At 45.7% G+C, this 50,678-nt stretch carries 41 protein-coding genes (1 of these 41 only partly in view); 31 read left to right on the forward strand and 10 right to left on the reverse strand.

Going from position 1 to position 50,678, the window contains the following annotated elements:
• A protein-coding gene (gene dapC / locus AAKU61_RS08700) for a succinyldiaminopimelate transaminase (RefSeq protein ID WP_354331461.1) crosses the window boundary here: on the reverse strand, positions 1–552 show its start. The gene continues 669 nt to the left of window position 1, outside the view; 552 of the gene's 1,221 nt are visible here — the first part of the coding sequence; its start codon is at positions 550–552; its stop codon lies beyond the left edge, outside the window.
• Between the two features lie 302 nt (positions 553–854).
• Here dapC and smc point away from each other — a divergent pair, with 302 nt between their 5' ends.
• From smc to def, 5 genes are all read left to right on the forward strand, one after another.
• The gene (gene smc / locus AAKU61_RS08705; RefSeq protein WP_354331394.1) at positions 855–4,379 is read left to right on the forward strand and encodes a chromosome segregation protein SMC; all 3,525 of its coding nucleotides are present in this window, start codon (positions 855–857) and stop codon (positions 4,377–4,379) included.
• On the forward strand, positions 4,376–5,509 hold the full coding sequence (locus AAKU61_RS08710) for a cell division protein ZipA C-terminal FtsZ-binding domain-containing protein (protein ID WP_354331396.1): 1,134 nt from the start codon (positions 4,376–4,378) through the stop codon (positions 5,507–5,509). The genes smc and AAKU61_RS08710 overlap by 4 nt, the downstream gene beginning before the upstream one ends.
• A gap of 13 nt (positions 5,510–5,522) precedes the next feature.
• Positions 5,523–7,601, forward strand: a complete 2,079-nt coding sequence (ligA, locus tag AAKU61_RS08715) for an NAD-dependent DNA ligase LigA (protein ID WP_354331398.1) — start codon at positions 5,523–5,525, stop codon at positions 7,599–7,601.
• 1 nt (position 7,602) lies between these two features.
• Entirely contained in the window at positions 7,603–8,484 is an 882-nt protein-coding gene (gene galU / locus AAKU61_RS08720; protein WP_354331400.1) for a UTP--glucose-1-phosphate uridylyltransferase GalU, read from the forward strand.
• A 108-nt stretch (positions 8,485–8,592) separates the two neighbouring features.
• Positions 8,593–9,126, forward strand: a complete 534-nt coding sequence (def, locus tag AAKU61_RS08725) for a peptide deformylase (RefSeq protein ID WP_354331402.1) — start codon at positions 8,593–8,595, stop codon at positions 9,124–9,126.
• Between the two features lie 174 nt (positions 9,127–9,300).
• On the opposite strand, the gene AAKU61_RS08730 is transcribed toward def, so the two are convergent.
• The 3 genes from AAKU61_RS08730 to map form a co-directional block, all read right to left on the reverse strand.
• On the reverse strand, positions 9,301–10,047 hold the full coding sequence (locus AAKU61_RS08730) for a pseudouridine synthase (RefSeq protein ID WP_354331403.1): 747 nt from the start codon (positions 10,045–10,047) through the stop codon (positions 9,301–9,303).
• 159 nt (positions 10,048–10,206) lie between these two features.
• Positions 10,207–12,774 carry a [protein-PII] uridylyltransferase gene (locus AAKU61_RS08735; RefSeq protein ID WP_354331405.1) on the reverse strand — a complete coding sequence of 856 codons (2,568 nt, stop codon included), beginning with the start codon at positions 12,772–12,774 and terminating at the stop codon, positions 10,207–10,209.
• Positions 12,774–13,604 carry a type I methionyl aminopeptidase gene (map, locus tag AAKU61_RS08740; protein WP_354331407.1) on the reverse strand — a complete coding sequence of 277 codons (831 nt, stop codon included), beginning with the start codon at positions 13,602–13,604 and terminating at the stop codon, positions 12,774–12,776. Before map ends, AAKU61_RS08735 begins: the two co-directional genes overlap by 1 nt.
• 285 nt (positions 13,605–13,889) lie before the next feature.
• Between map and rpsB the strand changes: the two genes are divergently transcribed.
• The 25 genes from rpsB to AAKU61_RS08865 all read left to right on the forward strand — a co-directional run bounded on the left by rpsB (position 13,890) and on the right by AAKU61_RS08865 (position 43,168).
• The gene (gene rpsB / locus AAKU61_RS08745) at positions 13,890–14,639 is read left to right on the forward strand and encodes a 30S ribosomal protein S2 (RefSeq protein WP_354331409.1); all 750 of its coding nucleotides are present in this window, start codon (positions 13,890–13,892) and stop codon (positions 14,637–14,639) included.
• A gap of 133 nt (positions 14,640–14,772) precedes the next feature.
• Positions 14,773–15,654, forward strand: a complete 882-nt coding sequence (gene tsf / locus AAKU61_RS08750) for a translation elongation factor Ts (RefSeq protein ID WP_322119278.1) — start codon at positions 14,773–14,775, stop codon at positions 15,652–15,654.
• A 200-nt stretch (positions 15,655–15,854) separates the two neighbouring features.
• Positions 15,855–16,586, forward strand: a complete 732-nt coding sequence (gene pyrH / locus AAKU61_RS08755; protein WP_354331411.1) for a UMP kinase — start codon at positions 15,855–15,857, stop codon at positions 16,584–16,586.
• A 50-nt stretch (positions 16,587–16,636) separates the two neighbouring features.
• Complete coding sequence (gene frr, locus AAKU61_RS08760) at positions 16,637–17,197, forward strand: ribosome recycling factor (protein WP_322119276.1); 561 nt, start codon at positions 16,637–16,639, stop codon at positions 17,195–17,197.
• Between the two features lie 93 nt (positions 17,198–17,290).
• Positions 17,291–18,046 (forward strand): polyprenyl diphosphate synthase, encoded by a 756-nt coding sequence (gene uppS / locus AAKU61_RS08765; protein WP_354331414.1) that lies wholly within the window; start codon positions 17,291–17,293, stop codon positions 18,044–18,046.
• A gap of 15 nt (positions 18,047–18,061) precedes the next feature.
• The gene (locus tag AAKU61_RS08770) at positions 18,062–18,886 is read left to right on the forward strand and encodes a phosphatidate cytidylyltransferase (protein WP_354331416.1); all 825 of its coding nucleotides are present in this window, start codon (positions 18,062–18,064) and stop codon (positions 18,884–18,886) included.
• Between the two features lie 23 nt (positions 18,887–18,909).
• Positions 18,910–20,082, forward strand: a complete 1,173-nt coding sequence (ispC, locus tag AAKU61_RS08775) for a 1-deoxy-D-xylulose-5-phosphate reductoisomerase (RefSeq protein ID WP_354331463.1) — start codon at positions 18,910–18,912, stop codon at positions 20,080–20,082.
• Complete coding sequence (gene rseP, locus AAKU61_RS08780) at positions 20,079–21,458, forward strand: RIP metalloprotease RseP (protein ID WP_354331418.1); 1,380 nt, start codon at positions 20,079–20,081, stop codon at positions 21,456–21,458. The genes ispC and rseP overlap by 4 nt, the downstream gene beginning before the upstream one ends.
• 72 nt (positions 21,459–21,530) lie before the next feature.
• Complete coding sequence (bamA, locus tag AAKU61_RS08785) at positions 21,531–23,906, forward strand: outer membrane protein assembly factor BamA (RefSeq protein ID WP_354331420.1); 2,376 nt, start codon at positions 21,531–21,533, stop codon at positions 23,904–23,906.
• A gap of 107 nt (positions 23,907–24,013) precedes the next feature.
• Positions 24,014–24,490: an OmpH/Skp family outer membrane protein gene (locus AAKU61_RS08790; protein ID WP_322121591.1), complete on the forward strand. Its 477-nt coding sequence runs from the start codon at positions 24,014–24,016 to the stop codon at positions 24,488–24,490.
• Positions 24,491–24,502: 12 nt separating this feature from the next.
• A complete protein-coding gene (gene lpxD / locus AAKU61_RS08795) occupies positions 24,503–25,555 on the forward strand; it encodes a UDP-3-O-(3-hydroxymyristoyl)glucosamine N-acyltransferase (protein WP_354331465.1) in 1,053 nt (350 codons plus the stop codon).
• On the forward strand, positions 25,552–26,016 hold the full coding sequence (fabZ, locus tag AAKU61_RS08800; protein WP_354331421.1) for a 3-hydroxyacyl-ACP dehydratase FabZ: 465 nt from the start codon (positions 25,552–25,554) through the stop codon (positions 26,014–26,016). The genes lpxD and fabZ overlap by 4 nt, the downstream gene beginning before the upstream one ends.
• Positions 26,017–26,808, forward strand: coding sequence for an acyl-ACP--UDP-N-acetylglucosamine O-acyltransferase (gene lpxA, locus AAKU61_RS08805; RefSeq protein ID WP_354331467.1), 792 nt, complete (start codon positions 26,017–26,019; stop codon positions 26,806–26,808).
• Between the two features lie 143 nt (positions 26,809–26,951).
• On the forward strand, positions 26,952–28,091 hold the full coding sequence (gene lpxB, locus AAKU61_RS08810; protein WP_354331469.1) for a lipid-A-disaccharide synthase: 1,140 nt from the start codon (positions 26,952–26,954) through the stop codon (positions 28,089–28,091).
• Positions 28,092–28,367: 276 nt separating this feature from the next.
• On the forward strand, positions 28,368–29,147 hold the full coding sequence (locus tag AAKU61_RS08815; protein ID WP_354331423.1) for a TatD family hydrolase: 780 nt from the start codon (positions 28,368–28,370) through the stop codon (positions 29,145–29,147).
• 1 nt (position 29,148) lies between these two features.
• Positions 29,149–29,895: an ankyrin repeat domain-containing protein gene (locus AAKU61_RS08820; protein ID WP_354331425.1), complete on the forward strand. Its 747-nt coding sequence runs from the start codon at positions 29,149–29,151 to the stop codon at positions 29,893–29,895.
• Between the two features lie 537 nt (positions 29,896–30,432).
• Positions 30,433–32,193: an ABC transporter permease gene (locus AAKU61_RS08825; protein ID WP_354331427.1), complete on the forward strand. Its 1,761-nt coding sequence runs from the start codon at positions 30,433–30,435 to the stop codon at positions 32,191–32,193.
• 61 nt (positions 32,194–32,254) lie between these two features.
• Positions 32,255–33,556 (forward strand): ABC transporter ATP-binding protein, encoded by a 1,302-nt coding sequence (locus tag AAKU61_RS08830; protein ID WP_354331429.1) that lies wholly within the window; start codon positions 32,255–32,257, stop codon positions 33,554–33,556.
• 753 nt (positions 33,557–34,309) lie between these two features.
• A complete protein-coding gene (locus AAKU61_RS08835; RefSeq protein WP_354331431.1) occupies positions 34,310–35,431 on the forward strand; it encodes an Acg family FMN-binding oxidoreductase in 1,122 nt (373 codons plus the stop codon).
• A 598-nt stretch (positions 35,432–36,029) separates the two neighbouring features.
• Complete coding sequence (locus AAKU61_RS08840; protein WP_354331433.1) at positions 36,030–37,361, forward strand: cytochrome-c peroxidase; 1,332 nt, start codon at positions 36,030–36,032, stop codon at positions 37,359–37,361.
• Between the two features lie 144 nt (positions 37,362–37,505).
• A complete protein-coding gene (locus AAKU61_RS08845) occupies positions 37,506–38,849 on the forward strand; it encodes a putative porin (RefSeq protein WP_354331435.1) in 1,344 nt (447 codons plus the stop codon).
• Positions 38,850–38,930: 81 nt separating this feature from the next.
• Positions 38,931–39,509 carry an FMN-binding protein gene (locus AAKU61_RS08850; RefSeq protein WP_354331438.1) on the forward strand — a complete coding sequence of 193 codons (579 nt, stop codon included), beginning with the start codon at positions 38,931–38,933 and terminating at the stop codon, positions 39,507–39,509.
• Positions 39,506–40,351 carry an FAD:protein FMN transferase gene (locus AAKU61_RS08855; protein WP_354331440.1) on the forward strand — a complete coding sequence of 282 codons (846 nt, stop codon included), beginning with the start codon at positions 39,506–39,508 and terminating at the stop codon, positions 40,349–40,351. Before AAKU61_RS08850 ends, AAKU61_RS08855 begins: the two co-directional genes overlap by 4 nt.
• Positions 40,352–40,506: 155 nt before the next feature.
• A complete protein-coding gene (locus AAKU61_RS08860) occupies positions 40,507–41,001 on the forward strand; it encodes a DUF4405 domain-containing protein (RefSeq protein WP_354331442.1) in 495 nt (164 codons plus the stop codon).
• A 409-nt stretch (positions 41,002–41,410) separates the two neighbouring features.
• Positions 41,411–43,168 carry a methyl-accepting chemotaxis protein gene (locus AAKU61_RS08865; protein ID WP_354331443.1) on the forward strand — a complete coding sequence of 586 codons (1,758 nt, stop codon included), beginning with the start codon at positions 41,411–41,413 and terminating at the stop codon, positions 43,166–43,168.
• 47 nt (positions 43,169–43,215) lie between these two features.
• Here AAKU61_RS08865 and AAKU61_RS08870 read toward each other — a convergent pair whose 3' ends face one another.
• From AAKU61_RS08870 to wrbA, 4 genes are all read right to left on the reverse strand, one after another.
• Entirely contained in the window at positions 43,216–43,701 is a 486-nt protein-coding gene (locus AAKU61_RS08870; RefSeq protein ID WP_354331445.1) for a DUF4124 domain-containing protein, read from the reverse strand.
• A gap of 31 nt (positions 43,702–43,732) precedes the next feature.
• Positions 43,733–45,139: an FAD-binding oxidoreductase gene (locus AAKU61_RS08875; RefSeq protein ID WP_354331447.1), complete on the reverse strand. Its 1,407-nt coding sequence runs from the start codon at positions 45,137–45,139 to the stop codon at positions 43,733–43,735.
• Positions 45,140–45,231: 92 nt separating this feature from the next.
• Complete coding sequence (locus AAKU61_RS08880) at positions 45,232–45,633, reverse strand: DUF2069 domain-containing protein (protein ID WP_354331449.1); 402 nt, start codon at positions 45,631–45,633, stop codon at positions 45,232–45,234.
• On the reverse strand, positions 45,630–46,241 hold the full coding sequence (wrbA, locus tag AAKU61_RS08885) for an NAD(P)H:quinone oxidoreductase (protein ID WP_354331451.1): 612 nt from the start codon (positions 46,239–46,241) through the stop codon (positions 45,630–45,632). The genes AAKU61_RS08880 and wrbA overlap by 4 nt, the downstream gene beginning before the upstream one ends.
• A gap of 176 nt (positions 46,242–46,417) precedes the next feature.
• Between wrbA and AAKU61_RS08890 the strand changes: the two genes are divergently transcribed.
• Positions 46,418–47,674: a YihY family inner membrane protein gene (locus tag AAKU61_RS08890; protein WP_354331453.1), complete on the forward strand. Its 1,257-nt coding sequence runs from the start codon at positions 46,418–46,420 to the stop codon at positions 47,672–47,674.
• 329 nt (positions 47,675–48,003) lie between these two features.
• On the opposite strand, the gene AAKU61_RS08895 is transcribed toward AAKU61_RS08890, so the two are convergent.
• Both AAKU61_RS08895 and AAKU61_RS08900 read right to left on the reverse strand, forming a co-directional pair.
• Positions 48,004–49,422: an undecaprenyl-phosphate glucose phosphotransferase gene (locus AAKU61_RS08895; protein ID WP_354331455.1), complete on the reverse strand. Its 1,419-nt coding sequence runs from the start codon at positions 49,420–49,422 to the stop codon at positions 48,004–48,006.
• A 73-nt stretch (positions 49,423–49,495) separates the two neighbouring features.
• Positions 49,496–50,461, reverse strand: a complete 966-nt coding sequence (locus AAKU61_RS08900) for a glycosyltransferase family 2 protein (protein ID WP_354331457.1) — start codon at positions 50,459–50,461, stop codon at positions 49,496–49,498.
• Positions 50,462–50,678: the final 217 nt, after the last annotated feature.

Below are 50,678 nucleotides of genomic sequence, written 5' to 3' on the forward strand. Positions count from 1 at the left end.
GGCACCAGTCGGGTTGCCCGGGGAGCAGATGTACAGTAATTGCACCCGTTTCCAGATGTCGTCTGGAATACTTTTATAGTCGGGGGCAAAATTGCGTTCAGGATCAGCGTTGGCAAAATAAGGTTCAGCACCGGCTAAGTAGGCTGCGCCTTCATAAATTTGGTAAAACGGATTGGGGCACAGAACGATAGGTTTGCCGTGCTGATTAGCGCTGGGATCGATGATCGTTTGCGCTAAAGCAAAAAGCGCTTCGCGTGAACCGTTTACTGGCAAAATCTGAGTGGAAGCGTCCAAAACAGGTATTGCATAACGACGCGCCAGCCAATTTGCAATCGACAGTCTTAATGCATCTGAACCTGCAGTCGACGGATATGCGCTTAGTCCGTCTAAATGATCCGTTACAGCCTGGCGGATAAATGCCGGTGTCGGATGCTTAGGCTCACCAATACCTAAGCTGATTGCTTTGTAGGCTGGATTTGGTTTGACATCCGCGAACAGAAGTTTTAGCTTTTCGAACGGGTAAGGCTGAAGTTTTTGCAGGAAAGGATTCACTGTAAATTCACGAGTAGTGGTGGAATTGCGATCTAAAAATGATGTTTTCATCATCTTTTGCTAGAAAAACTAAAGAACAGCACTACATTATAGCCTTCCACGTTGCATTGCGGCATAGGGAACTCCCTCGTTGGGCATCATCAAAAACGGAATTTCAACCCTTCAAAATGTTATGATGAATAAAAAAGTAATGTGTAAAACATGGGGCTGGAAAAAATCCATTCAATTTTTGCTTATAAATGCAAATTGGATATGAGTTTTCAGGCGGAATCTGAACATTAAAGATTGTAAAATTTTATAACGTGCGTTTAACTTCCATTAAATTGTCGGGATTCAAATCTTTTGTCGATCCGACCAACTTTCAGGTTCCAGGCCAGCTGGTAGGCGTGGTCGGCCCCAATGGCTGTGGTAAATCTAATATCATCGATGCGGTACGCTGGGTTTTGGGGGAGTCAAAAGCTTCCGAGCTCCGTGGTGAGTCGATGCAAGACGTTATTTTTAACGGCTCTACCCACCGCAAACCTGCCGGACGCTCCTCTGTAGAACTGGTTTTCGATAATAGTCTAGGTAAAGCAGCAGGTCAGTGGAGTCAATATGCAGAGATTGCCGTTAAGCGCACGCTGACGCGCGACGGTACATCAACTTATTACATTAATGGTCAGCCAGTCCGTCGCCGCGATATCCAAGACATCTTTATGGGCACCGGCTTAGGGCCACGCGCTTACGCGATTATTGGCCAAGGAATGATTTCGCGGATTATTGAGGCGCGACCTGAAGAGTTAAGGATATTTTTAGAAGAAGCGGCCGGCGTATCTCGCTACAAAGAGCGGCGTCGCGAAACCGAGAACCGCATTCATGATACTCATGAAAATCTGGTGCGTGTAGAGGACATTCTGCGCGAGTTAAACGCGAATTTAGAAAAACTCGAAGCCCAGGCAGTTGTCGCCAATAAATACAATGAGTTGCAAGGCGACCAGGAAGAGAAGCAAAAACTGCTCTGGTTATTGCGTAAAAATGAAGCAGCAAATGAGCAGACTCGCTATTTCGCAGAAATAGAAAAAACCCAGATAGATTTAGAAGAGCAAACCGCCAAGTTACGCCATGTTGAATTAGAACTGGAGCAAATGCGTCAGGCGCATTATGCGGTTGGCGACAAAATGCATCAGGCACAAGGACACTTGTACCAAACCAATGCTGAGATTGGTAGCTTGGAAGCGCAGATTAAGTTTGTCATTGAATCGCGCAGCCGTTTGCAAAGCCAGCTCAATTCTTTGACGGCACAGCGTGATCAATGGCAACGTCAGGGGCAACAATTTCAAGATGATCTGGCTGAGGCCGAAATTCATGTGGAAGAACTCGGTGAGCGTTCTGAGCAGGCGCAAGAAATCGCCCAGCAGCAAAACGATAAAATCCCAGCGTTAGAACAAGTCTGGCGTGAGGCGCAACTTAAAACTACAGAGTCGCGTGCCAAGATCATGCAGTTGCAACAGCAGATCGAGCTGGAATCGGCACATCAGCGCAATGCCTCGAATATTCTGAACACACTGGCCACCCGTAAAGAACGTTTGCAGCAAGAAAAACAAGGCTTGGCAATGCCAGATAACGTACATCTGGAAAATCTGTCTTTGCAATTGGAAGAGAAAAAACAAGTACTAGAAGAGTCGTCCATGCAGTTGGAAGAAGCACAAGAGCGCTTGCCAATTCTTGAGGAAGAACGTCGCGCGGCGCAACAACAAGTCAACCAAGATGCCGCCGCTTCAGCACAATTAGATGCGAGGCTGCAAGCGCTGAAACAGTTGCAAGAGAAGGTTTTGAGTCAGGGTAAAGTACAACCTTGGCTGGAAAAGCATGAACTCAGTGGTTTGCCAAAGCTCTGGCAAAAACTACACATTCAACAAGGTTGGGAAACTACGCTCGAGGCTGTGTTACGTGAGCGAACCTCAGCGTTGGAAATGTCGAATCTTGATTGGGCTAAAGCATTCTTTAATGATGCACCGCCAGCTAAGCTTGCTTTGTATTCTCCGCAGGTGAATACGCCAACAACCGAGTCAGTTGCTGGTTTGCAGCCTTTGCTATCTTTGCTTCAACTAAATGATGCTGGCGTACGCGGCTTAATGCAGGACTGGTTACATCAAGTGTATGCGTCTGATGATGTTGCCAGTGCGTTCCAAAATCGGGATAAATTGCCATTAGGTGCGTGCTTTATCACCAAGCAAGGCCATGTTATTAGTAAGACTAGCGTACGGTTTTATGCTGCGGATTCTGAACAAGATGGTGTGCTGGCACGTCAGCAAGAAATCGATAATATTAGCAAGCAATCTCGTGCTCAACAAATGCTGGCAGATGAATCCAAAACGCGCACGGTGCGGGCGGAATCTGCTTACACGCAAGCGGCACAAAGCTTGCAAGAGTTGCGCCAGCGGGTCACTAGCCTGACCCAGACTGTGCATAGCTTGCAAATCGAATTTATGAAGCTGTCAGAAGTGCAAGCGCGTTTTAATCAGCGTAGTACGCAAATCATGAGCGACCTGACAGAAATCGCGGCACAAGAAAGCGAACAGCAACAAGCGAAAATCGAATCCGAAGAGAAGTTTGAGATGCTAGATATTGAGCTCGCCGAACTGCAAGAAAATCATGAGCAAGCTCAGACCAATTATCTGGAAAAAGAACAGCATTTAACGGACGCCCGCCAGCGTCTGCGCGATTTAGAATTAGCTGCACAAGAAAGCGCGTTCTCAGAAAAAACCCATCGTAATAAAATGGAGGAGTTGCGTCGCAGTATTGCCACGGCCGTAGAGCAATCTGCCCAGCTATTTGCAAATATGCAGCAAGGTCATCTTGAGTTAGAGGAAATGGATGACCAGACTGCCCAAGCTGGATTGCAGTCTTTATTGGAAAAACGGAGTGATCAAGAGCGTGCGCTATCGGATGCGCGTCACGAACTTGATCAGCTGACGCAAAAATTACGTCAGGTAGAAGAGAGCAAAATGCAGGTAGAGCGCAGCCTGCAACCACAACGCGACAGAATCGTGGAGTTACAACTCAAAGAACAGGCAGCGCGTTTAAATCAAGAGCAATTCGCAGAACAATTGCGTAATTTTGATGTGGACGAACAAGTCCTTTCACAAAAATTGCATGACGATATGAAACCATCCTATCTGCAAGGTGAAGTCACTAGATTGACAAATGCGATCGCTGCATTGGGTGCCGTGAATATGGCGGCGCTAGATGAGTTGGCGCAAGCGACTGAACGCAAAACTTTCTTGGATGCGCAATATGCCGATCTAAACGAAGCTATTACGACCTTGCAAGATGCTATTCATAAAATCGATATTGAAACTCGTGATCTCTTACAAGATACATTCAATAAAGTGAATCTCCATTTTGCCGAATTATTCCCGATTTTATTTGGCGGTGGACAAGCGAAATTGATTATGACTGGCGATGAAATTCTGGATTCGGGTGTGCAGGTGATGGCACAGCCACCGGGTAAGAAAAACGCCACAATTCACTTATTGTCAGGTGGTGAAAAAGCGCTGACTGCAACAGCATTAGTATTCTCGATGTTCCAATTAAATCCGGCACCGTTTTGCTTGTTGGATGAGGTTGACGCACCGCTTGATGATTCAAACACGGAACGTTTCTGTAACATGGTGAAACGTATGTCCGCTAACACACAGTTTTTGTTCATTTCCCATAATAAAATTGTGATGGAAATGGCGCAGCAACTGATAGGCGTCACCATGCAAGAGCAGGGAGTTTCTCGTATCGTTGCGGTGGATATGGAGTCCGCCGCACATTTCGCATCTGAGGCGCAAGCAGCATGACAGATCTACAAATTGTTTTAATGGGAGCCGGTGGTGCCTTTTTAGTCGGCATCGTTGCATACAATAAATGGCAAGAATATAAAGCGAAGAAAAGTGTTGATCAGGCATTTGGCGCTGGACACGATGATGTCCTGATGAACCGGGATGCTTATCCAGAATATCCAGATAAATTGGCAGAACCGCGTTTTAAAGAAGAGACATACAAAGAAGATGTATTCAATTCGTCGCGCCATGAACCTAGTTTGGATACTGATTTTGCAGAAGAAAATTCAGATTTTGGACAGCAAAATGCTATCCCTGATCGCACAGCCACTTCATCATTTGACGCCGCCGAAAAAGAATTGCCCGTCGATGAATTGATCGACTGCATCATTCCTTTAGAGTTTGATGCGCCAGTACGCGGCGAAAAATTATTGAGTGAAATACAAAGTCTTAAGTATGTTGGCAAAAAGCCAGTGCATTTCATTGGATTAAGTCATGATGGTATGCGTGATGTGATCGCTCATGGTGGAATTTACACGGCCTTATTTGCCGGCGTGCAAATGGTCAATCGTAGCGGGCCGATTAATGAATTAGAGTATTCAGAATTTGTGACGAAGCTGCGCGAAATTGCAGATCGCCTGAATGCACATTCAGATATTCCTGATATGAACCAGGTGATGTCCAATGCACGCGAACTACATCAGTTTGTGTCTGAGCATGACGCACAATTGAGTGTCAATGTATTGGCCAACGGCGCGCCATGGGCTGTTGGTACTTTACTTGCAGCGCTAGAAAAACAAGGGTTTGATATACGTCCAGACGGTCGCTTGGTAATGCCAGACGGCGATGGCGGCAATTTATTTACCTTATCCACCAATGTCAGCGTTAGCGAAACGGTTACTGCTCGCCTTACCTTATTACTCGATGTGCCTTGTGTTGCTCCATCGCGCGACGGTTTTGGTGCGATGGCTGCCTGTGCACGTTCATTGTCTACACGTCTTGGTGGTACGGTAGTCGATGACGGCAATCAGGCAATTTCTAAGGCTGCCCTAGATGAGATTGCAGGTCAAGTCAGTGAGTTTTATGCCGCTATGGCGGAAGCAGATATTGCTGCCGGCTCGACTCGCGCACAGCGTTTATTTAGCTGAATTCAATAAAAATATGGAAGAAGATTTATTCGGTTATTCAGTGTCGACAATTGAGTCAAAACTTTATAACAAATTAAAAGAGCGCGTTCAAACACTGCATGTAGAACTTAACCGTCATTCTCATCGTTATTACGATAATGATTCGCCTTCAATTTCGGATGCTGAATATGATGCTCTTTTTTTAGAGTTACAGCAGATCGAATTGAATTATCCATTGTTCAAATGGGCTGATAGCCCGACCTTTCGCGTTGGTGGCGCTCCTTTACCTGAGTTTAAGCAAGTCCAGCATGCAACATCAATGCTGTCTCTAAATAATGGTTTTGAGGAGCAGGATATTCGTGCTTTTGATCGTCGCGTCAGCGATGGTCTGGATACACAGCAAGCAGTGGAATACGCAATCGATCTGAAGTTTGATGGTCTTGCCATTAATCTTCGTTATGTAGATGGCGTATTCACGCAGGCGGCGACTCGTGGTGATGGATTTACGGGTGAAGATGTAACGGAAAACATCCGCACCATTCGCAGTATTCCTCTACGTTTAAATATAAAAGAACCACCTAAAGTATTGGATGTGCGCGGTGAAGTTTTGATGTTTAAAAGCGATTTTGAAAAACTCAATCAACGTCAGCGTGCAGCCGAGGCTAAAGAATTTGCGAATCCACGTAACGCGGCTGCCGGTAGTTTGCGTCAGCTAGATTCTAAAATCACTGCGCAGCGTAGCCTCAAATTTTTTGCTTACGGAATTGGCTCCCTGGAAGGTGCAAGTTTGCCTGGCTTGCAGCTATATTCTCATCGAGCTTTATTAGAATGGTACAAATCGATGGGCATTCCTGTCTGTGAGGAACAGGCCATCGTGCGGGGTGCGGACGGACTCTTGGATTTTTACAAGCAGATACAGCAACGACGATCACAATTGCCATATGAAATTGACGGTGTCGTCTACAAAGTTAACTCGTTCGTGCAGCAAGATACTTTAGGCTTTGTATCGCGTGCGCCACGCTTTGCGATTGCACATAAATTTCCGGCACAAGAAGCTTTAACCACAGTGTTAGATATTGAAGTCCAGGTCGGGCGTACTGGTGCAATTACTCCAGTGGCTCGTTTAGCGCCCGTATTTGTCGGCGGAGTCACCGTGACTAATGCGACCTTACATAATGAGGAAGAAGTGCGTCGCAAAGATATTCGTATTGGCGACACCGTGTCGGTGCGCCGTGCTGGCGACGTCATTCCTGAGGTGGTCGCGAGCATCTTAGAAAAACGTCCTGTTGACGCTAAAGAATTTGTAATGCCGACACAATGTCCCGTCTGCGGGTCAACAATTGTTAAACTGGAGGATGAGGCGATTGCCAGATGCTCCGGTGGGTGGATAAAATGTATTGCTCAAAGAAAAGGTGGTTTGTTCCACTTTGCTTCACGCAAGGCCATGAATATTGATGGCGTCGGCGAGCAATTAATCGATCAATTGGTCGATAAGCAGGTAGTGACAACAGCAGCAGATTTATATAAATTAGGTTTAACGTCCTTAGTAGCGCTGGATAGAATGGCCGATAAGTCTGCGCAGAACATTCTGGGGGCGCTGGAGAATTCTAAAGCCACGAGTTTTGCCCGTTTTATTTATGCATTAGGGATTCGTCATGTCGGCGAGTCGACTGCAAAAGATTTAGCGGCGACTTTTGGTAATGCCGATGCACTAATCGAGGCGACCGAAGAGCAGCTACTGGCGGTATCTGATGTAGGCCCCGTGGTTGCGAAGTCGATAAGATTATTTTTTGCCGATCCGCTGAATGTCGAGCTAGTGCAGCAGTTACTGGCATCTGGAATACATTGGCCAGAAGCAGCGCAAAAAGAAGTCGGCTCTTTACATTTGCTTGGGCAGACGTTTGTGTTAACCGGAACCTTGCCAACACTAAGTCGCGATCAGGCAGGTGCTTTGATAGAAAGTGCAGGTGGTAAAGTAGCTGGTTCGGTATCAAAAAAAACCAGTTATGTCGTTGCCGGAGATGATGCTGGTAGTAAGTTGTTAAAAGCGCAGGAATTGGGTATCCCTTTACTGACCGAAGCGGAATTGCTTCAACTCTGTTCAAGGAATTAAGATGAGAAAAATTAGAAAAGCAGTATTTCCTGTTGCTGGTTTAGGTAGCCGTTTTTTACCTGCGACAAAAGCGCAACCAAAAGAAATGTTACCCATCGTCGATAAGCCACTGATCCAATACGCGGTAGAAGAAGCGGTTGAGGCAGGTATTACCGAAATGGTGTTCATCACAGGTCGCGCCAAACGTGCGATTGAAGATCATTTTGATAAAGCTTATGAGTTAGAAAGTGAGTTGGAAGCCGCAGGTAAACAGGCTTTGCTGGACCTGGTCAGAAACGTTATTCCAAAAAACATCAATTGTATTTATATTCGCCAACAAGCTGCTTTAGGTTTGGGTCATGCCGTTTTGTGTGCCCGTCCGGTGATTGGTGATGATCCTTTCGCTGTGTTGCTAGCGGATGATTTGATGGATGCAGATGAAGGTTATCCATCCGTTATGACGCAAATGGCTCGCTTGTATGAAGAAGAGGGTGGTAGTGTGATTGCAGTGCAGGATGTGCCGCATGAATTTACCCGCCAATACGGTATCGTCAGCGGTACGCCGTATAAAGATCGCGTAGAGAAAATGCACGGCATTGTCGAAAAACCTAAACCAGAAGATGCGCCATCTAATCTGGCGGTAGTTGGACGTTATGTTTTGTCAGCACGTATTTTTGGATATTTAGAAAAGCTGGGCAAAGGCTCCGGAGGAGAAATCCAGCTCACTGACGGCATCGCCGCAATGCTGAAGGATTATCCTGTGTATGCTTATCGCGCTGCCGCGACTCGCTATGATTGTGGTTCTAAACTTGGTTATCTCAAAGCCAGCGTCGCCTTGGGTTTAAAGCATCCAGAGACCGGAGCAGAATTTTCTGAGTATCTACGTAGTCTTAAATCTACTTAAGCTTCGCTTTGATATCAGGCCAAACGTGATGTTCAATTGCGTTTGGCCTTTTTGTTTCTACCAATTTTTTAAATTAACCCAAGCTGCTGAAAGCCAAGGAGTCTTTTTATGATTCATCCGATTTTAAAAATGGGCGACTCTCGTCTTTTACGTAAAGCAGAGCCAGTGAAGCAATTTAATACAGAAGAGCTAAACAGCCTGGTCAAAGACATGTTTGAAACCATGGTTGCGGCCAATGGCGCTGGTTTGGCAGCGCCGCAAATTGGAGTTAATTTGCAGTTAGTGATTTTTGGTTTTAAAGATAATCCACGTTACCCAGACGCCCCAAGAGTGCCGGAAACAGTCTTACTGAATCCCGTGCTAACGCCATTGTCTGATGAGACCGACGATGCCTGGGAGGGATGTTTGTCAGTGCCCGGAATGCGCGGCCTTGTGCCACGCTGGAGCAAATTACGCTATGAGGGCTTTGACCAATTCGGCAATCCCATATCTCGTGAAGTCGATGGCTTTCATGCGCGCGTAGTGCAACATGAATGCGACCATTTGGATGGCGTCTTATATCCAACGCGAATTAAAGATTTGACGAAGTTTGGTTTTACCGAAGTCCTGTTCCCAGACATGGATCAGGGCGATGACGATTGAAGCTTCGCTAGCAGATTCAACGCACTACGACAGCTTTTTCATCGGCATTAATTAATATACTCCCACTGGGTATTTTTTAATTGTCCATATAAAACATCGACAATAGACGGTTTTTCAATAAAAAATAGGGGAGTATATTCTTCTTGCTAGGGTTGATAGGGTATGTAGTGTTAGTTAAAACTGCTCGTCGTCACGCAAGTAGCGCCACTGACCTTCGGGTAAATTTCCCAGCCTGACTTTCCCTATGCGTACCCGTTTCAAGCCCAGCACTTTTAAGCCGACCATCTCGCACATGCGGCGAATCTGGCGCTTTTTACCTTCGCGCAAAACAAACTTAAGCTGATCTTCATTGAGCCAACTGACTCTGGCAGGGAGCAATTTTTTACCATCTAACATCAAGCCGTGATTGAGACGCTTTAATTCTGCATCGGGTAGGGTGCCTGTTTTGCCATATTGAACGCGAACCAGATATTCTTTTTCTACCAATGTGTCTTGCCCGATCAGTTGCTTGGCAATTCGACCATCTTGGGTCAATACCAATAAGCCGACAGAGTCGATATCCAGACGTCCTGCTGGCACCAGGCTTCTGAGTTGGGTTGGATGGAATTGCGCATCTACCGCGCATTCAGTCCAACGAGCTTCTGGTTTGATCAATGCAATCGCCGGTGTATAGCCATCTTCAGCTTGACCACTGACATAGCCGACCGGTTTATTGATGAGGATGGTGACGCGTTTTGATTGTTCCGCCGCGGCTTGACGCTCGACTGAAATTTGCTGGTCTGGCAGCACCTTACTGCCGAGTTCAGAAACTACTTTGCCGTCAACTCTGACCCATCCGCGCGCGATCCATTCGTCGGCTTCGCGGCGTGAGCAGATGCCCAATTCAGACATTCGTTTCGATAGGCGTACAAGTTCGGTCATGGCAAAGATAATCAATTAATAGTGATGAAAATAACGTTAAGTAAGTCTTAATTAAACGCGAGGTAGTCGTTTAATGGCTCAATAACAGGTAGGGCGTTGCATTAAAACAGAGATGCTAGAGATTTGTTTAGTTTTTAGAAAATATCTATTTGATTCAGCCTAAATCCGTAACGCATCCAATAGCTCAGTCTCAAATTGTAATTGGTTTTTAGCTCTTTGTAGCGAGGCACCATCGACCAGAAAAACGTCTTCTACCCGCTCACCAAGCGTCATAATTTTGGCTGTATGCAAATTAATTTTATATTTGGTTAATACGTTTGCAATCGAGTACAGTAGACCGTTTCTATCATTGGCTGAGATTGATAATAAATAGTATTGACCACGCTCATCCGGCCTTAGATCTACGCTTGGCACTATCGGGAAGGTTCTGGACATGCGTGATAACCGACCACGGTTCGGAGGTGACAAGGCAGTCTGCTGTGTGAGCACCGTTGCCAGTTCATGCTCGATTAAATTAATGATGTCACGGTAGTTATTTGCAAAGGCAGGCTCAATCACCAAAAAAGTATCGAGCGCATAGCCGCTTTTAGTTGTGTGAATTTTCGCGTCTAAAATGCCAAAATTTTTGCTATCAAAATAATTGCAAATTCGTGCAAATAAATCAGCTTGATCTTGAACATAGACAGTGACTTGCAAGCCTTCGCCAATTGGTGATAAACGACAATTGACGACCGGAACTGTGCTGTTAATTTTGTCATACAGTGAACGCGTTTGCCAGGCGATATCGGAGGAATCATGACGTAAAAAATACGCCATATCCAGTTGCTGCCAAAGCGCCTCATGAGCATCTACTGGCAAACCAAAAAGACGTAAAGCTTTAAGTGCATCCTCCTGCCGATTTTTTAATTCTCTATCTTTAGACGGCGCTTCGCCGCCTAAAATTCGCAAGGTAATACGATATAAATCCTCTAGCAGTTTCCCTTTCCATGCATTCCAAACCTTAGGACTGGTGCCTCGAATGTCTGCGACCGTGAGCAGATATAGCGCTGTGAGGTGACGTTCGTCCTTCACTATTTTTGCAAATGCCTGTACAACATCGGGATCAGATAAATCCTGTTTTTGTGCGAAATGCGACATCGTCAAATGCTGCTGTACTAAAAATATAATCAACTCAGAATTGGCTTTAGATATGCCATGATCAAAGCAAAATTTCTTTGCATCTGCCATACCTAAGACAGAATGATCGCCGCCGCGTCCTTTGGCGATATCATGGAAAAGTGCCGCGATATATAACACCCATGGTTGCGTAAAGTTCGCCATTAACTGGCTGCAAAATGGGTATTCATGTGCATGTTCTGTCATCGTAAAACGACGTATATTGCGTACCACCATCAAGATGTGTTGATCTACTGTGTAAGCATGAAAAAGGTCGTGCTGCATCTGACCAATAATACGTCTGAAGTTAGGCAGATAGCGGCCCAGAATACTCATCTGGTTCATGCGACGTAACGCATGAGTAATCCCCCGCGGTGACTGCAGAATCTGCAAAAACATCGCACGATTAAAAATATCATGGCGGAATCCCGCATCAATCAAAAAGCGGGCATGCCACAAGGCGCGCATGGTGCGTGCGGTCATCCCTTTCAATTCAGGGTGTTGCACCAGCAGCAGAAATACTTCTAGTATCGCAGACGGTGTTGACTGAAAAAGCTCATCCCGAGCCATCTCAATAAAGCCGTTTACTTCATTAAAACGCAGATTGATTGGGCGTGGGACGGACGGTTGAGGAAACAAGCTGGCTTCAATATTTTGCAGCAAGATCATATTGAGTTGCGTGACGGTTTTTGCTGCCCAATAGTAGCGCTGCATTAAGTGTTCACTGGCTCTGCGCGAATCAGTAGTCTTAAATCCAAAAGTCTCAGCAATCGCTGTTTGCACATCAAATATCAGCCTATCTTCGCGTCGACCTGCGTGAATATGCAGCCTTATGCGAATATCTTTGAAGGCGCGCTCATTGCGCTTAAGTTGGTGTGCTTCGGTCGGCGTAATTAAGCCACGATCAGCGAGTTCCCGCCATGAGTTGCCTAAGTTAGCAGCTTTAGCGACCCATAAAATCACCTGCAGGTCTCTTAGTCCCCCAGGGCTCTCTTTGCAGTTTGGTTCTAGGCTGTAGGCAGTATCTTCATACTTGACATGCCGCTGACGCATTTCCAGTAGTTTTTCCTGGAAAAACTGCTGTGGGTTTATATCAGCAAGATAGGCTGCTTGTAGTTCACGGAATAACTTACGGCTGCCAGTAACTAAGCGCGCTTCCAGCAAACAAGTTTTAACGGTAAGGTCTACTTTTGCTTCTTGCATGCATTCGTCAACGGTGCGTATACTATGGCCAATATCGAGTCCGATATCCCAAAAAATCTGCACTAATTGTTCCAGCTTTGCACGCGTCAGACTATCTGGCTGTGCAGACAGTAGAATCATCACGTCTACATCAGAATAGGGGAATAATTCTCCTCGCCCATAACCACCAACTGCGACCAGCGCGGTGCTGGTCGGGAAGTTAAATTTTTTCCAAATTTTGATTAAAACGTTATCAACATTGCGGCACAAGTCGTGCAGTAATTGTTCCGCTTTGTGATTTTCTGTGAATGCAGCGATGACCAACTGTTGCGCTGCTTTGAGTTCTTCTTTGAACTCTAATGCGGAAATGTTTGCAACAGCGGCCGTCATTATGCTGGCAGGTTTTGCGTCGAGCCGGCCAAAATAAATGCCGGAGGCGGAGGTGATCCCGCAGATAAGGTCAATACTTCATAACCTGTTTCTGTGACCAGAATTGTGTGTTCCCACTGTGCAGACAAGCTGCGGTCTTTTGTTTTAATGGTCCAGCCGTCACCCATTTCACGAATATCACGACGACCAGCATTAATCATCGGTTCTATAGTGAATATCATGCCAGGCACTAATTTCTCTAATGTGCCAGGACGCCCGTAATGAAGTACTTGTGGTTCTTCATGGAAAACTTTGCCGATGCCGTGACCGCAAAATTCACGAACCACGCTATAGCCAGCTTTTTCTGCGTGTTGTTGAATGATATGGCCGATATCGCCCAAATGATTACCCGGTTTTACTTTGGAAATACCTAACCACATGCATTCGTATGTGATCTCATTAAGACGTTTTGCCAAAATCGATGGCTCACCAACCAAGAACATACGGCTATTATCCCCGTGGTAGCCATCTTTGATCACAGTAATGTCTAAATTGACAACATCGCCACTTTTTAATATTTTATCCCCAGGAATTCCATGGCAAATTACGTCGTTGACCGAAGTGCAAATCGCCTTTGGGTAAGGCGTGTAGCCAGGTGGGCAATAGTTTAATGGAGCCGGGATGGTACCTTGGACATTGGCCATGTATTCATGACACAATCTGTCTAATTCACCCGTAGTTACGCCTACTTTGACGAATGGCGTAATGTAATCCAGTACTTCCGAGCCAAGTCGGCCTGCTATACGCATTCCTGCGATATCTTCCGGTGTTTTAATTGAGATAGATGTCATGCTGAGCCAAATAAGATGAATATAAGTAAGCTCTAATTATAGTCGAGGCAAGAGCCGTTCGCTGGCCGATCATTGCGCGCTTGAATTTAGGGCTCATTTCGTAGTAGAATAGAAGGCTAGTTTGGAAAAATGCATCACCAAGCTAAAGAAAAACTACAAATCGGCCGTGAAAAGTTGATTGAAAAATTATTTATTAATGCACGAATCTGATCAACAAGGGTGTCTGGAATTACATAATATTTCCCAGATCACTGACTGGATTCAAGACCTAACCCTGGAGTTAACATGTCTGTAACAATGCGCGAAATGCTGGAAGCTGGCGTCCATTTTGGTCACCAAACCCGTTTTTGGAATCCAAAAATGGCACCGTTCATCTTCGGTCATCGCAATAAAATTCATATCGTCAACCTGGAAAAAACTCTGGGTATGTATCAAGAGGCGATGCAATACATCCGTCAATTATCAGCAAATCGCGGCACAATTTTGTTGGTTGGTACAAAACGTCAAGCACGCGACATCATGGCAGCAGAAGCGCAACGCGCTGGTATGCCTTTCGTTGACCAGCGTTGGTTGGGTGGTATGTTGACTAACTTCAAAACAGTCAAAACATCGATCAAACGTTTGAAAGATATGGAAGCTTCTGTAGAAGATGGTTCCGTAGAAAAGTTGAGTAAAAAAGAAGCGTTGATGTTCCAGCGTGAAATCGTTAAATTGCAAAAAGCAATCGGCGGTATCAAGGATATGGGTGGTATTCCTGACGCAATTTTCGTAGTTGACGTTGGCTATCATAAAGGCGCTATCACTGAAGCTGCTAAATTGGGTATCCCAGTTATCGGCGTAGTTGATACTAATCACTCTCCTGAAGGTGTTACTTACATCATTCCAGGTAACGATGACTCCTCCAAGGCAATCGCTTTGTACGCTCGCGGCGTTGCTGATGCAATTCTCGAAGGCCGTGCTAATGCTGTCAACGAAGTGTTGGAAGCCGTTAAGCCAAGTGCTGATGAATTCGTCGAAGTGGCAGATCAAGCTTAATTGCTTAAAAGCTACGAACTGAGTTCGCAAGTAAGGTGATGGTAAAGGGGCAACAGTCGTTCGCCCCTTTTTTTAAATAAATTTTGATGTTGGTGCTTATCAATAGATGGCACTATCAATTTAGGAGAAAAACATGGCAGCGATTACAGCAGCGATGGTAGGTGAATTGCGCGCAAAGACAGATGCGCCGATGATGGAGTGCAAAAAAGCTTTGACTGAAGCCGAAGGTAATATGGATCGCGCAGAAGAATTGCTCCGTATTAAACTTGGTGGCAAAGCATCGAAAGCGGCATCCCGTATTACTGCAGAAGGCGTAGTAGCTAGTTACTTAACTGGTAATGTTGGCGCAATGATTGAAGTTAATTGCGAAACTGACTTTGTTACCAAGAACGATGACTTTTTGGCGTTAGTAAACAATTGTGCGAAGTTGGTTGCAGAGCATAACCCTGCTGACGTAGCAGCTTTATCAGCTTTGCCACTGGAAGGCGGCACAGTAGAGTCAGTGCGCGCTGCACTGATCGGGAAAATCGGCGAAAACATGTCAATTCGCCGTTTTGTACGTTTTGATACTGAATCTAAATTAGCAGCTTACTTGCACGGTACTCGTATCGGTGTTGTAGTTGACTTTAATGCCGCTGATGATCAGGTCGGTAAAGATGTTGCTATGCACATTGCCGCAATGAAACCAGTTTCATTGTCCTCTGAGCAAGTTCCTGCTGAATTGATTGAGAAAGAACGTTCAGTAGCCTCTCAGAAAGCAGCTGAGTCTGGTAAGCCAGCAGATATCGTTGCTAAAATGGTTGATGGTTCGATTCAGAAGTTTTTGAAAGAAGTCTCGCTGTTGAATCAAACATTTGTGAAGAACGACAAGCAAACAGTCGAGCAAATGTTGAAGGCGGCAAATGCTTCCGTCAAATCTTTCACAATGTATGTGGTTGGTGAAGGCATTGAGAAAAAGCAAGATGATTTCGCTGCGGAAGTAGCTGCTCAGGTGGCAGCGGCAAAGCAGGCGTAAGCAAGAATGCGGGCCGAAAGGCCCGTTTTTTTAAACTGTCCGCTTTTTAAATGTATAGATACAGTGTGCTAATTAGGTGCACTAGTTTGCATTAAATTACTATCTAGTATTTACATTTAGTGAAGCTATTTAATGCAGCTCGTTTCTCAGCTTTTAGCCTGTAAGAAATTAATCGTCTAAATCCATAAGGAGTCCAGAACGTGACAAACGTAACGAACGCAAAGCCAGCTTACAAACGTGTCCTGTTGAAGCTCTCTGGTGAGGCCTTGATGGGAGATGATGCCTTCGGAATTAATCGCGCAACAATTGAGCGTATGGTTGCTGATGTCGCTGAAGTCTCAAGGCTTGGTGTTGAATTGGCGATTGTTATTGGAGGCGGCAATATTTTTCGCGGTGTGGCGCCCGGTGCGCAAGGTATGGATCGGGCCACAGCGGATTATATGGGGATGCTTGCAACTGTAATGAATTCCCTTGCATTGGCGGATGCGATGCGTCAGGCGGGTATTACTGCCAGGGTTATGTCAGCAATTGGGATCGATCAAGTGGTTGAGCCTTACGTCCGGCCTAAAGCATTGCAATATCTGGAGGAGGGTAAAGTTGTTGTATTTGCAGCTGGAACAGGTAATCCGTTCTTTACTACAGATACTGCCGCTGCTTTAAGAGGATCAGAAATTGGTGCTGAGATCGTTTTAAAAGCAACCAAGGTCGATGGCGTTTATACTGCCGACCCAAAGAAAGATGCGACTGCAACACGTTACACTACGATTTCTTTTGATGAAGCAATCTCACGCCATTTGCAGGTAATGGACGCAACTGCATTTGCGTTATGTAGAGATCAAAAATTACCAATCAAAGTGTTCTCAATTGTCAAACCTGGTGCGCTAAGAAACGTCATCATGGGAGCAGACGAAGGCACCTTGGTGCACGTATAATTTTATCGGACGTACTACTGAATTGATAAGTTGATGTATAGGAGGGCGGCATGACCGTTGCAGATGTAAAGAAAAATACTGAACAAAGAATGCAAAAAACGATAGAGACGCTGAAGGCGGATTTGTCCAAAGTCCGTACTGGCCGCGCGCACACCGGCATTCTTGATCATGTTCAAGTTGATTACTATGGTACGGCAACACATATTACACAAGTTGCGAACGTGACCTTAATCGATGCCCGTACTATCGGTGTTCAACCTTGGGAAAAGAAAATGATTTCTGCGGTTGAGAAGGCGATTCGTGATGCGGATTTAGGTTTGAATCCGTCCACGCAAGGTGACATGATCCGAGTACCAACCCCTGCGTTGACAGAAGAGCGTCGTAAAGAAATGGTTAAGTTAGTTAAGAATGAGGGCGAAGATGGAAAAATCGCCATCCGTAATATTCGCCGTGATGCTAACGAATCACTCAAGAAAATTCTCAAGGATAAAGAGTGTTCTGAGGATGATGAGCGTCGGGCTCAAGATGATATACAGAAGCTGACCGATAAGTTTGTTAGTGAAGTAGACAAGCTGCTTGCTGAAAAAGAAAAAGAAGTATTGACGGTATAGATTGCCCCGGTATTTCCTTGCTCCTATTTGCCTTGGGCGTTTAATTAAATTTTTTGCTCAAGGCAGAAAAGAAGTAATTCATTCTGGATATTCATGACTCACATTAGCTCTACAAAAGATGTTCCCGTTGTCGATAATGTGCCTAAGCATGTAGCTATTATCATGGATGGTAATGGGCGTTGGGCTACTAAGCGCTTTTTGCCACGTGTTGCAGGACATGCTAAAGGGGTAGACGCCGTTCGTGTCATCGTCGAGGCATGTGCAATCAGGGGTGTGCAATACCTGACTCTTTTTGCCTTTAGTTCTGAAAACTGGCGTCGGCCTGCAGATGAAGTTTCTTTATTGATGCGCTTATTTGTTACTGCGCTTGAGAAAGAAGTCGCAAAAATGCACGTCAACGATATTCGCTTGAAGGTTGTCGGTGATTTAAGTCGTTTTGATGCGCCATTGCAGAAAATGATACAAGCAGCAGAGACAAAGACGGCGAACAATGCCGGGCTCACAGTCACCATCTGCGCTAACTATGGTGGCCGCTGGGATGTAGTGCAAGCCTTTAATCGATTGGTACAAGAGGGGCAAGTTAGTATGCCGATTGATGAGGATCAATTAGCGCCTTATTTGTCTATGGCGTATGCCCCCGAGCCAGATCTTTTTATCCGTACTGGCGGCGAAACAAGAATTTCTAATTTTTTACTGTGGCAATTGGCCTACAGTGAGCTGTACTTTACCGAGACCTACTGGCCTGACTTTGATGCTGCAGCGCTAGATACGGCCATCACATCCTATCAAACAAGAGAACGAAGATTTGGCCGAACCAGTGCGCAATTGGTAGGACAAACATCGTCATAGCCCTCAGGCGATTTAATGCTTAAAACTCGTGTCATTACGGCATTGCTATTATTGGCAATTTTATTGCCGATTCTTTATTCGGGTTCTTTTATTGCGTTTACGATCATCGCAACCTTGTTCTTGGGCGCCGCAATGTGGGAAAACCAACGTCTGTTTCAGAACCCGGCTCCTATTGTTATTGCCCTTATTTGGGCGGGCTTATTTGCGGGCTTAACTGTTAGTAATGCGGCTATTTCTCAACCTATGCTGTTTGCTTTGTCTACCGCATTTTGGGTAGTTAAATTTATTCCCTCGCTAGCCAGAGGTCTTCCGGCTCGTAATAACGGAATTGCTAACTCTCTATTTAGTGGTATGTATAGCGCATCTATTTTTGCTTGTTTTGTCGCGATAACCAGTTTGTTCAATTACTCCCCGATTTTTTTGTTATCTATCATGGCGATAGTCTGGGTTGCTGATATCGGAGCCTATTTTTCTGGAAAAGCTTTTGGTAAACATAAGCTGGCACCAAGTATTTCACCCGGCAAGTCTTGGGAGGGAGCGATAGGCGGCTGGATTGCTGTACTGCTGATTAGTTTTTCTGCGAGCCAAGTTGACGTGCTTTCTGGTACTTTTCCTTCCAAAGTATTAATCTCGTTTGGAATTTTGGGCTTTGTTGGCATTATGAGTCTGTTGGTTGTCGCCAGTGTTGTGGGCGATTTATTTGAATCCTCATTAAAACGCCGTGCAGGTTTCAAAGACAGCAGTGCTTTACTGCCGGGTCATGGCGGTGTGCTTGACAGGATTGACGCCTTAATCCCCGTATTACCCATTGCTGCGATCATTGTTTTATGGATGAAGTAAGTATGACGACGAGCGTATCAAGTATACAAAAACTCTGCATTTTAGGTTCAACCGGTTCTATCGGGGTTTCTACTCTGGATGTGGTTGCCAGACATCCAGATCGCTATCAGGTATTTGCTTTAACAGCACATAGTCAAGTTGAAAAATTGGCGCTGCAATGTGAGCAATTTAATCCGCAGATTGCAGTGGTTGGTTCCGCTAAGGCGGCTTCTGAATTACAGCGGCTACTGCTTGGAAAGAATCTAAAGACTGAAGTCAGTTATGGCTCACAAGCCCTATGTGATGTGGCGAGCTCTGTCGATTGTGATACGGTAATGGCGGCAATTGTCGGCGCTGCTGGTTTGCCTGCATCCTTAGCTGCAGCTAGGGCGGGTAAGAAAGTTTTACTTGCGAACAAAGAAGCCTTAGTCATGTCTGGCCAGATATTTATCAATACTGTTCGTGATAGCGGCGCTACTTTACTACCCATAGACAGCGAGCATAATGCGATCTTCCAATGCTTGCCGCATAATTACAATCGACATCCATCTGAATATGGAATCAGCAAGATTATCTTGACCGCATCTGGGGGGCCTTTTTTAAATCGCAATTTAGAATCCTTATCCGATGTAACGCCTGACGAGGCCGTGGCGCATCCAAACTGGGTCATGGGCAGGAAGATTTCGATTGATTCCGCCACCATGATGAATAAGGGCTTAGAGGTAATTGAGGCGCACTGGTTATTTGCTACGCCTGCAGAGCAAATTGAAGTTTTGATACATCCTCAGAGCGTCATTCACTCTATGGTTTCCTACAATGATGGCTCAGTCCTTGCCCAGATGGGGAATCCGGATATGCGCACACCGATTGCTTACGGTCTAGCCTACCCAGAACGAATTGCATCTGGCGTCGCACCACTTGATCTGGTTAAAATCGCTAAACTCCATTTCGAAGCGCCAGACTTTAAGCGTTTTCCTTGTCTTGATCTGGCTTATGCTGCGTTGAAAGCGGGCCAAACTGCATCAACTATATTGAACGCAAGTAATGAAGTCGCTGTCCAATCGTTTTTGGACGGCAAAATTGGTTTCAGGATGATTGATCAAATTATTGCTCGTGTATTAGACAAAATTGCATTATCTAGCGCGGATGACATTGAATCCATTCTTGAGTGCGATAAAGAAACGCGAGTAATTACTCAGGCTTTGCTCGCTTCATGATTCAAATACAAACTTTTTTACAAACTGTCCTAGCCTTTGCATTTGCGCTGGGTACTCTTGTGATTATTCACGAGCTTGGACATTATTTTGTCGCCAGACTTTGCGGTGTTAAAGTTTTACGTTTTTCTGTGGGTATGGGGCGAGTTATTTACTCAAAAAATTTTGGTAAAGACCAGACTGAATGGGCTTTATCAATTTTACCTTTGGGCGGTTACGTCAAAATGCTTGACGCCAGAGAGCAGGATGTTAGTAAGCTATCTGAGCATGAGTTAAGTAGGGAGTTTTGCAGACAGTCAGTTTGGAAGCGCATCGCCATTGTTGCCGCAGGTCCCATAGCTAATTTTTTGCTGGCAATTACTTTGTTTTCTGTTCTTTACTTGCATGGAGTTGCCGAGCCCAGTAGTAAAATTCGCGTACCTTCAAGTTCTTCATTGGCTTATCACTCAGGTTTGCGTCAAGGTGACGTGATCACTAGCGTAAATGATGAAAATGTACAAACTTGGTCTGACGTGCGCTGGAAGTTGCTTCAATTAGGTTTATCTAAAAGTAACGCGCAGTTAGTTGTCGCTAGGGTTAGTCAAAATAAACCGGAAATTCTTGATCACGTAACGATTGAACTCCCTTTATCCCAGCTCTCAAGTAAAGAGCTGGAAGCCGATTTTTTGACTCAATTGGGTTTTTCTGTTGCTCGTCCGGCGGCAATACTAGGCACAGTAGATCCCGATGGAGCTGCGAAGCGCGCTGGCTTGCAGGAGAAAGACCAAATTCTTGAAGTTGATGGTAGACCATTATTGGATGGCTTAGCATTTACCGAACTGGTCAATGCTTCCCCAAATAAAGCGATGCATTTGTTAGTCAAGCGAGGCGAACGAACTTTCGAACTTGATGTCACACCTGAGCAGCAAGTGATTAAGGATCAGACTATTGGCAGAATTAAAGTTGGATTGATGCTCGCACCAGAGATGGTGCAAGTAGAAACAACTATTTTGGATTCAGTGGTCAAGGGCATAAAAAGAACCTGGGATACCAGTATTTTGAATTTTAAAATGCTGGGGAAAATGGTGACTGGAGATATTTCTTTAAAGAATATTACAGGTCCCATTACGATTGCTGATTATGCAGGTCAGACCTCCAGAACCAGTGTCGTCAGTTACCTTAGCTTTATTGCTTTAATCAGTATTAGTCTTGGCGTCATGAATTTGCTCCCTATTCCTGTGTTGGATGGCGGGCATTTGTTGTATTATTCGCTGGAAGTTTTGACTGGAAGGGCTGTGTCAGAGCGTTTCGGTGAGATTGCACAGCGCGCAGGCGTAGTTTTATTAATGGCTTTGATGGCAGTTGCCTTTTTTAATGATATTTCACGACTAATGTCATAATGCGCAGCTGAAGCAAACTATGCTGCTGGTTGTCGATCTTTCCGGTAGAAATTTGAGATTAAATAACACCCAATGAAATTACATATCGAGCACTTTACTTTGCCAAATACTTTGCCTAAATTACGACGCCACATATTGGCATTAGCGGCTCTTGCCGTTTGTTCAGGAAGTGCATTGGCCGTTGAGCCATTCACTGTAAAAGATATCCGTGTAGAGGGTATTCAGCGAACCGAAGCAGGAACTGTATTTACTTATCTTCCCGTTAAAGTTGGCGAAGTATTTGATGATGCCAAGAGTATTACTGCAATCAAGTCTTTGTATGCGACAGGTTTCTTTAAAGACGTTCAAATCGAAGTGCAAAACGGTGTTTTAATTGTTTTGCTTGAAGAGCGTCCATCTATCGCTGGCGTCGAGTTCACCGGTACCAAAGAGTTTGAAAAAGATGCTTTGATTAAAGCCTTAAAAGATATTGGTGTTGGTGAAGCAAAAATCTTCGATAAAGCGACGGTGGATCGTGCAGAGCAAGAACTGAAACGTCAATATTTATCGCGCGGTTTGTATGGTGTTCAGATTACGACAACAATCACGCCAATTGAGCGTAACCGGGTAAATGTTACTTTTGCAGTTAATGAAGGTGATATCGCTCGCATTGCACAGATTACTTTAGTAGGTAATAAAGCGTTCTCCGATAGTGAATTACGTGAATTATTTGCGCTCTCAACACCTGGTTGGTTTAGTTGGTACACCAAGGCTGATCAATACTCAAAACAAAAATTGTCTGGCGATATAGAAACACTGCGATCTTTTTATCAAAATCGCGGTTATCTGGAAATGCAAATTGATTCCACGCAAATTTCTATTACCCCAGATAAAAAGAATATTTACATCACCATCAATATTATAGAAGGCGACAAATACACAGTATCTGACGTCAAGCTTGAAGGTGAGGTTTTCGGTCGTGAAGACGAACTGAAATCTTTGTTATCCCTAAAGAGCGGTGACATTTATAACGCTGCGAGATTAACGGATAGTACCAAACGTATTTCTGAGCGTATAGGTAACTTTGGTTACGCTTTTGCGAACGTTAATGCCAATCCGCAACTTGATAAAGAAAAGAAAGAAGTTGCGTTCACAATCTTTATCGATCCTGGTAAGCGAGTCTATGTACGCCGCATTAATCTTGCAGGTAACACCCGAACCAGAGACGAGGTAATTCGTAGAGAATTCCGTCAATTCGAAGGATCTTGGTATGACGGTGAAAAAATCAAAATTTCTCGCGATAGGGTTGATCGTCTTGGATATTTTAAAGACGTCAATATAGAAACGCCAGAAGTGCCAACTAGTACAGATCAAGTTGATGTGAATTTGACGATCACTGAGAAGCCGACCGGTAATATTTTGCTCGGTGCAGGTTACTCCGGCGCAGAAAAATTGACTTTAACAGGTTCAATTCAACAAGCAAATGCGTTTGGTAGTGGTGATACGATTGGGCTTGATGTCAATACAAGCCGTCAAAACCGTACTATTGCAGTGACTCATGTCGATCCTTATTTCACTGATGATGGCGTAAGTCGCAGTTTTGATCTTTACTTGCGTACAACTAGACCAATCATTGGTAGTTATGGTGATTATAAAGTTAAAACAACTGGCGGTAACGTTCGGTTTGGTGTGCCATTTTCTGAGGTTGATACCGTATTCTTTGGTTTGGGTATTGAACGCACGGATGTACAGACTTTTTCGCCTCTCGATGGCATACAAAGTCCATCGCGGTATTTGACATACGTCGCTACGTACGGTGACGGCATTAAAGATATCTCTAATCCTCTCTATGGCGTTGGTAACGCAGTTACTACGGCTTTTCCATTAACAGCGGCGTGGCAGAGAGATAGTCGAGATAGCGCTCTGACACCATCGATTGGTCGTTATCAACGTGCGAATTTGGAAGTTGCTGCTATAGGTAGTTTCAAATATTATCGCGCAATTTATCAGCATCAATATTTCAAACCTATTTATCGCTCAGTTGTGTTGGCGATGAATGGTGAGTTTGATTATGGTCACGGTCTTGGGGGTAACCCGTATCCATTGTTTAAGAACTTTTATGCGGGCGGTATTGGCTCTGTCCGCGGTTATGAACCGTCTTCTTTGGGAAGTCGAGATTCAAATAATGATGCTTTGGGTGGCGCTTCCAGGTTGTTCGGTAATATAGAGCTACAATTGCCATTCCCGGGTGCTGATAAGTCGTTAAGATGGTTTACTTTCCTGGATGGTGGTAACGTCTTTGATGAAGGTCAAAAAATACGTATCAGTGATATGCGATACTCTGCTGGTATGGGGATTAGCTGGATTTCACCTGTAGGTCCTTTGAAGTTGAGTATTGGTAAAGCATTGAATGCAAAACCAGAAGATAAAAAACAAGCTTTCCAATTTCAATTGGGTGCTGGATTTTAAACAAACGGTCTGCTAAGTTTTAACTTGTTTGAGTTTGTATTTGAGAGTGTTTTTCGGAGAATATTTTGAGTCAACTTACTACCCCGTCCAAATTGTTGCAAAGCCTGATGGTTTGTGCGGCCTGTTTTGTCAGCGTTGCTCAAGTCCATGCACAGGATTCCAGAGTCGCTATTTTTGATTCTCAACGTGTTATGCGTGAGTCTGGTCCAGCCAAAGCTGCCGAAGAAAAAATTAAACAAGAGTTTTCTAAGCGCGGCAAAGAAGTTGATGATTTGGGCCTTAAAATTAAAGCAATGGCAGAAAAGCTTGAAAAAGATGCTCCCGTTATTTCTGAGTCTGAGCGAATTAAACGTCAGCGCGAGTTAACGGATCTGGATCAGGATTTCAAACGCAAACAACGTATTTTTAGCGAAGACCTGAATCAGCGTAAGAATGAAGAAATCGCTGCTTTAGTAGATCGCGCCGTAAAAGCCGTGAAGCAAATTGCCGAAGCTGAAAAATACGATATCGTCTTGCAAGATGCTGTCTACTTTAATCCACGCGTTGATATCACAGACAAGGTTCTCAAAGCCCTGTCCAAATAAAATATGACCACCATAAGCATTCGGCTGGGGGAATTGGTCGATCGCTTCGGTGGTCAATTAATTGGCTCTCCAGATGTTGATGTCACTGGCATCGCTCCTTTGAGTGACGCCGGTTCTAGCCAACTCAGCTTTTTATCCAACTCTAAATTACGTTCACAAGTATCGCAGACACGCGCTGCTGCATTGATCCTGTCTGCGACAGATCATGCTGCTCTCGGTGATTTATATCTTGGTATTTGCATTATCGTTGATAATCCTTATGTCTACTTTGCCCGGGTAGCCCAACATTTTGCTGCCTTACAAGCTATTCCTGCTGACAAAGGCGTACATCCAACTGCCTTCGTCAGTCCACATGCAGTCATCGCTCCCAGCGCCTCTATTGGTGCACATGCTACGGTTGAAGCCGAGGCCGTGATTGCTGAAAACGTCGTTATCGGCGCGGGTTGTTTTATCGGGCGAGGTGTAAACCTTGATGCCAATACACGAGTTCATCCTAATGTCACGATTTACGACTATTGTAGTATCGGTCAACGCGTGATTATTCATTCGGGTGCGGTGATTGGTGCTGATGGATTTGGCTTTGCAAATGAGCGTGGCTACTGGATTAAGATTCCGCAAACCGGGCGTGTGTTGATCGGTGATGATGTGGAAATTGGTGCGAATACCAGTATTGATCGCGGTGCACTCGCAGATACCATCATCGAAGAGGGCGTTAAGTTGGATAACCAAATTCAAATTGGGCATAACTGTCACATCGGAGCGCATACGGCAATGGCTGGCTGCGTCGGGGTTGCAGGTAGTGCCAAAATTGGAAAGCATTGCACATTTGGCGGTGCCGCCATGGTGTTAGGGCATTTAAATATCGTTGATAACGTACATATTTCGTCGGGTAGCATGGTCACCCGTTCCATTTTAGAACCGGGTCAATATACAGGTTTTTATCCATTAGCAAAAAATGCAGATTGGGAAAAAACTGCCTCGATTGTTCGTAATTTAAACAGCATGCGCGACAAAATCCGACAATTAGAAAAAACCATTAAATCGCTTACAGAAAAATCATCATGAACAGTCTCGATATCAATCAAATCAAGCAATATCTTCCACATCGTTACCCTATGTTGTTAGTAGATCGCGTTTTGGATTGGGAAAGCGGTAAGCGTATTACAGCGATCAAAAATGTGACCGCAAATGAAGAGTTTTTCAATGGCCATTTTCCGAATAAGCCAGTTATGCCCGGTGTTTTGATGATAGAAGCAATGGCACAAACTGCCGCGATTTTGTCTTTCCTGACGATGGATCAAAAACCGGATGAAAATACAATAGTCTACTTTTTAGGCATTGATGGCGCACGCTTTAAACGACCTGTAGAGCCTGGTGATCAATTAAGAATTGAAGTAGAAATTTTGCGTATTACCCGAGGTATCTGGAAATACAAAGCCAAAGCGACCGTTGATGGCCAACTTGCTGTAGAGGGCGAATTAATGTGTACCTTACGCTCAACCACTGACACTCCTACGACGGTGTAAATCATGGCGATCCATCCAACAGCACTGATTGATCCTAAAGCCTCATTGGACAGCTCGGTTGAGGTGGGTCCGTATTCGGTTATAGGACCCAATGTCTCGATCGGTGCCGGGACAAAAATTGCATCGCATGTGGTGATTGATGGCCACACCAGCATTGGTTGCGACAACCAGTTTCATCCGTTTTCATCCATAGGCGGCCCTGCACAGGACAAAAAATATGCTGGTGAAGCGACGCGTTTAGAAATTGGTGATCGTAACTTGATCCGTGAATTTTGTACCTTCAATTGCGGTACCGTGCAAGATAAAGGCCTGACCCGTATTGGTAGCGATAACTGGTTTTTAGCCTATGTGCATATTGCGCATGACTGCCAGGTTGGCAATCGTACGATCTTCTCCAACAATGCGGCATTAGCCGGTCATGTCCAGATTGGCGACTGGGTAATTTTAAGCGGCTTTGCGGCGGTACATCAATTTACCCAAATCGGCCCGCATGCTTTTGTCGGGATGAATACCAGCCTGACGCAAGACGTACCTCCTTTCGTGCTTTTGTCTGGCAACCCCGCTCAGGCGCATGGCATCAATATTGAAGGCTTGAAACGACGTGGGTTTGATCGTGCCCAAATCTCTGCTTTGCGCCAAGCCTACAAAACTATCTACAAGTCAGGTTTGACATTAGACGAGGCGAAATCTGCTTTGGATCAAGAGATTGCCGACTTGCCTGACAGCGAAGCGCAGCACGTCCAGCAAATGCGCCAGTTTCTTGATACCACCACACGCGGCATTGTGCGTTAATTTTAGCGGTATGCGGTAGCCCAATAAACTTTAGATGAGTTTTGAACGAGCTTCAACTAGGCTTAAATCAAGCTCCATTTACTTCACTGTGTTTGTGTACTTTTTGTATTGGACTACTCTTGTCAAACAATTCCGTCATTGCTATGGTCGCTGGTGAAACCTCTGGCGACATGCTGGCTAATCGTATGTTGTCCGGCCTCAGAAAACAATTACCTGATGCCGTAATGCATGGGATTGGCGGGCCAAGGATGGCTGAGTACGGTTTTATCAACGACTGGCCAATGGATAAACTGGCAGTACGTGGCTTGTTTGAAGTATTAGCGCATTACCGAGAGATCAGTGGGATTCGTAAACAATTGCGTGAGCGTTTGCTTGTAGAAAAGCCTGACGTATTTATCGGCGTTGACGCTCCAGACTTCAACCTGGATTTAGAAATCCAGCTCAAGCGAGCTGGTATACCGACCATGCATTACATCAGCCCGTCGATCTGGGCGTGGCGTGGCGGACGTATCAAAAAAATTGCTGAAGCCGTCTCGCATATGCTGGTCGTCTTTCCGTTTGAGGAAAAAATTTACCGCGATGCCGGTATTCCGGTCACCTATGTCGGCCATCCTTTAGCGCAAGTGATCCCGCTAGAAATCGACACTGCAGCTGCGCGGGAAGAACTGGGCTTTCCCGCGGATGCAAGAATCTTGACGGTGTTACCTGGCAGCCGGATGTCAGAAATTAAGTACAACACGGCGACGTTTATCAGTGCTGCAAAAATCTTATGTGCGCGCGATCCTCAGTTGCAAATCGTGGTGCCGATGGCTGGCTCCAAACAACGCAGTTACTACATCAAACTAGTGGTACAAGCCAAGTTAGAAGGTGTACCCGTGTTGCTGATCGATGGCCGATCACATACGGCAATTGCTGCTGCGGACGTTGTATTAGTCGCCTCAGGTACCGCGTCGCTAGAGGTCGCTTTATTTAAAAAACCAATGGTGATCGCTTATAAAATGATGGAAGCATCATGGCAAATCATGCGGCACATGGGGTATCAGCCATGGATAGGTTTGCCGAATATTCTTGAGCGTGAATTTGTCGTACCTGAATTTTTGCAAAGTGCCGCAACGCCAGAAGCTTTAGCAGAGGCTTTGTGGAAGCAATTAAACGATACGTCATTGCGTGACTCACTTCAGCAGCGTTTTACCGACATGCATCACACGCTATTACGTGATACAGCCGAATTGTCCTCCAATGCGGTGATGGCGGTGATGGATAAGCACCGCTCTGGCCGCTGATTTGTCTTACAGGTTTGATCAGGCTTCCGCGTCTGATAACATTGATTTTTCCTGACAAATTCAGACCTAGTTTTGCACAGATTTAAATATACTCCCCATTATTTTTAGTAAAATCGCTTTGTTGTCCAGACTTTACTTGGACACCTAATATATACGGGGTGGGAGTAATTTATTCTCTCAATCCATTATTCCAATGAGGAATCTGAGTTGAAAGCAAAGCTCTTGCTTAAAAATTAGGCTATCCTATGTCATCCCCTTCATTTGCTTTTTTATCTTATGTATATCGACTCTCATTGCCATATTAATTTCCCTGAACTGGCGATACGCATGCCAGAAATTATGTCGAAAATGGAGGAGAACGGTGTTACGCATGCCCTGTGCGTGTCGGTTGATTTGCCGCATTTTCCGCAGGTATTGGCACTGGCAGAAGCATATCCAAATATCTACGCGTCGGTGGGCGTCCATCCAGATTATGAAGACACCGAGGAGCCGAGTGCAGAGCAACTCGTGCACTTGTCACAGCATCCAAAAATTATTGCCATAGGCGAGACCGGCCTGGATTATTTCCGGCTGACAGGTGATCTGGAATGGCAGCGCGAGCGGTTCCGGCAGCATATCCGTGCCTCTAGGCTCAGTCGCAAGCCGTTGATTATCCACACCCGATCTGCCTCAGAAGACACCATCCGTATTATGCAAGAAGAGGGCGCTGGCATTGCCCAAGGTGGCGTTGGTGGTGTGATGCATTGCTTTACCGAGTCTTTAGAAGTTGCGCTGGCGGCGATTGAAATGGATTTTTATATTTCTTTCTCCGGTATCCTGACTTTTAAGAGTGCCAAAGATCTACAAGCGGTTGCACGTGCTTTGCCTTTAGAACGCATTTTGATCGAAACCGATTCACCTTATCTGGCACCCACGCCGCATCGAGGCAAAATGAATGAACCTGGTTTTGTGCGCCATGTGGGTGAATTTTTAGCTGACTTAAAAGGGATTTCAGTCAAACAGGTGCAAGAAGCGACGACTGAGAATTTTTTTAAATTATTCAATCTAGCGCAATAAGATGCAAAATCAATTCCGGATCAATTTAGAAACTAACTTCAGAGCTACTGATTTAGAAGGCAAGCTAAGATTAGTGCCAGTTTTTAGCCAACGCCGCACTGCACTTTGGATGCTGTCCATACTGCTGTTAGTTACCAATCTGTTTTTGCCTACTTCAGCACATGCAGGGTCTTACGACGATCTGATCACCGCCGTCAAATTTGATTATGTTGAAGTGGTTCAAGACCTGCTAGTTAAAGGCATCGACCCAAACTCGGTAGAGCCAGGCAGAGGCGAGACTATATTAATGCTCGCTCTGCGTGAACATTCCGACAAAGTGTTTAATCTACTAATGGCGCAGCCAGAGATAAAAATCGAGGCTAGAGCAAACAACGGTGATACCGCACTGATGATCGCCAGCTATGAGGATAACATCGAGGCAGTAAAAAAACTGATCGCCGCCGACGCGCAGATCAACCAGCCCGGCTGGACGGCGCTGCATTATGCCGCTGCAAAAGGCAATCTGGAAATCATCTCTCTACTGCTAGAGCATTCAGCATACATCGACACAGAATCGCCCAATAAAACCACGCCGTTGATGATGGCGGTACGTTCTGGCAAATCAGAAGCAATTACTTTGCTATTGGACGAGGGCGCGGACGCTACTGTAAAAAATCAACTAGGTTTGACCGCACTGGATTTTGCGCTGAAATACGAACAAAAAGAAATTGCTGAAATTTTAAAAGAGCATATAAAAAAGTATCACTGAATTGTTGGTCGATTGCCTTATTAATTCCACCAAAACGTCGTTAAAAATTTGGTCAAAGTTGAGTTAAAGTATGGTCAAAGTATGGTCACTGAGTAGTAACAAACAAGCGGCAAAATGAGCGTACTTCCGTGGTGCTTTATCGGCGTAAATTAACTGCTAAAACCGGGTTGCCAAGCCTTGTTCTATCGTGGTAAACTTCGCGCTTCGTCTTATTGGAGTTTTTCTGTGGATAGTTATAGTAGTCGATCTTATATCGACCACACCTTGGCACTGTAACCTCAGAACTCCTGTCGCTACTTTGCCAGATAATGGCAAGTAGTGATGTCAAAAATAGCCTGCAACATCTGCATGCTGCACATCCTTACTTACCCCCACTAACGTACTTAACAACGTACTCAACGCATGCTTAATTTGGCGTAGCGGCTTAGCACCGGAAGCTTGTACTCTGCCTGACAGATACCCAAGTTCAGTAGCTTAGTTTGCCTGGCATGTGCTGTTTTTAGTCATGACCTATGCGTAGCTGGTCAGGGAGGTAGTTTGTTCGAACTTTTTAATCCGCAAAAACGCTCTGTACTCACGAGCGTTATCAAAGGGTCTTTAAGCGATCCTAACAAAGGGCCTAATCGCTGGGATTGGGCTTTATTGCCATTGGTTTTATTACTGATCGTTGCATTTGCCTTTGCCGCAATGCAGATGAGTCGTCCCTTTGTGGTCGGCGAGATTTTAGAGATCTCGCTTGATCCAAGTTACTTGCCTTATTACTTATTGCGCACAATTTTGCGTATGTTTACGGCTCTGGCTTTTGCTTTGTTGTTCAGCTTTGCTTTTGTCGCGATTGCCGTCAAATATGCAGCGGCAGAAAAAGTCATGATCCCATTGCTGGATATTTTGCAATCGCTGCCAATTCTGGGTTTTCAGGCAATTACGATTTCCCCGTTTATTGCGCTTTTTTCCGGTGATTTGTTGGGCGTTGAGTGCGCAGCGATTTTTGCGATCTTTACCTCGCAAGCCTGGAATATGACTTTTAGTCTGTATCAATCGGTGCGCACTGTGCCGCCAGAATTGAGTGAAGCCGCACGTATCTTCAGATTGTCTAGCTGGCAGCGGTTCTGGCGCTTAGAACTGCCATTTGCGATGCCAGGTTTGTTGTGGAACATGATGATGTCGATGTCAGGTGGCTGGTTTCTGCTAGTTGCTGCCGAGGCGATTTCTGTCGCTGGGCAAGATATTAAATTGCCGGGTATGGGCTCGTATATTGCAGTAGCGATTGAATCTAAAAACGGCATGGCAATTGCCTATGCGATTGCTGCCATGTTGACCGGTATTTTGCTCTACGACCAACTATTCTTCCGACCCTTATTGGCATGGGCAGATAAATTCCGTTTTGAAGAAAGTCAGGGCGAATCTGCGCAGCAATCCTGGTTGCTGGACTGGATGCGCAATAGTCATTGGTTCCGCGAATGGACTGAAAGTTTTTGGCAATGGTTAAGCCGCGCGTTGGGCTGGTTCAGCGTAACTTACGACGGTACATCGCCACAGGCAATTGTGCGTGAGCCGCATCCGCTTTGGTCTCGGGCATGGGATGTTTTTCTGGTGCTCGGTTCTGCCATTGCAGCTATTAGTTTGCTGGTATATATACATACCGAAGTTGGCTGGGGTGAGGTTGCGCATGTAGTTTTTCTGGGGTTTATCACCCTAACCCGCGTCATGTTATTAATTGGACTTGCTTCAGTGGTTTGGGTGCCGATTGCAGTATGGATAGGTTTGCGCCCGCAATACTCACAACGAGTGCAGGCCGTGGCGCAATTTTTAGCCGCGTTTCCGGTGAATTTTTTATTCCCTATCGTCGTTTTTATGATGGTACGTTTTGAACTCACACCGAATATCTGGCTCAGTCCGCTGATGGTGTTTGGTACTCAGTGGTACATCTTATTTAACGTGATTGCCGGTGCTTCTGCGATTCCGAACGAGTTGCGCCTGGCCGCAGATAATCTAGGTTTAAAAGGCTGGCTAAAGTGGAAGCGCGTGTATTTGCCCGCCATTTTCCCTAGCTACATCACTGGTGCAATTACGGCCAGCGGCGGCTCCTGGAATGCCAGTATCGTAGCTGAATATGTAACCTGGGGTAAAACGACTTTGATTGCTGATGGTCTGGGTAGTTACATCAAGCAAATGACCGAAGCAGGAGATTTTCATCGCAACGCGCTGGCGATTGGCGTGATGTGCGTTTTCGTCATGTTATTGAATCGGTTTTTCTGGCGCAAACTGTATTTGCTCGCTGAAGATCGCAGCCACTAGAATTTAGCGCATTGATATGCAGTCAAAACTGCTTTTAGCATCAGTGTGAAGAGGATAAATGATGACTCAAAAATTATTAATTGATTTAAACGCCGTAGCCAAATCCTTTCGTGCAGCCGATGGTACTGCCCGCTTAATTTTAGATAAGGTCGATTTCCAGCTAAAAGAAGGCGAGATCGTCGCCTTGCTGGGTAAATCCGGCTCTGGTAAATCTACTTTATTGCGCATCATGGCAGGCTTGATCCCTGCTGACAAAGGCAAGGTTGCTTACCGCGACAAACCGATTTATGGTCCGGTCGCGGGCGTTGCCATGGTGTTTCAATCATTCGCGCTATTCCCTTGGTTAACCGTGCAGCAAAATGTCGAGCTGGGTTTAGAGGCGCAAGGAGTTCCGGTCAAAGAACGGGAAGAGCGAGCCGATGCCGTTTTAGAGATGATCGGTCTGGCTGGTTTTGGCGGCGCTTTACCACGCGAACTTTCTGGCGGTATGAAGCAACGTGTAGGTATCGCCCGCGCACTGGTGACGAATCCAGATGTACTACTGATGGACGAAGCCTTCTCTGCGTTGGACGTTTTAACTGGCGAAACCTTACGTAACGATATGCTGGAGCTATGGGAGGAAAGCCGTATTCCAACCAAAGGCATTCTGATTGTTTCGCACAATATTGAAGAAGCCGTGATGATGGCAGATCGCATCATTATTTTGTCCAGCGACCCAGGCAGCGTGCGTTGTGAAATCAAAATTGATTTGCCGCGTCCACGCAATGTGGAGTCTGCCGAGGTGAGGGCTTTGATTGACGAGGTATATGGCCTTATGACTATGCGCCATACACCTGAAACCGTCTCTGGTCGTCCTTCGCCAGAGCATCTTGGCTACCGTTTGCCAGATACCGACGTCAGCCGGATCGAAGGCGTACTCGACTTACTGGCCGATGCACCGTTCAACGGTCGTGCCGATTTGCCGCAACTGGCAGAAGAATCTGAATTGTCAGATGAAGAATTATTCCCAACGTACGAGGCACTAGGCCTATTGGGTCTGGCAATCATCGAAAAAGGCGACATCATCCTGACGCCATTGGGACAACGGTATGTCGATGCCGATCAGGCCTTAAAGCAAGAACTCTTCGGACATCAATTATTAACCCACGTACCACTCGCCGCCAACATCCGCGGCAATTTAGAAATCGATCCGAACGGCAGCTTACCGGAAGAACCTTTCCTAGAATTACTGGCAGAATTTTTAGAAGCCGACGAAGCCAAGCGGGTACTAGAAATCGCGATTGAATGGGGACGTTATGGTGAAGTGTACGAGTATGACTACCGCACCGGCCGTCTGATTTTGCCTGAGCTGGAAGAGGATTAAATTGGGGTTCTGTTGCAATATCAGAAGCTATTTTTTTGGTCAGGGCAGATTCAAAATATCAGATCGGAGATGTAGTCGGCGAGGATATTGTTCTGTGTACTAGAACTTAGTTGGCGAGTGACATTACGACTGTAGATTGTATTTTTCCTTGTTCGGATGAAATATACCCAGTCTGGATGTTGCACTAAAAGCAAAAAAATTCTTTGGCTACACTGGCGGGGTACATGTGCCCCACAACATCGTCGCTACTTTTGCTTGAGGCTGAGATGTCATTTGGGTTTATGCTAAAGTAATCTTAGATTACTGACTAAAACCATATACTCCCACTTAAGATGTAAGAAATATACCCTAGTGTCCAATGATTATATGGGTGTGTAAAATATACCCGCAGAGAGTATATTGATTCAGATTCATCTTCGATGGATAGACGATCCTCACAAACTTCACCTAAGAGCCATTGCAAAAGTTTTGCAGGCCGGCTGTACGTCCAGCACAAACTTGGCATCACAGCATGGGGTGTTTTATTGGACATTGGGAAAACGGTCTGGAAAGGTCGCTAGCCTCGGGTGATAGTGCAAGCAGTGAGCAGTGAGTACTGAGCACTGAGCAAGCTAGTCGCATTGATTCATCTAATCCAGTGACGATTGCTAAATCTCTCTAAGCGAGCCTAAGCGTGCTGTCGCACCGATCTGTACAAGCCGCACCTGCTAGATTGAGCGTTTTAGTTTAATCAGCTCAGTCGAGGCGAACATCATGAAACGAAGAGATTTTTTGAGAGATGTGAGCGCTCTTGCAGTGGCTTCGCCTGTGTTGAGCTCGTGCTCCTCCGATATCCATCACGAACAACTCTTGCGTGACCTAAGGTCGCCGATGTCTGATCAGCCAGTTGGGGATGGCGGCTATTATTCCTCGCTGCTACGCGAACTGGTGCGTTACTCGACTCTGGCGCCATCGAGTCATAATACCCAATGCTGGCAATTTCAGTTGCAGCCGAAATTGGTCTCGATTATGCCGGATTTGACGCGGCGCTGTCCTGTCGTTGATCCAGATGATCATCATTTGTTTATTTCATTAGGTTGCGCCGCTGAGAACTTGGTGCATGCCGCATTGGCAAATGGTCTTTGGGCTGAACCGCGCTTTGACTCTGTCGGGGCTGGCGCCATTGCTATTTCGTTAGAGCCAACTCGAGCGCAGTCGTCCAGCTTTGCGGCAGCCATTCCGGTGCGTCAATCTACCCGAGGCGACTACGATAACCGGCCGCTGTCCAATGAAGAATTACGTTTGCTTGAACTGGCGGGCTCTAGCAATCATGGCGGTGGCATTCATCTCATGCTTATTACTGAGCATCGTATGGCAGAGAAAGTGCTGGAGTATGTCGTCGCTGGAAATACGGCGCAGATGAATAATGCTGCATTCGTCAAAGAATTAAAAAGCTGGATTCGTTTTAGTCCGCAGCAGGCGGATAGGACTGGCGATGGATTGTATGCGGCAGCATCTGGTAACCCAGCGATGCCAGAGTGGTTAGGGGGCCAAATGATGAATTGGTTTTTCACGCTCCGATCTGAGAATGAGCGCAATATCAGGCAAATCCGCAACTCGTCTGGCCTGGCAATATTTTTTTCTGACGTCAGTGATCCGGAACACTGGGTTGAGGTTGGTCGTTGTTATCAACGGTTCGCACTGCAAGCGACCGCACTGGGTATTCGTAATGCCATGCTGAATCAACCAGTTGAAGTAGGAACGATTCGGCCGCACTTTGCCACTGCGTTGGGATTGGGGAATGCGCGCCCCGATCTGGTTGTGCGTTTTGGCCGTGGCTCATTGCTACCTTACTCGATACGTAGACCAGTTAGTGCGGTACTAGATAGAGTGTAATCGTCTCTATTTTGCATCGTGTTGACAAGCTGACCCGATGTTTATTGAGCTAGAACTTACTTTATCTTCAGCTAACTTTTAATCAGATTGGCAATTTGCATAAGATCCGATCAGACCTTACGTAATGCTTTTTGCCATAGTCGACTTAAATCTGATTACTATCTGTTTAAATATACTCCCATCATTTATTTATAAAAATAGCTTAATGACCAATAATCATATGGGCATCTAATATATACACTGCGGGAGTATGTATTTATGCTTAGCTGTTCTTTAGAATATTCAGATTTCTCGTGCGAGCTTGTGCATGTTGCGGCGACCGCTGCAATCTGATTGCCAGCCTTGTTTTATTCCGGTTTTTTAAAATTACATTTGCTTACACTTACCTTGCTTAGCTACAAATCGGATAAGTATAATTACAATCATTCTCATTTGCATTCGTAGATTTTCGTAATGATTTGTTATTTTAATCAGATGAATTTTTACTAATTTGCATGTGATTAAGTAATTTTTGATGTGTGCCTAAATAACTATAAAAGCACAGCAGTAACAACCCGATGTGCTCTCATCAGTCTGATCCCGAAGGAATAAAAATAACATGCAGCAAGAAAAAATTGGCATCCATCACATGCTGAAGAAAACGTTTATGTCTCGATTTGCCGGATGCAACCGTCTTACGGTTTCGACGATTACTTCAAAGATTGCTACCAAGATTGCTACCAAGATCGCCTTATCAATTTGTCTGGTGACCATGATCAGCTCTTGTGGTGGCGGTTCTGGCGGCAGCGCTAGTTCTGCGGTTGCCAGTGGTGCCGTTGCCCCTTCTGATGCGGATGCAGATCTGAGTCCGCAAGCGGCGCTGGGCGCAAAGATTTTTAGAGATGCCAGCTTGTCAGCATCAGGCAAATTAGCTTGCGCGTCTTGCCATAATCCTGATAATGCTCATGCGCAAACCAATGATTTGTCAGTACAGTTAGGCGGGAAAAATTTAGACGTGCCGGGTTTTCGTGCCGCGCCTTCTTTGCGTTATCTGAATCTGACGCCGACTTTTTTCTTCGCCGCAGATGGCACGCCGACGGGTGGTTTTAATCGTGATGGCAGGGCGCTGACGCTGGCAATCCAGGCACAACGCCCGCTGCTGGCTGCGCATGAAATGGCGAATGCTAGCAAAGCAGATGTGCTGGCAAGTCTGAAGCGCGCAAGCTATGCAGAACAATTCCGGCAAGTGTTTGGTGCTGCTGTTTTGGATGATGCAGATACGGCGTTTGATCGCATCACATTCGCATTGCAGCAATATCAAAAAGAGGATAAAGATTTTCATCCTTATGATTCTAAGTACGATCAATTTTTGGCCGGTACCGTCAAATTTGAGGATGCTGAGTTGCGTGGCTTAGCCTTGTTCAATAATCCCACCAAAGGTAATTGTGCTGCGTGCCACATCAGTAGCAAAGGGGCTGACGGCTCGTCACCTTTGTTCACAGATTTTACTTACGACAATATTGGTGTTCCGCGCAATACGGATATTCCGGCAAATGCTGATGCTACCTATTTTGACCTTGGTTTATGCGGTCCTGATCGCCAGGATCTGACTGCCCGTACTGATTTATGTGGCGCGTTTAAAGTGCCGACGCTGCGCAATGTGGCGACCCGTAAGGTATTTTTCCATAATGGTCGCTTTAAGAATTTACGGGATGCGATTGGTTTTTATGTCCGGCGCGATACTAATCCTGAGGAATGGTATCCGGTCTCAGCTGATGGCTCTGTAGCTAAATTCAATGATTTGCCGGCGCAATATCAAGGCAATGTCAACGTGACTGAAGTGCCTTATAACCGCACACGCGGTATGGCTCCGGCATTGTCGGCAGACGAGATTGAGGACGTGATTAAGTTCCTCGGCACATTGAATGACGGCTATAAAGCGACTAAATAAGTCATCTAAATAAGTTATCTATTTAAGTTACATAAATAAGCTACCTAAATAAGTTACCTAAATACGGTATCAAACAAGACCGCCGAATAACACAGCAGTCAACATAACAATCAACAAATAAGCGTATCTGACAGGGAAAATATCATGAAAAAAACTTTAGTAGCACAAGCCTTGAGCATTGCATTTTTGAGCACGGCAATTGTATTTCCAGCCCACGCAAGTGAGGCGGAATTACTTCAAAGAATAGAAAAACTCGCTGCTGAATTAGATGCGATAAAAGCGGAACTGGCGGCTACCCGTAAGAAAACAGACGTCGTAGAGCAAAAGCAAGAGGCATTGGCCAGCACCGTTAGCGCATCGATCGCACCTGTTGCTGCTTCTGGCGCTGCTGGCAATGGTGCAACTGGCGCGTCATCAGGAGCGGGTTCTTGGGCGCAATCTACAGTAGTTACCAGCTACGGTGAGATTAATTACACTCGTCCTAAAAACGCAACCAACCAGGCAGAGACAGACGTAGCACGGGCTGTAATCGGCATCACCCACCGGTTTGATGAAAAGACCAAGATGGTCGCTGAATTTGAATGGGAGCATGCAGTCACGTCTGCCGATGACAAAGGCGAATCTGAGGTTGAGCAATTGTATGTGGAGCATGAGTTCAACAATGGCTTGCGCGCTAAAGCAGGTTTGTTCCTGATGCCAGTAGGTTTGATCAACACCAATCACGAGCCGACCGCGTATTACGGCGTACACCGCAATTTTGTAGAGACGGCGATTATTCCTTCGACTTGGCGCGAGGCAGGCTTTGGACTGTCACGCACACACGACAATGGCCTGACCTGGGATTTAGGTCTGACTACCGGATTTGATTTGAGTAAATGGGATACCGCTTCAGCCGATGGCACCGAGTCGCCGCTGGGGAGTATTCATCAGGAAGGGCAATTAGCTAAGTCGCATGACTTGAGCATGCATGCTGCCTTAAACTGGCGCGGTATTCCTGGTTTGCTAATAGGCGGTTTTGTTTTTACTGGCAAGGCTGGACAAGCGACGGCTGATTTTGCAGCGAATGATTCTCGCGTTACTTTATGGGATATGCATGCCCGCTATACGCCTGGGCTGTGGGATTTATCTGCGGTTTATGCTCGTGGCACGATCAGTAATACCGATGCGTTGAATCTGACCTTTATCGGCCAGCCAACGCCTGTGCCGTCTTCTTTTTATGGCTGGTATACGCAGGCCGCTTACCAATTGTGGAAAAACGAAGAGTATAGTTTTACCCCATTTGTTCGCTATGAGTTGTTTAATACTGCACATAGCTATAGCGCAGTGCCACAAGGTCTGGGCATAGCGCCGCAGGCAGACGAAAAAGTAGCCACAATTGGCGCTAGCTTTAAGATTGGTGAAGGCGTAGTGTTGAAAGCGGATTATCAGAAGTTTAAATTGGATAGCAGCCGTGATCGCCTCAATCTTGGTGTCGGATATTCGTTTTAATTTATGCTGATCCAATAAATAATTAGAAATAATATTGAAATGACTAGAGAGTAATAACAACGTGATGAAAATAGCAGCGTGATGAGAACAACAGCGATCGCACCTTTGGTATTAATGAGCCTGGCAGGTATGAATACGTCTGCTTTTGCGACACAATATCTGACCGCAGAACAGGCGCAAAAGGTGATGTTTCCTGATGCGACTGAGTTTAAATCCGCTACCTTGCAACTGACGCTGGATCAAATGCAGCAGATCGAAAAACTAGCAGGTTTGCCAGCTCGTTCGGCTGCATGGCGTACTGCAATGGCCTACAAAGACGGCAAGCTCCTTGGTTATATTGTGTTGGACGATGTAGTGGGCAAATTTGAGCTAATTTCATACGCAGTCGGTTTGTTGCCAGATGCGAGCGTTAAGCAGATAGAAATACTGAACTATCGTGAAAGCCATGGTGCTGAAATCAGAAATGCGAATTGGCGTCAGCAGTTTGTGGGCAAATCCGCGTCTGCGGGTTTGCGTGTAGGCGAGGGCATTTCTAATATCAGCGGTGCGACCTTATCTTGTACCCATGTCACGGACGGCGCACGCAGAATCGCAGCAGTGGCGCAGGTGGCAATGGTTTCGACATCAACAACGGCAGCAACGGCGACGCAAAAAAAATGAAGCGCAGGGCGCAGCCTTGGTTGGGGACGATGGTAGAAATCAGTATTGCTGATGCGATGACGGATATCGCGCTAGCAACCGCGTTTGAGCAGGCATTTCAATCAATCGCTCTGGTCCATCGCCTGATGAGTTTTCATGCGGCGGATAGCGACATCAGTCGTATCAATCATGCTGATGTCGGTGCTATTGTAGAGATTGATGTACATACTTACCACGTCTTGCAGACAGCAATGCAGATCAGTGATGCCAGCGCGGGTTTATTTGATGTCAGAATCGCCGGTCGCCTGATGGAATGGGACTTGCTACCAGCGACTGAGCAAGAGCGTACGCTGTACCAAACATATCAAGCGCAAAAGACGGCGTTTACTTTGACGGCTGAAGGTACACTAAAAAAACAACGAGCCGACTGGCTAGATGTAGGTGGAATCGCCAAGGGTTATGCGGTCGATCTGGCGATACAAAGTTTGCAGCAAGTTGGTGTCCGGCAAGCGTGCGTCAACGCTGGTGGCGATTTACGTCTAATAGGTGACGAGGGGGACGACCCTATTGAAGTCCTTTTACGCGACCCTGCCTGTCCACCCAACTTGGCGTACAAACTCAATTTACAAAATCAAGCACTGGCAACGTCCGCCAGCTATTTTTCTTTAGTGCAGACCACACAAGGTAGTTACAGCGCACTAGTACATGGCCAGACTGGCGCAGCGATGCTGGATAAAGTTAGTGTCTCGGTCGTCGCACCGCAATGTATTTTGGCGGATGCATTGACCAAAGTAGTGATGGCGAGTGCTGATGCTGGTCATGCATGCCTGGCACAATTCGATGCTCATGCCTTTATAATCTGAGCCTCTGCATTCTTGTTTTTTTAAGATCGCTAGAGCTGCTTCCTTTATTGAATATATGCATTGAATATCTGTATTGAGTATTTTCTGCTATCGCTTCTTTGCCGCGATTTATTTCCTTTTTGGTTACCGCCTTTTTTAGTACTTATGCTTGCTTTATGAAACATAACCAGCATCAACTATCACACTCACGTAGCCGCGCAGTGAGCTTCCGTTTAGAGCGCTGGCATCGCTGGACGCTTTATAGCGTAGGTACTGCTTTATTACTGAGCGGTGTTGTATGGTTGCTTGCGCATTATTTTTTGCGAGTGCCTGGCGAATTTGGCGAAACAATTAACCCCTTAGAACATCTGTCTATGCAGTTGCATGGAGCAGTTGCCATGCTCGCTTTATTTTTTATCGGCAGTTTGTTGAATAACCACATCCGTCGTGCCAACAATGCCCGCCGCAACCAGCTGACAGGCTGGCTTATGATTGTGTTGCTGATCTGGCTGACACTGAGTGGTTATGCTTTGTATTACCTGGTGAGTGAGACCAATCATTCTATTTGGTCTTTATCGCATTGGATTGTCGGCATGCTATTGCCGCTGCTAGTGCTCTGGCATATTCAATCAGGGCGCAGGCTTATTAATCGATTGGCAGCGACTACCTAACAATGCTTGGCTAAGTGATCGCCGCATGATCAATAAACTCAGTATTGAACCGAGCATCATTAATCACATTGTCATCGTATAAAAAATTCTATCGCTTGTTCCTGATTGCGCTGATTAACAACAGAATATTTGCAATGAGGGCTTTACACAGATAATTTTTTATTTCACTAGTGATACTATTTGAGCACAACTACAATTTAAAAATATAAGCTTTAAGCTTAAATGTGCCGCGATTTTTTGTCACAAACTAAAATCCGCAGCCACTCATAGTTATTTTTTAGCAGGATACCTTTTCCTGAAAACAGTTTTTTTCTCAGTAATTTTTGTATACGTAACTTAGCCAGTTTAGTGGCAGAGTTTTATCATCAATTCGCATCGTCAGCGTATTGTCAGTTACTCCGGAGATTTTATGAAGCTACTTGCTAATATCAGAATTGGTACACGTCTCACCATTGGTTTTGGATTAGTACTCTTTTTTGCAACTGGCTTGTTGATTCTGGGATTATTCCGCATGAGTCAGATGCAAAGCTCGATGGACTATATTTTTAATAATAAAATTGCCAGCCTGAGTGCCGCAACTGATATGCGCGAGCAAGGTCGTGCTTTGGCTTTGGTATTGCGTAAGATGACCGCACCTACTGATGCTGCAGAAGCAGAAAAAGAGACCAAGCGCCTGGTTCAAATTTTGGATAGTTATTCCAAGTCAGAAGCCTTAGCGAAAAAGCTGATTGATAATAATCAAGGGCAAGCAACTCTGGCAAAAGCCATAGAGCAAAAGCAGGCGGTAGTAGTTTTAGTGGGCAAGATAAAGTCCTTTGTCACTGAGGGTAATTATTTTGATGCCTCCTCATTGTTGCAAACGGAATTTACCCTGCCGCATGACAAGTGGATGATCGCTTTAACCGAGCTGGCGCAGCAGCAGCACGAGGCGATGAAAACTACTTATGAAGAATCACAAAGCAACTACCGGGGTGCTTTAAGCAGCATGATAGTGATTGGTGGGTTGACGCTGGCGTTTGGCGTCCTGGCAGCATGGATCATTACCAGAACTATTTCTAAGCCGATTAAACGCGCTGTCATTGTTGCGGACAATATAGCTAGCGGTGATTTAACTAACGAGATCACAGTAGATGTAACGGACGAAGTAGGTGAGTTGCTAGAGTCGCTAAAGCGTATGCAAGGTAATTTGATCAATACGGTTTCGCAAATCAAACAAGGCACAGAAACGATCACAGTCGCATCCCAAGAGATTGCCTCAGGCAATGCCGATCTCTCCAGCAGGACAGAATCGCAAGCCAGCTCGCTGGAAGAAACTGCTAGCTCCATGGAAGAACTCACCAGCACCGTCAGACAAAATGCCGATAACGCCCGGCAAGCCAATCAACTCGTTGTCTCCGCCACTGGTGTTGCCGTCAAAGGTGGTGCAGTTGTCAATCAAGTCGTTAGCACTATGGGCTCGATTAAAGAAAGCTCCCGCAAGATTGTCGACATTATCAGCGTCATCGACAGTATTGCCTTCCAGACCAACATCCTCGCCCTCAATGCCGCAGTAGAAGCTGCCAGAGCCGGAGAGCAAGGAAGAGGATTTGCCGTTGTTGCCTCAGAGGTGCGTAATCTCGCCCAACGGAGTGCCAGCGCCGCCAAAGAAATCAAATCTCTGATCGACGACTCAGTCGACAAAGTCAATCAAGGTGGCAAACTGGTAGACGAAGCAGGCAAAACCATGGACGAGATTGTCACCAGCGTCCAGCATGTCGCCGACATCATGAGTGAGATCACCGCCGCCAGCCAAGAGCAAAGTGCAGGGATAGAACAAGTCAATCTAGCGATTACGCAGATGGACGAAATGACGCAACAAAATGCAGCGTTGGTAGAACAAGCAGCAGCAGCAGCAGAGAGTATGGAGGAGCAGGCGCAGACTCTGGCTGCTACTGTACATATCTTTAAAATTGCAGCAGGAAATGGTTCTGCACTACGTACTTCAACATCAAATGTCTCGGCTTCAAGCACCAAGCGGGTTGAGAAAAAAATGGGGCAGCAACGCGCTCCTCAAGCCAGCCTTAAAATTACTGCTAAGCCAGCACCGACAGCGAATAAAAGTGCGAGCAAAAAAGCACCTCAAAGTAGTGGTGGCAAAGTACAGGAAGGTGATTGGGAAGAGTTTTAATTGTTGATCGTTGAAATTAGTAAATAGTCCTAATGTAGTTATAGAATTTACGACGGACCACAAACAAGAGCTGCCTTTTCGGTAGCTCTTTTTACATTCTGACGTGCCTTTGCTTCGGCTTTAGGTTTAGCGTTTTTTGCATCCTCTTTTACCCATTTTATTTTTAATTGAGCCGCATCACATTTTTGTTTTTTCTTCTCGTTGCGGCCGGCAATCACTTTCATTTCCCGGTCTGATTTTTCTTCTGCTTTATGGCGTGATGCTGCTAGGCGAGTCGCCTCTGCTTTTTCTTTAGCGCTGGTTTGCGCTGCCTGTTGGCTAGTCGATTCTGGAACAGTATTGGTATGTACTACCGTAGTTTGTTGCGCGTTATCTGTGCACGGAGATTGGCTATAACTAGTAGCACCATTTTTTACGCATTTGTAGGTTTCAGCCGATGCGCTGTTCATACTGCTAATGCTAGTTATCATTATTACGATGATAGGTAGAAACCTGAGGTGAGCAATGCGGTATTTGCGTGAATAGTTTTTCATATTTTTATCTCGATGACATGTTCTCTAAGTCTTATAAAATTTTCCCGGGATTCATCAAATTGTGAGGATCTAAAGCCGCTTTTATACTGCGCATTAACTGCATTTCTACATCAGATTTATAACGCAGAATTTCATCTTTTTTTAGCATACCAATTCCATGCTCTGCTGAAATAGAACCATTGTGCTGATGTACGCTGTCATGCACAATTTGATTGATATTTGCTTGCTGCTGAATAAAATCCGTGTCACTAACAGTCAGTGGTGGCGAGACGTTGTAATGTAAATTGCCATCGCCTAAATGTCCGAAAATAATCATCCGGCAGTCTGGAAAAGCCTGTTGTAACAGCGCGTTCGTCGTATTGACGAAATGGGCAATTTCAGAAATGGGTAGCGAGACATCGTGCTTAATATTCTTACCCTCAGCAGCCTGTGCCATAGAAATGTGTTCGCGCAGATGCCACATCGCTTGTGATTGGTGGAGTGACATCGCTACTATCGCATCGGTGATGATGTTGGCTTCAATCGCTGTATTTAATAATCCTTCTAAGACATCATTCGCATGAAGTTCCGATTCGCTATCAGACAGCTCTAATAAGACGAATTGCGGCGATGGTGTGGCCAGCGGTTGCGGGATATTCGGGAAATGTTGATGAACCAGTTGTAAACATGCCTCAGACATCAACTCAAACCCGGTTAATGCAGAGCCACAATGAGCTTGCGCCAGAGTTAATAATTCAAGTGCTGTTTCAGTTGAATGAAGGGCTGCAAGTGCCGTGACTTTCGCTTTTGGTTGTGGGTATAGTTTGAGTACCGCCGCAGTGATGATACCCAAAGTACCCTCTGCACCGATGAAAAGATCACGCAAATCGTAACCGGTATTATCTTTGCGTAGGCCGCGCAGACCATTCCAGATATCGCCATTGGCAGTCACGACTTCCAGTCCCAAACACAGTTCACGGGCGTTGCCATAACGGAGTACCGCGGTGCCACCAGCGTTACTGGAGAGGTTGCCGCCAATGGTGCAACTACCTTCAGATGCTAGTGACAAAGGGAATAAGCGTTGCGCTTGCTCAGCGGCTTCTTGCACTTGTACCAGCAGGCAGCCTGCCTCAACCGTCATGGTATTGTTGACGGTATCAATCTGGCGTATCTGTTTTAAGCGGCTTAAAGATAAAACGATTTGCTGCCCGGATTGATCCGGCACACTGCCAAGCACCAAGCCTGTATTACCGCCTTGCGCGACGATCGCAATAGCGTATTGCTTGCACAAGCCAACTAGGGCGGCGACCTCTGATGTTAATCCTGGTCTGATCACCGCCAATGCTTTCCCTTGAAAACGCTTACGCCAATCCGTGACATAGGGTGCAACATCAGCGGGATCGCAGATCACATTGTCTTTGCCAACGATCTTGGTACATTGGGTGAGAAATTCATTCATATGAACGGACTCGAACATTGAACCTATATTAAACCTGCGTTGAATTTACACTGAACCTGCGTTTAGCCTGCATTAAATTAAGCTGAAGAAATCTACTGCGGCATAGTCGCATTTTTTTCGGCTAATTTAGCGGCAGCTTTTGCAGCTTTTTTGATCGGACGCAAATACAGGATGCTACTCATAAAGAACAATACAGATAGCGCGATTTCCGCTCCGCCCAGAAGACGGGACAGGGGCAATTGATCACTGAAAGCCCGCACAATACCTTCGGCAAAATACAGCAGGATTAGCATGGATGACCACTGCATGGTGTAAACCTGTTTTTTTAAAATTCCACGCAGAGGAATCAAAATAGGGATCACTTTTAAAACGATCCAAGACCCACCCGGATGCAGTGGTGCAAGTACCATTTCCCATAGCACTAACAAGATAATCAGAGCAATCAGGCTGAAGCAGCTTAAAAAATAATACGTTGATTGTCTGGATGATGTCATGCTGACACCTTCAATTTTTGCGCGGTCTCTGCCAGGCGGCGACCTAGAGCAATCGCTAGTTTTTTGCTGTCTTCTGAGACCGGAGTATCGCCTTTAATTCCTGCCCAGTGGCTCGCACCATAAGGGCTGCCACCGGTACTGGTTGTCATTAATTCTGCATGGCTGTATGGGATGCCGACTAACAGCATGCCATGATGCATCAGCGGTAGCATCATCGACAGCAAGGTGGATTCCTGTCCACCATGCATACTGCCCGTGGATGTGAACACGCAAGCGGGTTTGCCGCTTAATGTGCCGGATAGCCACTGGGTTGCAGTGCCGTCCCAAAAATATTTCATCGCTGCTGCCATATTCCCGAAACGGGTAGGTGAGCCCAATGCTAGTCCGTCGCAGTCTTCCAGATCGGCCAGCTCGACATAGGGTGCGCCTTCGTTTGGGATATCCGGCTCGGTCGCTTGGGTTACCGTCGATACTGCTGGAACAGTACGCAATCTGGCATCGCAGCCGGCGACGCTTTCCACACCTTGGGCGATATATTCGGCCAATTTTCTGGTGCTGCCGTGGCGAGAATAATATAAAACGAGAATGGTGAGTTGTTTAGAGTTCATGCTTGCTATTATATGGGGCTTTTAGCGCGATGAGTCTTGCCAGATAAGCTAATTGCTTAGAAGTTCCCTAGCTCCCTAGCTCAGTACTCAGGCACGATAGAGCGCACACGTGATGGACTTATTCAGAGAGATGTTGGTTGATGTATTTGTTTGATGATGTAGTAAAGAAAAAATCTATGCGTAAATTTTCTTGGGGGCGGATGCGTAATCTGTTCCAGTTTGCTTACCAGCGTTTACTTGAAGGCCGCTTGCCGCAAGTTGCAGGCAGTTTAACGTTTACGACGGTATTGGCATTGGTGCCCATTTTGACTATCGCCTTGGCGATTTTTACCGCTTTCCCCTTGTTCAATACCTTTCGATCTTCGCTGGAAGCGTATTTTATTAAAAGCCTGATGCCGAGAGAAATCTCGAATGTGATTTTGGGTTATCTAACGCAATTTGCGACCAAGGCAACACGTTTGTCGGCGGTAGGTGGCGTTGCTTTAATGGTGACAGCGGTGGCAACCTTGGCGATGATCGACAAGTCGTTTAACCAAATTTGGCAAGTCAAAAGAACTCGTCCATTGATTAAGCGAATACTAGTCTATTGGGCGATAGTGACCTTAGGGCCGTTGCTGATTGGCGTGTCGATTACGGTGACTTCTTACTTAGTCACTGCCACCAGCGGTGTGGTTGGCGTAATGCCCATGGCTGGCGATGTTTTTTATACTTTAATCTCGGTGTTTTTCACCACCATCGCATTCACTTTGTTGTACATGGGCGTCCCCAATCGAACGGTCGATTGGCATGATGCGATTTGGGGCGGCTTGTTTGCAGCGATTGCTTTTGAAATGGCTAAACGTTTGTTTGCGGTCTTCGTCACCAAGTTCCCTACTTACACCGTGGTATATGGTGCACTCGCCGCGGTACCGATTTTTTTGGTGTGGATTTATTTGTCCTGGCTGATTACTTTGATTGGCGCAGTGATCGCGGCGGCATTGCCAATCGTAAAATTTGAGCGATGGTGGCATAAGCCTGCACCTGGCAGCGCATTTATTGACGCAATCGAAATTTTGAAAGTATTGTTTGTCGCTCGCAACGCCCAGGATGCGACAGCGGTTGATGTGTCTGCAATACGGATTCAAACCCGCTTTGGCATGGACGAGATTGATGGCTTGTTAGAGCAGATGCTTGAAGTCGGCTGGGTCGCTAGAGTGGTCTCTGACGCGCCGGAATCGGATAAGACGGTCTGGTGGAAAAAATTGAACGACGATGCTGAGCGATGGGTATTGCTAGCCAATCCGGCACAACTCAAACTAGCAGATATTTATCGATTATTTGTATTCAAGGCCAGTACGACGAACCTACTGGCAAAACAGACAGAGCTAGTAATAGAGCAGGGTTTGCAGCAGAGTTTGGAAAGCCATTTTTCAGGTTTACAAACCCTGGCTTGAAATTGATTTGATAGTCAGAGGGTTTAATCTCGCTTGCTTAATCTCGCTTGCTTAATGTCACTTGCTTAATTCTGCTCAACCGATGCAGATATTTTTTCTACCAGTGTTCAAACCTATTGAAGAATCAAAGGGCGGCAAGCGCTTAAGTTTGAAAGTTAGTGAGTCTAAGATCCGCTAATTTTAGATCGTATACTCATTGCAGTATATTTTATTGTCTAGGTGTTTGCTTGGAATTAGCTCGTTTTAGCCACATACTCCCCTAATTTATTGATTATCGATGAAGAGGATCGGTTCTTAAAACTGATCCATCTTTGATGTTAGGCTAATCATCAATAAGCGTTTTTATCACCAAACAAAACGCTCACGGTACGCCACATAATCACGATATCCAACCAGACCGACCAGTGCTGGATATAGTACAAATCATAATCAACCCGGCTTTGCATTTTTTCCAGTGTTTCGGTTTCTCCGCGGAATCCGTTAACCTGTGCCCAGCCTGTGATTCCTGGTTTTATCTTGTGTCTGAGCATATAGCCATCCACTAATTTGCGATAAAGTTCGTTATGCTCAACCGCATGTGGCCTTGGGCCAACCAGACTCATATTTCCTTGAATGACGTTGAGTAGCTGTGGCAGTTCATCAATCGAGGTACGGCGGATAAAGCGACCAAACCGGGTAACACGATTATCACCGACCGTTGCTTGTATCACAGGTCCTTTTGAGTTGTGATTAATCATGCTCCTGAACTTGTAAATATTGATCGGTTTCCCCGCGACGCCATAACGTTTTTGTTTAAATAGAACCGGCCCCGGTGAACTTAGTTTTACGCCAATCGCGATGATCAGCAACAGCGGCGATAACAAGATTAAGCCTAGTGTTGCGCCGAATAAATCCAGCAGCCGTTTTGGCAGCGCAGCCAAACCAATGAATGGTGTTTCGGTCGAGGCTAACACGGGTCTTCCCGCCATTTCACGCAGCTGTATACCTGGCATGCCAAAAATCAGCGACTCTGGAATAAAGTAAGTGGAGGCAGTGCTATCCTGCAAAATAGCAATGATTTCAGCCAATTCAGGGGGCTCTTTGGTATTGAGTCCGATGAATACAACATCGACCGTCAACTGACCAGTTACCGGATCAACTAACCATGCTGTTACGTCGTCTAAAGCACCCAAGCGAGTTAAATTGCTGGGTGGGCGTGAATCATTCCGGTTGTCAAAAAAACCTACAACATCAATCGCAGCCAAAGGCGTTTTACGTAAGGATTCTACTAAGTCTGCGCATGCAGAATTCGACCAAATTAATACGGCCTTACGGCGTCTTGCAGGATTAGAATAAAAGAAGGCTGCAAACAAACGTATCAATATCGCTGTCAGTAGCAACGTAAAAGGAGTCACACACAACCAGGTCAGCATCACTATGCGAGATAAGCGCTCGGTCGTCTTATCCGCATAGGCACTAATGAGTACCAAAGTAAATACCACCAACCAACGTACGCACAAAGTAGGTAGTAAATTAAAGACGCGCTTATCTTGCAAAGCATTGAGTAATCTATGGCTAGAAAATGCGATGATGCTAGCTAAACCAGCGATAACAAAACGCAAGCCAAACGCGTCCAGTTCAGTATTTTTGTTATAAATAATGATGCCGACCAAGGTCAGTGAGATAGCAACGGCAAACGCAAAGCCAACCATCGCCGTTAATATTTGCGATGATTGCGTGCTTCTTCCATGCGACGTTGGGCTCATCATAAGAAGTGCTTCCTATGTAGATTAGGATTGTTCGTTTCCGAAGAAAAAAACAAATTCATATTGACGGCAATCATCAAGCGGAATTTCCCTTTTTGTCTTTAAAGAAGATCGCCTTAATTTTTTTCAATTGCCATTGATGTAAATGCTGACGGAATTCCAGATTGTCGTACTGGGGAGCGCGTTTAAGCGCCGCACCTAAATAACCCGCCATAATTAATATGCCGCCGATGATGAACGGCTTTTCACGCATGCGAAAAATGCTGGAGGCTAGCGCGTACAGTGGGTGATAACCCATAAACCAAATTCCGCGCCCCCAACGCAGACGACCGCGATACACATTTTTGTCTGATGACCCCATTAACCGGTGATGCATCAAAACCGCATCTGCATGATAAAAACTGAAGGTTTTCCATCCTTTCATCCGTGCAGAATGAACGTCAATACCATCCCACATGACTTCTTCGACAAAACCACCAATTTCTTCAAAAGCGCTGCGACGATATAGTTTAAATTGTCCGGCGACATGCTCATCGATAATATATTCTTCGATTTTTTCGTCGTCTTCTTCTCGGTAAACTTTGCCTGAGACCGATGCCAGTTTTGGATTTGCCTCAAATTCTTTAAACATGATTTCGAGATAGTGCGGACCAAAAGACATGTCACCATCTAGTTTCGCAATATATTCATACTCACTATGCGTAATTTGGGTAATCCCATATTTAAATGCTGCAACAACGCCGCCCCCGACTTTACGGAAGCCACGATCCGGTCTTTGCACTAAGCGAATAAAACTATATTTTTCTGCATAAGCCTTGACGATATTTGCCGTGTTGTCTTTTGAACCATCATCTACAATAATCCACTCCATCGGACGCACGGTTTGAGCAACCATGGAATCTAGTGTCAGTTGGATTAAATCGGCCTCGTCACGCACAGGGGCAATGATGACCAAAGGGACCGTGCGCGTCGGATATTCCGGTGGATGCGGCACTTGGATTGCTGTCATATTCATTGGCTCTGGTATGGAAGTAGGCTGCATAGTGCGTATTCCTTTGTTTTCTCGGTATGTGGAGGAGCAATAGGATCTTTTAACTCACACTAACAATCTGTGCATGGTTTGATTGCCTGTAAGTTCTACTGCCTGCGAGAATTCTTTACTTATGAGCTTCTTGCAAAATACCCAAACCAGTAAAGTCGAGCATGGGTGTGGCCACTGTTGCGATTGGTTTTCTTGTTTGAAGCGGCACATGTGACAT

The sequence above is a fragment of the Undibacterium sp. GrIS 1.2 genome, assembly GCF_040544435.1.
Taxonomy (GTDB): Bacteria; Pseudomonadota; Gammaproteobacteria; order Burkholderiales; family Burkholderiaceae_D; genus Undibacterium.

Coding starts and splice junctions, on each gene's coding strand:
- AAKU61_RS08710 (WP_354331396.1), top strand. CDS start 4,376: ATGACAGATCTACAAATTGTTTTAATGGGAGCCGGTGGTGCCTTTTTA.
- ligA (WP_354331398.1), top strand. CDS start 5,523: ATGGAAGAAGATTTATTCGGTTATTCAGTGTCGACAATTGAGTCAAAA.
- galU (WP_354331400.1), top strand. CDS start 7,603: ATGAGAAAAATTAGAAAAGCAGTATTTCCTGTTGCTGGTTTAGGTAGC.
- def (WP_354331402.1), top strand. CDS start 8,593: ATGATTCATCCGATTTTAAAAATGGGCGACTCTCGTCTTTTACGTAAA.
- AAKU61_RS08730 (WP_354331403.1), bottom strand. CDS start 10,047: ATGACCGAACTTGTACGCCTATCGAAACGAATGTCTGAATTGGGCATC.
- AAKU61_RS08735 (WP_354331405.1), bottom strand. CDS start 12,774: ATGACGGCCGCTGTTGCAAACATTTCCGCATTAGAGTTCAAAGAAGAA.
- map (WP_354331407.1), bottom strand. CDS start 13,604: ATGACATCTATCTCAATTAAAACACCGGAAGATATCGCAGGAATGCGT.
- rpsB (WP_354331409.1), top strand. CDS start 13,890: ATGTCTGTAACAATGCGCGAAATGCTGGAAGCTGGCGTCCATTTTGGT.
- tsf (WP_322119278.1), top strand. CDS start 14,773: ATGGCAGCGATTACAGCAGCGATGGTAGGTGAATTGCGCGCAAAGACA.
- frr (WP_322119276.1), top strand. CDS start 16,637: ATGACCGTTGCAGATGTAAAGAAAAATACTGAACAAAGAATGCAAAAA.
- uppS (WP_354331414.1), top strand. CDS start 17,291: ATGACTCACATTAGCTCTACAAAAGATGTTCCCGTTGTCGATAATGTG.
- AAKU61_RS08770 (WP_354331416.1), top strand. CDS start 18,062: ATGCTTAAAACTCGTGTCATTACGGCATTGCTATTATTGGCAATTTTA.
- rseP (WP_354331418.1), top strand. CDS start 20,079: ATGATTCAAATACAAACTTTTTTACAAACTGTCCTAGCCTTTGCATTT.
- bamA (WP_354331420.1), top strand. CDS start 21,531: ATGAAATTACATATCGAGCACTTTACTTTGCCAAATACTTTGCCTAAA.
- AAKU61_RS08790 (WP_322121591.1), top strand. CDS start 24,014: ATGGTTTGTGCGGCCTGTTTTGTCAGCGTTGCTCAAGTCCATGCACAG.
- fabZ (WP_354331421.1), top strand. CDS start 25,552: ATGAACAGTCTCGATATCAATCAAATCAAGCAATATCTTCCACATCGT.
- lpxB (WP_354331469.1), top strand. CDS start 26,952: ATGGTCGCTGGTGAAACCTCTGGCGACATGCTGGCTAATCGTATGTTG.
- AAKU61_RS08815 (WP_354331423.1), top strand. CDS start 28,368: ATGTATATCGACTCTCATTGCCATATTAATTTCCCTGAACTGGCGATA.
- AAKU61_RS08820 (WP_354331425.1), top strand. CDS start 29,149: ATGCAAAATCAATTCCGGATCAATTTAGAAACTAACTTCAGAGCTACT.
- AAKU61_RS08830 (WP_354331429.1), top strand. CDS start 32,255: ATGACTCAAAAATTATTAATTGATTTAAACGCCGTAGCCAAATCCTTT.
- AAKU61_RS08835 (WP_354331431.1), top strand. CDS start 34,310: ATGAAACGAAGAGATTTTTTGAGAGATGTGAGCGCTCTTGCAGTGGCT.
- AAKU61_RS08840 (WP_354331433.1), top strand. CDS start 36,030: ATGCAGCAAGAAAAAATTGGCATCCATCACATGCTGAAGAAAACGTTT.
- AAKU61_RS08845 (WP_354331435.1), top strand. CDS start 37,506: ATGAAAAAAACTTTAGTAGCACAAGCCTTGAGCATTGCATTTTTGAGC.
- AAKU61_RS08850 (WP_354331438.1), top strand. CDS start 38,931: ATGAGAACAACAGCGATCGCACCTTTGGTATTAATGAGCCTGGCAGGT.
- AAKU61_RS08855 (WP_354331440.1), top strand. CDS start 39,506: ATGAAGCGCAGGGCGCAGCCTTGGTTGGGGACGATGGTAGAAATCAGT.
- AAKU61_RS08860 (WP_354331442.1), top strand. CDS start 40,507: ATGAAACATAACCAGCATCAACTATCACACTCACGTAGCCGCGCAGTG.
- AAKU61_RS08865 (WP_354331443.1), top strand. CDS start 41,411: ATGAAGCTACTTGCTAATATCAGAATTGGTACACGTCTCACCATTGGT.
- AAKU61_RS08870 (WP_354331445.1), bottom strand. CDS start 43,701: ATGAAAAACTATTCACGCAAATACCGCATTGCTCACCTCAGGTTTCTA.
- AAKU61_RS08875 (WP_354331447.1), bottom strand. CDS start 45,139: ATGAATGAATTTCTCACCCAATGTACCAAGATCGTTGGCAAAGACAAT.
- AAKU61_RS08880 (WP_354331449.1), bottom strand. CDS start 45,633: ATGACATCATCCAGACAATCAACGTATTATTTTTTAAGCTGCTTCAGC.
- wrbA (WP_354331451.1), bottom strand. CDS start 46,241: ATGAACTCTAAACAACTCACCATTCTCGTTTTATATTATTCTCGCCAC.
- AAKU61_RS08890 (WP_354331453.1), top strand. CDS start 46,418: ATGCGTAAATTTTCTTGGGGGCGGATGCGTAATCTGTTCCAGTTTGCT.
- AAKU61_RS08895 (WP_354331455.1), bottom strand. CDS start 49,422: ATGATGAGCCCAACGTCGCATGGAAGAAGCACGCAATCATCGCAAATA.
- AAKU61_RS08900 (WP_354331457.1), bottom strand. CDS start 50,461: ATGCAGCCTACTTCCATACCAGAGCCAATGAATATGACAGCAATCCAA.